Source organism: uncultured Pseudoteredinibacter sp., from assembly GCF_947502065.1.
GTDB lineage: Bacteria > Pseudomonadota > Gammaproteobacteria > Pseudomonadales > Cellvibrionaceae > Pseudoteredinibacter.
In genome coordinates, this window is the sequence record NZ_CANMYE010000010.1 from 1 (window position 1) to 56,886 (window position 56,886).

Sequence of the window (56,886 nt, forward strand, 5' to 3'; positions counted from 1 at the left end):
AAGTCTTCTCCAAGTTGGTTCGCGCCTCAAGCTTACCGCTTTGGTGGTAAGCTGGAGAAGGCTCAATAAGTATCAAGGCCAGCCAGAGGGACCAAAAAACCGCTGCTTCGCTCTGGTTTTTCGGCCCCTGCTGGCGGCGTTAACTTTTTAAGGAAGAAATGTGCTATCTAGATTAAATGATTTTTTAAACAAAAAGATCCAGCTCTCTGAAACCGTAGACACAAATGGATATGCCCTAATAATTAGAGGGTTCTTATACTTAATTACCGCATCGTGGATTGCTTTTTACCCGGCATACCTTTTACTTTTGCATATGAAAGTTGAAAAGTTTTTCTCCTATGATGTCTTCGTTGGTGGTTTGTTCGGTGTTAAGTCTTTTTTATTTCTTGTATTTATTCTTATTACAATCAGTGCCGTCTACATGTGGGGTTTCGTACTGTTCTTTAGAAGTGCCGTACTAAACAAGTCAAAATCCATGTGGGTTCTTGGCGGAATTTTTGTTTTGGTTTCTCTATTATTTCACTTAGTCATTTTCTATAGCGGCTTAACATCTGGAAAACCGGATAGAATACTTTGGCTATCTGGTCTTGGCTTTGTGTTTGCAGTGGCTGTATCTTCATATATGGCCAATCCGCTAAAAAACATTGTTTCAAACTGGTTGGCTCCAGTTGTTGCGATTGTGGCTAGTGCGACACTGCCCATATTCGGATTGAATGTTACCTCTGACATAGTAAAAACGGGCTTGGAGAATTTCAAGGTTGGAGGCGGAGTTAAGGCTTCTGTACACAAAATTGAGAATAACGAAATAATTAAATCTGGCTCACTGTTACTATTAACACCAAAGTATGCGTATTTACGAGAAGGGGATTCTGGGTATATTTCAATATCAAGATCAAACGACACTTATGTATCGGTGCAGTAAAAAGTTAACAAGCGCGTCAATTAGGACGCTCGCAAGCTCGCGCCTATTACGCGGGCGTTATGCAAATAAGTAGGGAATTTATGAAACCAGCCCTTTGGTTGCTCTTGATACTTGTGGTGATCGGATTGTCGTCCTATTGCCACTACGAGCCTGGGGTCGGGACTAAGGTATATGTTAAAGCAGAAGTCTTGTCATATTCGAGAGGATCGAGGAAGGCCAGTGTCGACCCGGCGTATTATGTGAAGTTGCCAAGTGGGCTTAAGGTCAATGTACGTGATTGGGGGGAATTGCCGTCGAACTATAAGGGCGCAGTGATACTTGAGCAACGAAAAGGCCAAGTTAGTGGTATGCCGGTATATAGAATTAACTTGCAGCGAACCAAAGAGCTGCATAACAAGAAAAGGCAGTAAAGCCCTTCGGGCAGGATGGCTTCGCCACCTCTGCTTTGGGCGTTATGCATCAAAAGGATTTCGAGATGAGTGATAAATTTCGAGCACTTACAGGGCTAGGGGCTGGAGACTTCGAGCATCTTGATGGCTCGCTCATCGAACATTTGAACGGCACAAGAGACTTGCTTCTACAGTGGGGCGCAACTTCCGAGCTACAAGATGCCGGCCTGTATCACGCAGCTTATGGCACAGCTGGATTTAGCCAAAATCTCGTCTCAACCAATCAACGAGATAAAATAGCCGCCATCATTGGAGAAGCTTCCGAAGAAATCGTCTACCAATACTGCGCATGTGACCGAAATGTTTTCTTTTCCCGCATACGCCAAGAAATCAATCCAGATTTTCCAAATAGGTTCACGGGTGTCTCATATCGACTATCTGGCGGCATGCTTCGAAATTTCTGCGAGCTAACGGCAGCCAATGAAATAGAAATTGCCATCGGTAACCCAGCATTCATTGAACAGCATGGAAAGGGGCTTGGTTCCCTCTTCATTAGTATGGCACCCTATCTAACTCAGGCGGCACAAAATAAGGCCGCTAAAGTGTTCGGGGGTAGTAATGCATAACAAGTGTCACCAGCCTGAAAAGCAACACTACGCGCCTTTTGTGTTATTCGCTAAGGCTCAAACAATAACACAAAAGTCGCTCCGTATTGCTTTCAGCTGTGGCGGGCGTTATGTTTTTCTGAGTTAGCGAGTAAATTGTGAAAGAAGAATTTAAGAAAGTAATTTATGAAGGGCTTCGAAAGGCTAAGGCTAGAGAGCTAAATATCTACACTTTCGCTTTGTATCATGACCATGAATCTCACGTTGTTACGGTATGCATTGACACTATCGAGTCATCCTCGAAGAGCGTAAGGTCAAGTAACGAGTTTGTAAGGCAGCAGTTTATGAGTGCTATAAGTGATGGTGATTTGCAATCAGCAGCATCATGGCCAGCGAATGGTGATAGGAGCTTTTCGTTAGGGAATTTTGCATTAGTAAATGCTTCCACAATTGATGCGCCTCGGAACTTAGAAATCCCTGCCTTTTATCTTGATATGGTTGGTGCTATAGAAGAAATGCGAGATTTAATCGAGCTGCACAGTCGCCATGGCAGTAACCTAATGTTTTGCTGCTCAACCGAAAATGAAGAAGTTGGGTTGATATGGCAATAAACATAACAAGTGGCTGTTGTTCGCCGCTGAAATACGCGGCAGGACGCGCAAAAAGCGCGCCTCAAAGCCAGGCGTTATAAGTCACGAGGCATCGAGTGAGTAAATATTTGTTTCTAGTCGTTTTTCTGCTGGCATCTTGTTCTAGCGAAAGTGTTGAATTAGTCGTTGAGAGGGAATCCCCAGTAGTTCAAGGTATCTCTCTAGCAGAAAATGTTGGTATTGAAACTCTAGGTGGTGTACTAACTCCAATTTTGAAAGTGGGTTGTTCTCTTCCTTGTGAACTTTCGCAGATATTTAGTACGGCAGAAGATAACCAAGGTCAAATTACAATTACTCTTATTCGTGGTTCCTCGAAAAGAGCTAGCGAAGGTATAAATCTTGGCAGGTTTGAGATTAACGGAATCGCACCGGCACCCAGAGGGAAGCCACAAATCAAAGTAGTTTTTGGCGCGTCAAATGGGAGTATTTGGCTCGCCGCGTCAGATGTTGGCGGGCAATCCAAAATTCGACTCACAAAGGTTGAGTAAATGCCTTATAACAAGTGGCACCAGCTGGAAAACTGTTACTACACAGGTTTTGTGTTACTCGCTAGTGCTCAAACAATAACATAAAACCTGCTGCGCACCATTTTCAGCTGTGCCAGGCGTTGACGGCGTAGATTAACATCAGGTTAAAACATGAAATTAAGAATAAACATTGTCGATGCGTTTACGGAAGAAAGATTCAAAGGAAACTCCGCCGCTGTGATAATTTCTGAAAAGTGGCTCTCTGATGAGTTGATGCAATCAATTGCGATGGAGAATAATCTATCGGAAACAGCATATTTGCTTAAGGAAGACAACGAAAACTACGCTATTCGATGGTTCTCGCCGATCACGGAAATCGATTTCTGTGGTCATGCAACACTTGCTTCAGCCTCAATAGTTTTTAGTGATAATCCTGAAGTTAAAGAGGTTGTATTTACAGCAGAAGCAGTTGGGAAGATGGCCATCACAAAAACTGATGAAGGTTATATTCAAATGAATTTCCCGAACAGGGAGCCAGCTGTGCTTGACGATGTTCCAGAAAACCTGTTGACCGGATTGTCGATAAAGCCTTCAAAAGTTTTGTTAAACGATCAAGCGTATTTTGTTGTTTATGATGACGAAGTTGATGTACGTAATGTTGTGCAAAATAAGCAAAATCTAGAGCAGCTTGCGCCACATGATGTTGGGGTTACTGCTAAAGGGAAAGAATACGATTTTGTTTCCAGATATTTCTGGCCAGCAAACGGTGGCGATGAAGATCCTGTTACTGGATCGATTCACACGGGTCTTGCCCCTTATTGGTCCGAACAACTTGGTAAAACAGAGCTCCTTGCATATCAAGCATCTAAGCGTGGTGGTGTTCTCTCTTGTCGAGTAACTGAAGAAAGGGTTTATATTTCAGGTAAGGCTGTGCATTACCTTGAGGGTTTCATAAATGTATAAGCCCAAGAATAAATGGGCGTGGGAAGCGGCGCGCGCCTACTTGCTTATACCCATAGTATTGATGCTTTCCATGGGGGCTATGGGTGGTGGTCAAATCTGTCGAGAAGATAACAGCTTAAAGCACGATTAGGTGTTGCTTGTAAGTAGATGGCCAAGTTAGTTGCATAAAGGGCATGCAATGCCAATATTTATAGAAGGTCTAAAAGGAGATTGACAGCCCGTTTGCCAGCTTAAATAAATGTACTTTTTGATGGTTTTCGTGTTTTGTATATGGATGCTTTATGGAGTTTATGGGTAAATTTAAAAGACATTTGATCCCAGCGGCGATCGTTTTTATACCATTTTTCTATGTGGTGGTTTTCAATCCACTAAGCTTAGTCGTAACAAGTGATGGTGAGCTTGATGGTTATGTCAATGAGGTCAGAAGCAAGGCGCAAGGAAAGCGATTTTGGCTTAAGCAAAAACAGATAGCGCAGGATAATATCAATTCTATCATTAATTATGACGTGCCTTGTGCTGCTGTTATTGTTCAGGCGAATTCTTCACGCCAAAATAAGCTTCTTGAGCAAAGGGATAGAAGGTGTGATTTACGTAAAACCCAATACCTGGAAAAAAGCCAGCCAGAGTTAGAGCGTTTGCAGGCAGTTATTCGGGTGATTGATCGTAAACTTGGAAATTAGAAAACTACTAGAGCAGTAAATGGAATAATCAATTATGTACCATTTTGATTTATATGAAGATGAGGAAGTAAGCCGCTTTGGAACTTGGGACAGACACAAGATTATTAATATCGCTGTTAAGATGGCAAGACAAGAGCACCCCGTTAACAAAACAAAAGTAATTGCCTTAGCTTTGTTGGTTTGTATTACACCTTCTATTGCCTTGTATTTCTGGGGAGGTATTCAGTGGCTTATCGCATGGTTTGGCCTTTCAACTTTTTGCTTAAACTATTGGCTTGCAAAGCAGGAGTCACCTTTGGTGAAAGCCTATCTAGCTAAGGCCGTTGGCCAATTTGATTCTTCGTTATAATCGTTGTTTTGGTGTTGGAGAATTCCTGCTTCTTTTTGGGGGCACGTGAAATAAAGTAAGCGTCAAATGAGTTTATGCCCAGATAACGAGGCTGAATGTTATGCATGGTGAATGTAACTGCGGTGCTATCCGCTACCACTTAAAACAAGCACCTAGCGGTGTATATATGTGCCATTGCTCTATTTGTCGTAAATCAACCGGTAGTGGCGGCATAGCTGTAGTTATAGTTGAGAATGAGCATTTTCAATGGTTGAGTGGCCAAGATGTTTTGTGTCATTGGCGAAAACCTGCCCACGATTGGCATAACTATTTTTGCTCTGTTTGTGGCAGCTCTATGCCGGGTGAAAACGATGCTGATCGTATGTACATTCCCGTTGGTACTCTGAGCGAAGGAGTGGATAGTTTACGTTTGTGCCATCATTTCTTTGTCGACTCTAAGGCCGCTTGGGAGCCCCTGTCAGAATCTGCTATTCAGCACAAAGAGGGTTTTGAAAGCTAGCTTTTCAAGCTTATCCAACACGGGCTTTGAATGAGTCGATCATGAATTAAAATAGCCCAACAGATAAACAAGGAGAGTCGAGGTGCCCGTTACTGATAGAACTGATAAAGAAATACTGGCCATTGCTGTGCCGATGATTGATATGGTGGTTGATGCTTGCAACCGTAAAGACTGGGAGGCATTCTCGGCCTATCAAACGGAGGCCGAGGTCAAGCACCCCGAAAATAAGGCCAATATGCTAAGGGTTTGGGACGAGATCGAGTTGTTTAGCAACTTAAGTCTTGAGCGCGAGTTTATTGGGGTGATCAGAAATGATGGGATTGCCCAAATTTTGTGGAAGCAGCGTAGCAACAAGGCGGGCAGTGAAGAATATCTGGCTCGCTATTTTATTCAAGAAATAGAAGGTGAGATTAAGGAAGTTGGCTTCTTGATTAGCTTTTTTTAAAATCTTTGATCTGGCTCTGGTGCATCTATGACCTATGATTCCATATTTATCCGTGCTGCTCGTATAGACGAGGCTTCTGAGCTTACTGCCTTAACGATGCGATCTAAAGCCCATTGGGGTTATTCTGCAGAGTTTATGGAAGCCTGCCGCGACGAGTTACGTATAGACCCGGAGAAAATCTTTTCTAATCAATACTTTTGCTTTGTTGCTGAGCAAGCTGACACGCTTTTGGGTTACTACCTTATCAAGGCTGCGAGCCTTGCTAAGTACGAATTAGAGGCCTTGTTTTTAGAGCCTTCTGCTATTGGACAGGGAATTGGGAAAGCCTTACTGAAGCACGCCGAGTTGCTCGCCAAGAAAGAGGGCGCTCGTATCTTAATGATCGAAAGTGATCCAAATGCTGAGGCCTTCTACATTTCAGCGGGCGCTATTAGAAAAGGCAGTATTCCATCGTCTAGTGTTTCTGGGCGTGTGCTACCCTTGTTAGAGATTAGCTTGTAACACCTTATTTTGAGTATTTGGCCTAATCGTTGTGAAGTACAGTTTCTTGAGTATAGCTTCTTGAAGTGTAGCGTGTTGAGGTATAGCTTCTTGAGGTGTAGATTTTTGAGGTATAGCTTCTTGAAATATAGCTTCTTGAAATATGGCTTTTTTATGTATAGCCCAAGTGTTTTCAGCATATGCATATCTTGATTTTAGTTATGCTATATGCAGTTATTCTCAGCCCTTCGGTATAAATTTCTGTTTGGTCTGTTTACCGAAAACGCGATTACTATAACTTGAATGCCGTTTTTAGAAATAAGAACGGTAAGCTAGCTTACCGTTCTTATAGTCCTGGCTAATTATTTATCGCAATTTATTTGAGCAAAAAGCTAATCTTCGCTACAGATTAGTACCCATGAGTTATCACTGCCAGGCTCGGAGCTGGTCCACCATTGTGCTTCATATACTGTGCTGCTGTGGCTTAAGCGATCACCTGCTAATGCGTGGCTTGGAACACCAGCATAGTTAAGCTGTGTCCAATTAGGGTACGCGTTATAGTTGCTCAGGTTAACGCCAATTTCTGTACAAGTTTGGGTTTCGTTGCCGGTGTCTGTCCCAGAATCTGTTCCAGTTCCAGTTCCAGTTCCAGTTCCAGTTCCAGTTCCAGTTCCTGTACCAGTTCCAGTTCCAGTTCCAGTTCCTGTACCAGTTCCTGTACCAGTTCCTGTACCAGTTCCTGTACCAGTTCCTGTACCAGTTCCTGTACCAGTGCCAGTGTCTGTGCCGCTTCCCGAGCTATCGGGGCAGTAATCGCCCACCCAGCTGGCATCACTGCCTGGAATGCTTTTGGTGTAATGCAAGGCTCGATAAACTAAGCCGTTATGCTCCATAAGGTCATCGGCTTTTGCATGATTTGGCTCGCCACCTGGCCAATCACGGTGTGGCCAATCAGGGTAATTTCTTACGGCTGCGCAACTGTCAGCTGGGGTCGCATCCCCCAATACCGAAAAGGCGACTATCCCAGAGCTTTTAGATAGGCCTTTATCGTCAGTTGCCTTAGCTGAAACCTTATGGTCGCCGCCTATTGCATCCCAATTTGCTGTATAGGGCGCGCTATTATCAACAGCAATGGATTTACCGTTAAGGAAGAATTCAACCTTAGCGATACTACCATCGTCATCACTGGCCTGTGCGCTAAAGGTAGCTAAATCACCGGCTTCCAATCCTACTGGAGCTTCAACGCTAACGCTGGGTGGCTGATTACTTCCGGTTGGGTCTAGGTTTTCTAGTTTGGCCAGCAAGCTTAGTGCATAGAGTGTGTTGGATTGCCCATAAATGACGGTTTCTGTTGTCATAAAGTTGGTGGAATTGTCGAAGAAAACAATGCCGTCATCTTTAATATCACCGCTGTCAGGATCGATGTAACTGCCTTTTGAATTGAACTCCTCGTAATAGGAATCCTGGGGTTCGGCAGAGACATAAGTACGAATCGCGTTCCAGGTTGTGTTTGAGCCTGGGCCTAGGGCTACGGTACCCGTGGGAAATGGCTTTAGGCCGCTAACGGGGTCTGGCAGACGATACAGCTGAACGTAGGAGTGCACCGTGCTATTAGGGATATTTTGCGAGGAGATCATGGATTTTCCCCAGCTATTACGGCCCAGTACATAGTCGATATTATCGTACAGAAGATCGGCTTTATCGTCGTTGCCAACAAGGCTATTGAGCCCTGCATAAGCGGCGGTAATCATATTGCCATGGGTTGGCCCCCATACTGGCAACAACGGGGTTTGCCAAATATTATCGGGTTCCTGGGCGCTATTATTCCAAGAGTCCAAATCACTTTGAAAATTATCTTTTGGAAAATTCTTTTCCGATAGTGTTGATAAGCGGTAGTTAAGGGATATTTCAACATCTCCCCAAGATGCCCACCTTTTTGAGCCGGCGGCAAGGGCATAGTCTTCGGCTTCGCTAAGGTAGTTGTTATTGCCCGTGGCGATGTAAAGTTCTACTGCGGCTAAACCCATGCTGTCATCAGAGCGGGTGTCACGATAAAAGGGATTGGTTGAATTCATCTCATAGGCGACATTTTCACCGCTTACTACATCGTCTTGTTTGGCACGCAGGTAAATTTGTTCTGCCTTGGCAAGATAGGTTTGGGCAAGCTGGTTTTTACCAATATCGGCAAATACCTTGGCTCCGAGTGCAAGGGAAGCGGCTGTTAAGCCCATTTGCGTTGCTGAAAGCTTAGATAATGCAGGGCGCTCTGGGTTTACGTCATTTTGAGGGAGGCGTACCAGTGGGTATTGGTTATGATCTCGCCCATCGGCCACTTGAATAATAAACTCGTTCTCGCTTGGCATGGTTTTTAGTAAATAATCTAAGCCGAACTTAGCTTCATCTAAGATATCGACCAGGTCTGATTGGCTTAGCGATGTTGTATATAAAGCAGGATTGGATTGATAAGCGCGTAACAGGTAGTAGCAGCTGTAAGCATTCGTAAGCGTAAATTTTATGTAATCTCCAGCATCGTACCAGCCGCCTAGCATATCAACGGTGCGCCCACTGCCCTCGGGTTTCCAGCGGCCTTCTGTGGTATTACCGTCGGGAACATAAACCGGTGCTTCGGCATCCTGTAAATGAGATGCAACGCGGTAATCTAATGTATCACTAGTACCACTTCGCATAGCCTTCATATGGGTTAGGATCTCTGTGGTAATAAAGCTGTACGGATCAGAGCTGATTTTGATGTTGGCGCTGTCTCCCCCCGCGATTTGCAAGATATAGTTGCCTTCGGTTTTTATCTCACTTAAGTCGATTCGGTAATTAAAAGGTTTGGCTGTATGAAATGTTTTACCGGCCAAGCTTGCGCCTAAAGTGCCGCTGGCCACTGTTGTATTATCAAGTGTCAATGTCCACTGGCTAGCAGCTTCATCGCTATCGGCCATTACAAAAATTTCTTTTTCGCGATCAGGTGTATAGCCAGCGTGATTGTATCGGATATAAGTATCGGCTAATGCCGACGAGCTAAAAATGACAGCCGCAACAGCGCCACTTAATGTTTTTGTGGGAAACTTCATTTTTTACAACCTTATTGTATTCACATTATTGTTTTACTTTAAAAGCCAGTGACAGCCTTTATTCCCACCTTTATTGTTGTCGTTTTTGAAAATTTTATTGCTTCGATTCACACCAAAACATGTACTTTTCTACCGACAGTCTCATTAAGTAGATTTTGATTGCGGGAGCAGGAAGAGGGTGTTGCTCGGTTTTTGATAGCTAGGGGCGTGGTTGAGTAAACTTTACATTTCAATGCTTGCAATATACTTGAGTGCTCAAGTATATTGCAAGCATTGTTGCTAAGGATACAGGAGTGAGATTATGACGATGAAGAAGTTGCAGGGTAGCTGTCTATGTGGCCAGGTGCGTTTTACGGTGGCTGAGCCATTTTTATACGCCGGTTATTGCCACTGTACAATGTGCCGCAAAGCATCGGCGGCGGTGGGCACAGCGGTGGCGGCTGTGTCACCTAAGCAGTTTCAGATTACAGCAGGAGCTGGCGGTTTAAAGAGCTACCAACGCAGCGAGAAAACACATAGTTATTTTTGCGGTAGCTGCAGCTCGATGGTGTACGGTCAAAAGCCAGAAACGGGTGTGTTGCATATTCGGATGGGGCTGTTGGATGATGAACCATCAGAGCAGCCACAGGCCCATATTTTTGTGGCCTCTAAGGCAGGTTGGTATAGCATTCAAGACAATTTGCCGCAGTTTGAGCAGGCGCCAGTTGCATAGTGTTGGCGCATTAAATATTGATTGTAGGTTTTAAAATGAGTAAGAAAGAAGCAAGTCCCCAAGGGGAAATTTTGCAGCGTTTGTTTTTAAGTAGCGCTGAAATAACCAGGCAATTGGATAATAGCTTGGGTGCTATTCACGGTGTGGGTTTAACGGAGTTTATGGTTTTACAAACATTGGCTGCTGCGCACAATGGTAGCTTGAGGCGTATTGATATTGCTGAAAGTTTGGGACGCACGGCCTCTGGGATTACTCGTATGCTAATGCCAATGGAAAAAGTTGGCTTAGTGGAGAAGGTGAGTAGCGCCCGTGATGCGAGGGTGAGTATGGTAAAAATTAGCGAGGCTGGGGAGCGTATTTTGGAAGAGGCCAGTGCTAGTTTTGAACAGAAGGCCGGGCAGGTATTGGGTGATCTTTCGGATAAGCAAATGGCCAGTTTGTTGGAGTGTTTGCGATTGTTGCCTGGGAATTAGTTGTTTTTTTGTTGGAAGTTTTAGCATCGTGCCTGAATCCTGGGGTCAGATCCCATGGGATCTGACCCCGTTTTGGGTATGGGATCTGACCCCGCTCCCTTTTATTGATTACTTGGGAAGGAAAATTGGGCGGTTTCGCGTACGCCGCCTGATGGCCAGCGTTGGGTAATGGTTTTACGTTTGGTGTAAAAACGCACGGCGTCTGGGCCGTAGGCGTGTAGATCACCGAAAAGTGAACGCTTCCAGCCGCCGAAGCTGTGGCAGGCTACAGGTACCGGCAGTGGAACATTTACACCCACCATGCCAACTTTGATGTTGTCACTAAAGTAACGTGCGGCTTCACCGTCGCGGGTGAAGATGCAGGTGCCGTTACCAAATTCATGGGCATCAATTAAATCCATGGCTTCTTGCATGTTTTCAACACGTACCACACACAATACTGGGCCAAAGATTTCGTCGGTATAAATGCTCATGTCGCTTTTAACGTGATCGAATAGGGTGCCACCCAAGAAGTAGCCTTCCTCGTGACCGGCCACCACTAAACCTCGGCCATCCACTACCAAGCTGGCACCAGCGGCTTCGCCGGCATCGACATAGCCTTTTACCTTTTCATAGTGCTGCTGGGTAATGAGTGGGCCCATATCGTTGCTATTATCAGTACCTGGGCCAACTTTTAGGCTTGCAAGTTGCTCTTTAAGTTTGGCGACTAAGGCATCGCCAGTGTCGTTACCCACGGCAACGGCTACCGAGATGGCCATGCAACGCTCACCGCAAGAGCCATAAGCGGCTCCCATTAGGGCGTTTACCGCATTATCTAAATCGGCATCTGGCATAACGATGGCGTGGTTTTTAGCACCACCTAAAGCCTGTACGCGCTTACCATTGCTGTTGCCAGTGTTGTAAATATATTCAGCGATGGGGGTTGAGCCCACAAAAGAAATTGCGTGTACTTCGGGTGCTTCTAGTAAGCTATCAACAGCTTCTTTATCACCATTAATCACATTGAATACGCCATCGGGTAAGCCAGCTTCTTTAAGCAATTCAGCCAGTAAAATGGCACAACTTGGATCACGCTCAGATGGTTTTAAAATAAAGGTATTGCCGCAAACGATGGCCATTGGGAACATCCACATAGGCACCATGGCTGGAAAATTAAATGGCGTAATACCGGCAACCACACCTAAAGGCTGGAATTCGCTCCAAGAATCTATAGCGGGGCCTACATTTTTACTGTGCTCGCCCTTTAATAGCTCGGGTGCACCACAGGCATATTCAACCACTTCCACACCGCGAATAAACTCACCGTGGGCATCGTTCAACACTTTGCCGTGCTCTTCGGTAATGGCGGCAACGATTTTATCGGCATTGGCTTCTAGTAGCTCTTTGTACTTAAACATAATGCGCGCGCGTTTCAATGGGGGGGTATCGCGCCATGCGGGGTAGGCTGCCTGTGCTGCGTCGATAGCTTTTTGCACAGTGCTTTTGCTCGCCAAGGCAACTTGTTTGCTCACCTGGCCTGTGGCTGGGTTAAATACATTTTGGTTGCGCTCGTTATCGGCAACATTTTGGCCGTTAATAAAATGTCCTACGGTGTTCATAATAAATTCCAAAATTTATAGGCGTTAAAATGGCCCTGAATCTGTTTGCTCTCTTTAAATTCCTTCGCTTTAAAAACTTGCTTTAAAACTAGTTTCAAAGAGCAAACCAAAGGGGGCCGTTTGCGAACTAAAAAGTGATTGCTTACAACATTTCTTACAATAATGCCCTAAAGGCTATTAATAGATTCACCAAGCGCATTTACCAAGCTATCGATCTCGCTAGCTTCGGTGGTAAAGGGGAGGCCTAGTTGAATTGTGTCGCCGCCATAGCGCACGTAGAAGCCTTTTTCCCACATCTTCATTGCCACTTGATAAGGGCGCAGTAAGGGCTCACCAGGAGCCGCTTCAAAGCTAAGGCCCGCAGCAAAACCATAGTTGCGAATATCGCTGATGTACTGGCTGCCTTTAAGGCCGTGAATGGCTTCTTCAAATAAAGGCGCCATGCTGTCAACGCGCTGGGGAAGCTGTTCGTTTTCCAAAACGTCTAAGGCGGCAAGGCCAGCGGCACAAGCGACGGGGTGGGCAGAGTAGGTGTAACCGTGGGGTAGCTCTAAAATATATTCGGCGCCGGCGGTTGCCATAAAGCAATCGTAAATTTCTTGCTTAACAGCTACGGCTCCCATTGGAATGGCGCCGTTAGTTAGCTGCTTGGCCATGTTTACAATATCGGGTTTTACGTCGAAAGCCTCGGCGCCGGTGTTGGCACCCATACGGCCAAAAGCGGTAATCACCTCATCAAAAATCAATAAGATATCGTGTTGATCACAGATCTCACGCAAGCGTTGTAAATAGCCTTGGGGTGGCGGAATCACACCGGCCGAGCCCGCCAGCGGTTCAACAATGACAGCGGCGATATTGCTGGCATCGTGCAGGGCAATCATTTCTAGTAGCTCATCGGCTAGATGCGCGCCATGGCTCGGCATGCCTTTACTAAAACGATTCTCAGCGGTCATGGTGTGGGAGAGGTGATCGGCATCTACCGCTGTGCCGTAAAGTGCACGGTTAGCGCCAATGCCACCCACACTGATACCGCCCCAGTTTACTCCGTGGTAACCCTTGGCTCGGCCAATCAGTTTGGTCTTGCTGGCCATACCACGCTTACGCCAATAAGCACGGGCAATCTTCAGCGCTGTCTCGGTGGATTCTGATCCAGAGCCGGTGAAAAATACGCGATTAATACCTGCCGGCATAAATTCGGTAATACGGTGAGCCAGCTCAAAGGCTTTGGGGTGGCCAAACTGAAAGGCAGGAGAGTAGTCCAGCTGCTTTACTTGCTGGGCTACGGCTTCGGTAATTTCCGGGCGGCTATGACCTAGGCCACTGGTCCAAAGCCCTGAGAGACCATCAAAGATCTTGCGGCCTTCACTGTCGTAGTAATAGTTTCCTTCAGCCGAAATGATAAGGCGCGGGTCCTGTTTAAACTGGCGGTTAGCCGTAAAAGGCATCCAGTGGGCATCTAATTGCTCTTGGCTTAAGCCGGCTTTGGGGTCGTGTTGTGTCATAACATCTGGCTCATATACAAACTTTGTGAATCTCTAGCCAAGGTTTTCACCCTGCTAAGGACAATTTGGGGCTAGTCTAGTCCTGTCATTTTGTTGTATAAATGCCTCATGTTGAATGTTAAGTGTGGTATTTATGAAACAAAAGAAAAAACCCAAAGCAGCGCTAAGTACTAGCCCGCTAGGGCAGCTGAGCGATGTGGATTTGCGCTTGCTTCGGGTCTTTAAAAGTGTGGTGGAGGCCGGTGGCCTAAGCGCTGCCGAGCTAGAGCTTAATATCGGCCGCTCTACCATCTCTCGCCACTTAAAGGATCTAGAGATTCGCTTAGGCATGAATCTAGCCAAGCGTGGCCGCAGTGGTTTTGCCCTTACCGATGAAGGCGCCAATATTTATCGAGCCACCTTAAATCTTCTGGGCTCTATTGAGAGCTTTCGCAACGAGGTTAACGACATTCATCAGAGTCTTACTGGCAAGTTGAGCATTGCGCTATTTGATAAGACTGCCGGTAACCCGGCCTGCCATATCGATAAGGCTATCGCGCGCTACGTAGAGGAAGCCCCCGAAGTAGCTTTAGAGCTGCATGTCGAGCCTATTAATGTGATTGAGAAAGGGGTAATGGAAGGGCGCTTTCAGTTAGGGGTGATCCCAGCGCATCGAGAGTCCACAAGCCTTAGCTACCTGTCTTTGTTTAATGAGCAAATGTATTTGTACTGTGGCAATAATCATCCATTGTTTGATCAAGATGACACTGTGATTGCTGCGAGCGAGGTGTTGCAATACCCCTATGCTGGTTTGGGTTACCACTCGCCTAATATGGAAGTAGGGCAAAAGCTCGCTATGCAGCGCGGAGCAACGGCCTATGATCAAGAGGCGATTGTGCACTTGGTGCTATCCAATTGTTTTTTGGGATATTTGCCAGAACACTACGCTGCAAAATGGGTAGAGCGTGGAGAAATGCGCGCCGTCGCTTGCGAGCAGTTTCAATATTTATGCGAGTTTATGGCAATTACTAAGGGCTCACCTAAACCATCAAGAATATTACAGAGTTTTTTGAACTGCCTAGAGCTTGCCCATAAACAGCCTTGAGCGGTATTTAAGAGCAATCTTGAGCGGTATTTAAGAGCAATCTTGAGCGGTATTTAAGAGCAGCCTTGAGCAGTATGTAGAAAAACAGCCTTGAGCGGTATATCAATAAAAAGAAAAGGATTAACCATAAACCATGCAAGAGTATCTTAAAGCCACAGATTACATTGAAAGTGAGCATCCCGCAGTGTTGGCATTTGTGGAAAAACACATATCGGGCGAGGATGAACTAAGTAAGGTACTTTCGCTTTATTATGCTGTGCGCGATGAGATCTTTTACGATCCATTTACAGCCGATTTACAAAGCCAGGGTTTTAAAGCCAGTCATGTGTTGGAAACGCAAAGAGCTTGGTGTGTGCCCAAGGCGATTTTATTAGCCGCCTGTTGCCGATCTATTGGAGTACCGGCAAGGCTCGGTTTTGCCGATGTGAGCAATCACCTATCCACCGAGAAAATGCGCCAGGCAATGGAAACCGATGTGTTCTATTGGCATGGCTACACCTCTATATATCTACAGGGCAAATGGGTGAAAGCAACGCCTGCCTTTAATATCGAGCTCTGCGATAAGTTTGGCTTAAAGCCTTTAGAGTTTAATGGCGTCGATGATTCTCTGTACCATGAGTTTGATCAGGCCGGCAATCGCCATATGGAGTATCTCAATGAGCGTGGTGAATATGCCGATTTGCCTTATGATGAGCTAATCACTGATTTTAAAAAGTACTATCCTAAAATGAGCGCGTTACATGGTTTGAGTTTCGATGAGGAGGTACGCAAAGAGGTAGCGAAATAATCCGTAAAGGTCTAAAAATTAACAGGCTATCACTACACCTCTAATCCTTTGCAGTCCTTATCGTCGCTCTAAAGAAAGCGTTCTATAGGGGCGGCTTTCGTACAAATTTAAGTTCTTCCTATTGCGCCTTAGCACTTCATTGCAAACAGCACCGTTTATCAACTGCTGTGATTTGTTTAAAAATACCAGTATTGGTTATTCCCCTCTATAAGTTCTTGTCTTTTCGGGATAAAAAGTAATCGCAAATCAAATGATTGGTGATGCAATTAAAATAAATGTCTTCTGAAATAACCTTGCATTGAATCTGGATAAGCATCAACTATGCTCAGTTTGAAGGGTTTGCTTTGTTGGGTTTGTCAGCATCGCGAAAATAGGAATTGCCGACAATTATCGAAATGATGACAGTCGCAAAACTGCGGGAAATTCTACATGCTATCCGCCGTGTTACTTAACGTGTCTTGGCGTTTCAAAATTATGCTGCTAGGCGCCTTGCCATTATTGCTATTGGTTTTGGTGTCGGCTGTTTCTGGCTTAACGCTGCAACAACAAAACAATAAAGTGGCTACTGTGTTGGCGGATTTTCAGCTACGCCAAGAGGTGGCCAGTAACAGTGCCCTAGCAATAGTGCGTTACCAAGAGGCCGTAATGGGGCTTATTGTGGCCAATCAATCTTCCGATATCCGCAAAGGGGCAATAGCGTCTATTCGTGCATCGTCCTCGGTTGACGAAAGCATACAGCTGCTTCAAAAATCCATGCCTAATGACCCGCAAGTCAAACAACTGGCGCAAACCTTGGCTGAGATTCGGCCTCAACAAATGAAGTTAATTTCACTGGCAAAAGCCAATAAAGATGAAGAAGCTTTTGCCAGCGTGCAGGCCCTTTCTGAGCAAACCAATAAAGTATTTAATCTGGCCAAGACCGTTTTGGAGAGAGAGCAAAAGCAATTGGGGGTGATTGGGGAACAAAATAGCGCTGAAGGCCGGCAATTGAGTATGGGGCTCTGGGTTGTCTCGGGTGTTTTTATCGTTCTTGTCGGTAGTATTTGTTGGTATTTGAGTAAAGTGTTATTGCAAGGCTTGCAAGAGATTCGAGATATTTCGAATGATTTTGCTGATGGCAATTTGCAACAAAGGGCTTGCGATTATCCAGAGGGATCGACCTGCGAGCTGGCGGCCGCTGAATTGGCTCTCTATAAGGCGATCAACCAAACCCAGCAAACCGTGGAGGGTATTCGCTCTCAGGCCCAAGCATTACAAAAGAATTCAGCAGAGATCGGCCAGTCTGCAACTCAGACAAAAGATCGTACCGAGCAATTACAGCAGCAAATAACGGTGATCGACAGTAGCATTGAATCTCTTAATAATTTATCAGATGACGTCGCCAGTGAGCTGAAAAAAGGTCAAGATGGATCGTCGCAAACCGCCAGTGCCTGTCATCAGGCCAGCACCGAGATAGGCATTGCTCTCAATAAGTTTCAAGGCTTTGAATCTGAATTGAAAGAAGCCATGGATAAAACCAATGAGCTATCGGGCTCTGCCGATATGATCCGCGATATTACCGGCACCATTCGTGATATCTCCGAGCAGACCAATCTTTTAGCCTTGAATGCGGCTATTGAAGCGGCTAGAGCGGGTGATCAGGGGCGCGGCTTTGCAGTGGTGGCCGAAGAGGTACGCAATTTAGCGAAACGTTCCTCCGAGGCGGTTGAGCAGATATCCACCTTGGCGATTTCCATGGGCAGCAATGTAAGCGAGGCAATTTCTCAGCTGAATCATTCTGGTGAAACCATGGAGGAAAATATTCAGTTGTTGAGCGATACCGTGAAGAACACCGAGCATTCCAGCCGCTCCTCTGAGCAAGCGGTAAAACAGCTTGGTGATATTCAGCAGCAAAACAGTGTGCAGAAAAAAGAAATCGATAATATCTGCGTGATTGCCGATCAACTCACGGCTTCTTCTGAAATAAATCTCAATGTGGTTCAGGGGCTTAATGGTTTGGCCAATGAATTGGATGCAACTGCCCGAGAGCTAAATGGCTTGGTGGCACACTTTAGCTAACCCCAAAATCCTAGAAAGGAAGCGAGAAAACGATGAAAAAACTGAATCACAAGCGGGCAATGCTACTGACAGCTTTATCGTTTGTGGTGTTGTTTTGTACCGGCTTAAAAACCGCCAAGCTTGATGAAGTGGTCTATATGCCAGGGCATCCAAGTTTACAACAATGGCTGCTGCCAGATGTGCCGCCGCAGCCAGAGGATAACCGATTAAACGATGATCGAATCGCGCTTGGCAAAGCCCTATTTTTTGATCCGCGTTTGTCCCAAAAGGGCAATATGTCTTGCGCTACTTGCCATAACCCTAGCTTGGGTTGGAGTGATGGCTTGCCGACATCCGTAGGTCACGATGGTAAGCCATTAGGGAGGGCCTCACCTACGGTGATCAACACCGCTTTTAACTCGATTCAAATGTGGGATGGCCGCAAAAAGACTCTCGAAGACCAAGCCATTGGCCCGATGGAATCCGGTGATGAAATGGCGACGGATATAGAAAAGATGTTTAGCTTTCTACGCTCCAGCAAAGGCTATCAGGCGATGTTTGAAAAAGCCTACCCCGGCGAAGAGATCGGCCGCTCAACACTGACCCGAGCGATTGCAAGTTTTGAACGCACGGTGATTAGCAATCAATCGCCCTTTGATCGTTGGGTTAAGGGCGATAAGCAAGCAATGAGCGCCGCCGCAATCAACGGCTTTAAGTTATTTATGGACAGAGATAAAGGTAACTGCGCCGCTTGCCACAGTGGCGCCAACTTTACCGACAATGGTTTTCATAACTTGGGCTTGGCCTCTTTCGCGGATAATGAGCCTGATCTTGGGCGCTTTTCAGAAAGGCCTTTGCGCTTGATGAAAGGGGCTTTTAAAACACCAACTTTACGTGATGTAAGCCGTACTGCGCCTTACTTCCATGACGGTAGTGCGCCGGACTTGGCCGCAGTTGTTGATCATTACGCGCTTGGTGGTGTGGTGACTTCGAATCTATCGCCCAATATGAAGGCGCTAACACTGAGTGCTCAAGAGAAGGCTGATATCGTGACATTTATGGAAGCATTAACTAGCCCTATGCCGGCGATTAGTATGCCTGAGTTACCTCAGTAATTATTGGAAGTAAAGCAAAAAACTAGGGAGCAATAAAAGGATTACTCTATGAGAACATTAATTTTACCGCTAACGTTGCTTAGCCTAGCCTGCTCATTTAGCGCAGTGACGATGGCTGCCGAGCATGAGGTAGGGCAGAAGGATAAGCAATTCACCAAAAAATCCATCTCTGTAAAGGTGGGGGATAAGGTTAACTTTGTGAACAATGATGAAATTTTTCACAATGTATTTAGCTTGTCTGATGCCAAGTTATTTGACTTAGGCTCTTATCCTAAAGGTGATTCCCGCTCGGTAACCTTCGATCAAAAAGGTGTGGTTGAAGTTGAGTGTGCCATTCACCCTGATATGAAAATGACGGTCAATGTCGAATAAGTATTTATTCACCGCACTATGTTGGGCCAGCCTCGTAAATCTGGCCCAGGCTAATGCTGTTGAGCCCAACGTTAATCGTGGCCAAGAACTGTTCGCCAATTTTTGTTTTCTTTGTCATGGTCAGCAGGGCAAAGGCGATGGTCGGATGGCGAAGCTGCTGCAAACGGCGCCTGCTAACCTTAGAAAAAGCCAGTTAGACAATAAAGCTCTAGCAGAGATCATTCGCAAAGGAGGCGCTGGGGTAAATCGCTCTGAGCAAATGCCTGCTTGGGGTGATCAGTTCACAGCTATCGATGTGCAGTCGCTGGTCTTGTTTATCAAAAGCTTGCAGGATAAGTCGGCGGATGCCGGCAAGGCAAAAAAAAGGGCCGCTATTAAATAGCAACCCTTTCACTAGGAACAAACTGGTATCTTTCTGCTTTGTCTTAAAACTTCCCGCGCTTGAGCCTTACCTCAATGCACAAGCCGCCATTTGCGTGATTATAGGCGCGTATGGAGCCATCATGCAGCTCAACGGTACGCTTACTGATAGCGAGGCCTAAGCCATAACCACCGCTGCTACGTGCGCGTGCTTCATCGGTACGGAAAAACGGCTTGAAAATATCATCAAGGTTTTCCGCCGGTACCCCGCGGCCCTGATCTCTTACCGTGATTTTGTAATATTTGTTGTGGCTGTCATCAAGCTCAACACCTACAGTGGTAGATTTAGGCGTGTAGTGCAGGGCATTGCGAACAATGTTTTCGAATACGCCAATTAGGCTGTTGCCGTGAGTGGCCACCAAAGCATCTTGAATTGGGGTTTCTAGCGCTAGGGTGACTTCTTTTTCGCTGGCGGGGTTGCGATATTCTTCGACTAGGGTTTCTAGCAGGATCTTCAAATCAATGGTGTCGCACAGCTCCCATGCGGCGGTATCCGTCATCGGCATGGAAAGAATATCCGAGATGATCTCATTCAGATAGTCGGCTGACTCTTTAATCTTTACCAGTTCTTTATCGATGTCCGAACCACAACAACGAGACTGGGCGATAGCTAAAGCAAACTGCAAGCGAGCCAGTGGCGAGCGTAGCTCATGGGACACGTCTTTGATAAGACGCTGCTGCTCTTGCATGGATTTATCTAAGCGCGCGGTCATGTGGTCGAACTCTAAACTGAGCTCGGCAATCTCATCGCGGTTTTTAACTTTGCAGTTGGTAAATTCTTGGGCAATGCGAACACTTAAATCACCAGCCGCGATTCGTCTTGTGGCATCACGCATAATGTCGATGCCGCGGCTCATGCGTTTGGCCAAAATAAAACAAGCGGTACCTGAGATAACAATAGAGATCAGCAGGGGCAGCCAAATATTGTAAAAATACAATTGCCACCACAGGCCGGTATCGTCTGGTGTATCGTAAGTAAGAATCTTTACCCAGTCGCCGTCGGGTAGCAACACTTGGCGCCCGACAAAAGAACTGCCGTCTTTGCTGTAATGGGCAAAGGGTTGTTCTGGGCTAAGTTGCTCTAGAATTCTTTGGCCGCCTTCCGGAATAGGGCGGTGTAATAAATCTTCATCATATTGGTCGATGACATAAACCAAGCGGGTGGCATTTTCTTGCATCGATTGCATGCCCGCGCGAATATCATCCAAACTATAGTTAACCGCCTCGCGCACCACTTCTCGCAGCAAGCGCGCCGCGGCTGTGGTTTGTTCCAGCTCAGGGTTTGAGGAAAGATGTTTGTCTGGTCGTAAATCTAACCAGTGGGTAGCTAAGCCGGTGCCAACAATCATTAAGATGGTTATGCACCAAAAGCCAATAAACAGTTTTACGTAAACTTTGGTCATAGCTTTAATTAAGCGTTGAGCTTGCCGCTGACGGTAAGCATATAGCCGGCGCCACGAATATTGATGATTAGCTCTTTAGAGGCGCCTTTTTCGGCCAGCTTTTTGCGCAGATTACTAACATGCACATCAATACTGCGATCGTAAGGGGTAAGCTTTCTGCCCAAGGCTTGCTCGGTGAGGGCTTCTTTACTGATGACTTGGCCAGCAGAGCGCATTAATAGCTCAAGTACGGTGAACTCAGCACCGGTAAGGGTAAGAGGTTTATTGCTGTAGCTGGCAGAGTGAGCACTGATTTGTAGTTCTAGCTGATCGACCGTAATTAAATCGCTTGGCTCTTCTGGTTGGGCTTGATCTACTCGACGCAAGATGGCGCGTATGCGGGCAACAAGTTCGCGAGGGTTACAAGGCTTTGGAAGATAGTCGTCTGCGCCCATCTCTAGGCCTACAATGCGATCTACGTCTTCGCCTTTGGCAGTTAGCATCAATACTGGGGTTTGGCAGTAGTCACGCAGTTTGCGCAATACTTCAAAGCCGGTGTAGATGGGCAGCATTACATCGAGAACAATGAGATCATAGCTACCTTCAGCAGTGGCATCGAGGGCAGCTTGGCCATCGTGTACCATAGTTGTTTCAAAGCCTTCGGTGGATAAAAATTCACCAAGTAGGGAGCAAAGCTCCTGATCATCGTCCACAAGTAACAGTTTTGCCATTGGGTTTCCCGCTATCGTTCTAATCACTGGCCGCTAGTTTGCCTGAGTAGCCCTGCTTCGTCAGTGCCTATTACTCTTCTTAACATAGCGCTAGGCCGCATGGGGCGTATATCCTAGGAATTTTAATGTTTCTTAAAAAGGGTCAATTTTTGTCAAAATTGCGCAATAGCCCCAGCCCGCAATAGCTTTGTTTGCACCCATCGCCGTTAGCTGCCAAAATCCGCAGCTCGATTTATTGGCCCAACAGTAATTTAGCGGCAAAGCTAGGAGAAAGACATCAATGACGGCAGCGATTGGCTTAATTTTCGGCAGCGATGAAGGTAATACTGAGGCTGTGGCATACCGCATTCAGCAGCGCTTGGGTGAAGATTTTGTCGATGTTATGGATGTTGCCGACATCACTCAGCTTGAGTTTGCCGATTACGATCGCATTATTCTGGGCATCCCGACGTGGGACTTTGGGCAGATCCAATCCGATTGGGAAGAGTTTTGGGATGATGTTGCTGAAGTCGATTTCAGCAATAAGCGAGTGGCTCTGTTTGGCCTAGGTGATCAGTTTGGCTATGGCGATTACTTTTTAGATGCTATGGGCATGTTGCACGATGTAATTAAGGCTAAAGGCGCTCAGCTTGTGGGTTATTGGCCAACTGAAGGCTATGACTTTGAGGCTTCTAAAGCACTGATCGAAGGCCAGAACCTTTTTATGGGCTTGGCGATTGATGAAGATCAGCAAGAAGAGATGACGGCTGCCCGTTTGAATCGCTGGTGTGAGCAGATTGTGGCGGAGTTTGAGTTGGATATTCCGGTGGAGTCTTTGGAAGACTGATATATCTTGGCTTCGAGCCGGGGTCAGATCCCATGGGATCTGACCCCTTTGTGCTTGCAGGGTGTTGAGGGGATTGAATTAGTTTGGAAGTGGCTTGAGCTGGTGTTAATTGGCTCGATCTTTACCGCTTATATCTCGGCTTCGATATCGGGGTCAGATCCCACGGGATCTGACCCCCCTGAATCTTTTAAGCTGGCTTGCAAAAGCTATTTGCCCTCGTTAGTATTCAAATAATTATTCAACTTTTGCCCTTGAGGCTTTTTTCATGTTTATCCCAGTGAAACAAGTGGCGGCCTGCCGCAATTTCTATCCGCGTAGCTTTGCTGCTATGTGGGCTGGGTATTCCCATACTCGCCGCAATCTAGAAATCGATTGCTGGCCTCCTGAATAGCTAACTTCAATCTCGGGTGGGGTTGTGCTTCACAGGGCGTTTGAGCTTACAGTCTTTTTATTAGTATCTGTTTAGCCGTGCCTTGTTAGTTATTGAATGCTGTTCGTCATTTGTAGCTACCCTAATCGTCACAGCCTCAAAGATTGATCGTTTTTTCGAGCGTTGAAGTATGTTTGCAAATAACTCTTTGTCTTTTTATGGGCGTGAAGCCCTGCACATAATGCGTTTGGGCATTCCGTTGATGATTGCCCATGTGGCAATGGTAGGTTTGGAAGTTGTCGACACCATGATGGCGGGGCAGGTCAGTAGTACCGAACTGGCCGGGCTAGCGGTGGGTGCCAATATCTGGTTGGTCATCGAGCTGTTTATGGGGGGCTGGATCAGCGCCACTACGCCACGTTTCGCTCGTTTGAAAGGCGCCAATAAGCCAGCAGAGATTCGCCATGAAGCTCAGCAAGCAATTTTGATGGCGCTTACGATTGGCACCTTGGCCATGTTACTGATTTGGTCGATTATTCCGCTGCTGGATCACTTGGGAACAAGTGCTGAAGTAACCGCGATAGCGAAATCTTATTTGGGTATTATCGCTTGGGGTATGCCGGCTAGCGGTGTTATCTGGGTGATGCTGTGTCTATGTGAAGGTTGTGGCGATATTCGCTTTTCGATGGGCTCTAGCCTGATCGTGCTAGCGCTGAATGCTGTGCTCGATTATATCTTTGTATTCGGCAAGTTCGGCATGCCAGCACTGGGGGCTGTCGGTTGCGCCTTAACTACCCTAAGTATCTACTTTCTTTGGGCCTTGATGGGGGTGGCCTACATTGAATATCGCGCTGAATTCAAAGCTTTAAAAATATTCCGCAGTTGGCCGCGTTTAGATTTCGTACGCTGGCGGGCGATATTTATTTTGGGCTTGCCGATTAGTTTATCGCTGTTGGCTGAAGAGGGGTTCTTTAGTGTAACGGCATTGTTGATTGCGCCGATTGGTACCGAACCTTTGGGCGCTCATCAAATTACCTTGCAGATTGTAGCCTTGGTATTAATGTTAAGCCTCGGCTTAGGGCAAGCAACGTCTATACGTTTATCAAACAGTATTGGCGCGGGCAAAGCGCAACTGGCCTTAAAGCAAGCTCAAATTGGACGGGTTCTGTGCATCAGCTATGCCCTGGTGTTTGGTTTGCTGATTGCTTGGCAGCCGGCTGCTGTTATTCGTTTATTTACCCAAGAAAACAGTATCGCCCAGATCTCTTTAAGTATGTTGGTGTTTGCACCCATATTTTTATTGATCGATTCTGCTCAGGTTAGCGTAGCGCAAATTTTACGTGGCTTTGAAGATACCAAGGTGCCGATGTTGTTTCAGGTATTTGGCTATTGGTGTTTGGGCTTTCCGCTGGGTTACAGCCTAGGTGCTACCGACCTATGGGGTCAGGCTTATGGTGTTTATGGCTATTGGGCGGGGTTTATGGTGGGTATTACAGTGAGCGCCATTTTGCTTAATATTCGCCTACACAAAACCTTATCGACTTTAGTGAAATAAGACTTTAAATTCTGCAAAGGTGACTCAATATTGTATGAGTCGCCTTTGTAGGAATGAAGTACCGTGCAACATTACCCCCTCAATAAAATCAGTCAAAGCAATTTGGATCGCCTAGCGGCCTCTGTTTTAGAAAGTTACAGCTACCAAGATCTCTATCAGTTTTCTTACCAGAAGGCGCTGAAAAATGAAGCCCGTGACCTATGGGCTTTAACCGAAGATGAAGACCCAGAGAGTTTGCAAGTTGTACGTGAACGCCGTGGATTGGGCCCAGAGATTCAAGATGAACAGCTTTTGGCTAGGGTATTTGAGATAGAAAACAATGGCCTGCTATTGGCGAATGTCTGCCGTAATGATGCAGATGATACCTTGATTGAAATCTTCACTACGGAGGATTGCGACCGAGTTTTTGTAGAGCGCTGGGCTAAGTTTCTCAGTAACTTTTTTTCATGGGCTAAGGCAAAGTACATTGTATGCTGGCCCCTGGTGGGCAGTGAGGCCGCAAAGTCGCTCTTGTCCATTTCTGGAAGCTATTTAGCAGACAGTTTTTTGGCCGCTCATATTCTTGATGTACCGTTGGCCATGAATCACGACTTGAGTTTTCGAGCTTTTGGCGTGGAGCAAGATTGGGAATGGTATGAGCGTGAGTACCAGCAGTTCCTACAAGAAAACCCCCGTTTTAGCGATATTGTTCCAATGACTGAAAAAGATGATATCGCAGAGGCTTGTGAGGAAAGGCTATGTGATGTCGCCATGTTCAAGGGTGAGCGCTTAGGTATGGTGATGGCCGAAGTATCTACTGAGCTTGGCTATCAGGGCATCTTAATAAGCGATATTTTTATTGTTGAAAAATATCGGGGTAAGGGTTTTGCCTCATCACTGCAGCGTGGATTTTTGGCAAGTCGCGCCGAGGGCTGTCAGCTAATTTGTGGTTATATTGATGCTTCCAATAAGGCCTCTTTGCATAATGCGATGAATCAAAATCGCCAAATTCTTCGCCAGGAATGTTATATTCCGATTGCGAGTTGCTTTAGCTGAATGGAAGCTTGATTTTCGATGCGTTGATTGGCTTTCAAAAAACTGTGTTTATCCCAGAAAACTGTGCTTTTCTTGCTTAAAGTTAATCGAATAATTCGAACATAAAATGATCGTATAGCCTGCCTTAAAATTAACCGCAGAATTTCTTCAGTTGATCGATATTTTAGCCTCTAAGTAATGCATCTTTCGGCGGGCTGGTTTAGCGTCTTTACTAACTTTAGGAGACGCATCATGATTCACAGATTTTTGTTAGCCGCAGCTTTGCTTGCGGCTAATTTTAGTATTTCTAGCTATGCCAGCATCGATTCCGAAACACTTTCTGAGTTGGTCACTAAACGATACGGCGGCGACAAGCTTGTGCAACTTAATCAGCTTTGGTTGCGCGATCGCTATATCCGAATCGATAAAGAGCAAAGTTTTTACCCCGGTATTGAAGAGGCGAAGAATAATGACGCCGAGCTGCTGATAGATTTTCAGCATCAGAAGATGGTTTTGCGCTATCAAGGCGAGCACGATCAGCAGGCTTTTTATCAGCATCAGTTGTTGAATGAAAAGGGTGCTTATTCCCTGGATGATAATGCCAAGGAGTTTAGTACTATCAAAAGAGGCTTTAGCAATATCGCTGGTGGCCTTCCTTATCGTATGGATATCTTTTGGGCCAAGCTTATTAGCTTGTATCCCGATAAGTTGAGTAATATCCAAGAGCAAAGTTTCTATGCCAAAGATGGTTACCAAGCGCGTTTTTCTGCTACTGGCTTCTCAGGCCTGAGTTTTAATATCAGCTTAACGGGGGACATTGTGAGCCTGACGGTTGATGGGCGTAAGCAGCAGTTTCAGTTTGGCCACCACCAAATTACCCGGGGCTTAAGGTTTGCAGAGCAATTGCAGGTTGCCGCAGGCGGCAATATTCGTAATATCTCGGTGAAACGAGAGCTGTTAGCAGCCAAAGTACCGGATGAGGTATTTGAGTTGCCAGTTTCCTATAAGGCTGCAAAAACCGTTGCGCAAGTTATGCCACAAGAGATGCAAATACAGAAGCTTGCTGAAGGGGTTTACCATGTGGGTAAATCTGTTGGTTTTTCTCTATTTGTAGAGGTAGGAGATAGTTTTTATGGAGTAGGGGGATACCAAGGGTTGGGTGAACGTTTTGAAGCCCTGCAGGCGACACTGAAAAGCGACAAGCCGCTCGCTTATCAAATCGTAAGTCACCATCATTATGATCACCTTGGTGGCATGCAAGAGGCCGCTGATCTTGGCGCGACATTTATTGGCTCAGCAAAAGCTCTAGAGGTAGTTGATTCTCTACTCAGTAGCAAGCTCCCCCAATCGCGTTATCAATCATTTGTTGAGCAAAAATCAATTGCTGAAGGTAGGCTGCTATTAGCTGAGTTTGAAAACCCCCATGTGGCAAATCATATGGTGACGTTATTGCCCAAAGACAATATTCTATTTGCTGAAGACCTGTATTTTTCTTTGGAGGCTACAGGGGCTCCAGAAGCTGAAGTGAGGCATATTGATTTGGGGGAGTGGCTGTCAAAATTGAGGGTAAATGTGGAAAAATTCTCGGCTGGTCATAGTGTAAGAATTCTAAACGACAGAGAGTTTGTGGAGTCTTTGTCGAATCCAAAACGTCCCGAAGCTTGCCCAACTTCTTGGCATATATGTAACAGATAAAATGGCTTTTCTAGGGGTAAAAAGGCGGCCTAAATCCCTTTTAGACCGCTGCGAAGAGTGCTAGAAATCTTAGATTTTTGAGGGTTGTGCAAATAAAACGTTAATCTTCAACCACGGCGGTAGCTTCGATTTCTACCATGGCTTCATCTTCCATAAGCGCGGCGACTTGCACCACGGCCATGGCTGGGAAATGACGGCCGAAGCAATCGCGATAGGCGGCGCCAATCTCTTTTAATGAAGAAAGATAAGCCTGCTTATCGGTGATATACCAAGTTAAGCGGGTAATATCGCTTGGCTTGGCATCGGCTTCGGCCAAAACCGCTACGATATTTTTAAAGGTTTGGTGAACCTGCTCGGCAAAGTTGTCGCTGGGGAAGTTTTCATTTTCATCCCAACCGATTAAACCACCGGTAAACACCATGCGGCCCTGGGCGGCGACGCCATTGGCATAACCTTTAGGTTTAACCCAATTTTCTGGCTGTAAAAATTCCATATGGATACCTATTTGTAATTATTTTGAGCCTTAGTGGCCTTCGTTCATTAATGTCTGTTTGGCGATGATGAGCTTTTGCACTTCTGATGCGCCCTCGTAGATACGTAGTGCGCGCACTTCGCGATAAAGCTCTTCGACTGGCATGCCGACGGTGACACCTAGACCACCAAATAATTGAACCGCAGTGTCGATCGCTTTTTGGGAAGCTTCTGTGGCATATAGTTTGGCCATGGCGGCTTCGCGTGTTACCCGTTCGGCAACGCAGTCTTTGGTCCAAGCGGCGCGGTAAATGAGCAGCGCGGAGGCATCAATATCCAAAGCCATTTCGGCCAGCTGAGTTTGTACCAGCTGCAAGTCGGCCATTGGGGCACCAAACAATTCACGGCTGGTGGTGCGCGCAATTGCTTCATCTAGAGCGCGGCGAGCGAAACCTAAGGATGCGGCGCCCACAGTAGAGCGGAATACATCAAGGGTTGCCATCGAGATCTTAAAGCCTTCACCTTCATTACCCAGTAACTTGCTCTTAGGAATTTTACAATTCGTCATTTTGAGGCGGGCGAGAGGATGCGGTGCACAGACTTGAATGCGCTCGGCAATTTCAAGGCCTTCGGTATCCGCATCGAGAATCATCGCGCTGATGCCTTTGGCACCGGCATCTCCAGTGCGTGCAAATAGCACATAGTAATCGGCAATGCCGCCATTGGAGATAAAGGTTTTTTCACCATTAACGATGTAATGATCGCCAGCGTCTTCGGCAGTGGTGCTCATAGCGGCAACATCGGAGCCAGCGTCTGGTTCGGTAAGTGCAAAAGCCGCGATCTTCTTACCTTCACGTACAGCGCTTAAATATTCCTGCTGTAGGGCATCACTGCCGAATAAGCTGATGGAGCCGCTGCCAAGGCCTTGCATGGCAAAAGCAAAATCCGCTAAGCCAGAATAGCGGCCCAGAGTTTCACGAATTAAACACAGTGAGCGCACATCAAGTTTTTGACCTTCACTGCGCAGGGCAACGGCGTAATTTAACCAACCACCTTCAGCCAGTTTTTGTACCAGCTCTTTACATTCGTCATCAACATCTGGTCCTGGGTGCGGGTTGCTATCGATATTTTCCGCCGCCCAAGCATCTAGGGTTTCTGCCAGCTCGCGATGCTTTGGCTCTAAAAAGGGCCAGTTTAAATAGGATTTATCACTCATGGTTTACTCCTAAAGGCAGCTCTATTTACTTCAAACACTTACTAGTTTCAGCGTTGCTATTGTCTAATAGCTGCAAAGTTTCAGAGCTGCATTTTTATTTTAGTTGCCTTCAAATACCGGCTTTTCTTTTGCAACAAAAGCGTTGTAAGCGCGGGTGAAATCTTCGGTTTGCATACAGATCGCTTGCGCTTGAGCTTCAGCTTCGATGGCTTGATCAATGCTCATATTCCATTCCTGATGCAGCATGGTTTTGGTAATACCATGGGCAAAGGTTGGGCCTTGTAAGAGGCTATGTGCCATATCTTGGGCGGTTTGCAAAACCTCTTCTGGCGCAACTAAGCGATTAAAGAAACCCCAACGCTCACCTTCGTCGGCGCTCATCATGCGACCGGTATACAGAAGATCGGCTGCGCGACCTTGACCAATGATGCGCGGCAAAATCGCACAGGCGCCCATGTCGCAGCCGGCAAGGCCAACGCGGGTAAATAGGAAGCCGGTTTTAGTGCGCTCGGTGCCGTAACGGAAATCAGAAGACATGGCGATAATGGCGCCAGCACCTACGCAAATACCATCGATAGCAGCAATAATCGGCTGAGGGCAGGCGCGCATGGCTTTAACGAGATCACCAGTCATACGGGTGAAATCCAGTAGGCCACGCATATCCATTTTGGTCAGTGGGCCAATGATGTCGTGCACATCACCACCGGAGCAGAAGTTTTCCCCAGCGCCGGTCATCACCACAGCTTTAACATCATCAACATAGACCAGATCGCGAAACAGATCGCGCAGCTCGGCATAGGATTGGAAGGTCAGCGGGTTTTTACGGTCTGGGATATTTAGGGTGATGGTGGCTACGCCTTCGCTATAACTCCAAAGGAAGTGCTCTGGCTGGTATTGGCTTGGATCAAAGCGGTTGGCGTCTCGAATCATGGTGCCCTCTCTAATACGTCTCGTTATTGCAGCTCGCTGACTTATTGCTGTTTTGGTTTTCTAAATAAGGCAGCCGAGCGGAATAAATTAATATGGAAGATATTTACAAGTAAAGTAATAGTTTGTATGGTTTTAATCAAGAGCCTGGGGCAAGATTGGTTGAAATTGTCAGTAAATAGGGTGATTTGAGCCCAATTGCCGCAAAGTAAGGGTTTAAATATCGAGAGCGAGCGAAAAAGCCGCGATTAAAGAGCAATCTTGTTTGCTAAAAGACGCAAATATCGACGCAATTGGAAATACTGTAGAAGGCATTATGAGTTTAAAAGATAAGCATGTAGTAGTGACTGGGGCATCGAAAGGTATTGGTGCCGCTATCGTCGACGCTTTGGCCGCTGAGGGCGCCAAAATTACCCTAATGGGGCGCAGCCTTGCTGGGCTGGAGCAAAAGGCTGAAGGTCTGGCGCAGGCGCAGTGTGTGGCGGTTGATGTTATGGACCCTGAGGCCGTGAGTACGGGTTTTGCGAAGGCGCGTGAAGGCTTTGGAACCATCGATGTGCTTATCAATAATGCGGGGCAGGCGGCCACGGCGCCCTTCCATAAGATGGATCATGGAACTTGGCGTCAGATGATGGGGGTGAACCTTGATAGTGTGTTCTTTTGCTGTCAGGAAGCTATTGCTGATATGCGTCCAGCCAAAGCTGGGCGTATCATCAATATCGCCAGTACGGCAGCTTTGAAGGGTTATGGTTATGTTTCTGCCTATGTGGCGGCTAAGCATGGAGTATTAGGGCTGACTCGAGCTTTGGCACTAGAGACGGCTCAGCATGGTATTACGGTGAATGCTGTTTGCCCTGGTTATACGGAAACCGAGCTGGTTCGTGATTCCATTAAGACCATTATGGATAAGACTGGGCGCAGTGAAGATGAGGCTCGTGCTGAATTAGCTAAGAGCAATCCGCAAGGCCGTTTGATTCAGCCAGAGGAAGTGGCGGATACGGTGCTGTGGTTGTGCCGGGCGAATAGTGCCTCTATCACTGGGCAGGCCATTGCTGTGGCCGGCGGCGAGGTGATGTAAGGCTGGTGGCTTCGAATGGGGTCAGAACCCATGGGTTCTGACCCCGGGCTTCTGCACAGTGTTGGTGATTGCCGCTGGGGCTTTGCTTTGGTGGAGTTTAAGGCCTGTGGGGGGAGGATAGTAATTCGGCTTCGAATGGGGTCAGAACCCATGGGTTCTGACCCCGGGTTTCTGCACGGTGTTGAGATTTGCCGCTGAGGGTTTGCTTTGGTGGAGTTTAAAGCGTGTGGGGAACGATAGCATTTGGGCTTCGAATGGGGTCAGAACCCATGGGTTCTGACCCCGGTGTTTTGCCCGTTTGCTTAGCTTCTGTTTTCGGGGTTGAGCTCGGCTAGGATGTCGATTTCGAAGGTGAAGACGAGTTCGCCGTATTGATTGTAGGCCTCGTTGCGGCTGCGGATAATTCCCCATTGTCCCCGCACCACCTTGTCGAGCTTTTCGATAATCTCATAGGTGTAGGTTAAGGTATGGCCTGGCCGCACGGGCTTTATCCATTTCATATTCTGAAATCCTACCCCAGCACCATTACGGCGGCCGTCTCGAACGCCTGTGGCGAAGCGTTCCATATAGCTCACCATCAGCTTCATCCAGATCGCACTGATGTGCCAGCCCGACGCAACTAAACCTCTGTAGCGTGTATCTAAAGCGGCTTCAGGGTCGGTGTGGTAGGGCTGTGGCGCATAGCGTTTGCCAAAGTCGATAATTTCTTTTTCACCAAAAGTATGGCTGCCAAAGACATGGAATTCGCCAACGGGAATATCTTCAAACCAACGGCTGCGAAAGACTAATTGCTCGCTCATTGCTGGCCTCCTGCCGGATTAAAAGCCACCATGATCGGGCTGCTTAAACTCATTACGCATTTTTTATCTTGATTAAAGACACTGATCTCGCAGAGCAAATCTCCGTACTCAGCATGCTCTGTTTTTCCGCTCACTTTAATATCGGCGGATAACTCATCATCAGCGTATACGGGTTTTAACCAGCGCAACTGTTCAACCCCAGGTGAGCCTAAGGCTTGAATATCATTGTCGTTAAGCGTATCGGCCAGCAAGCGCATCATCAATGCGCAAACCTGCCAGCCACTGGCACAAAGGCCACCGAAAATAGACTCGTCGGCCGCTTCGCTGCTCAGATGAAAAGGCTGGGGATCGAATTGTGCTGCAAATTCTAAAATGTCCTTTTTATGAAGAACAATAGGGCCGGCGCGATAGCTCTGGCCTTGGGGAATGTCTTGCCAATATTGCATGGGGTGCTCTCACAGTGCTGGCGCTTCGTTCTTATTCTTGAGGGTCGACTTTGCTAAATAGCGATTCTTGAACTAGCCTAAACGGCACGAAACCAGCGGTTATAGTATTTTGGGCCTTACTATATCGGTGCTGTAACGGCTTGGTCAATCCAGTGTTTGAATGGGTTTATAGCGTGACTGCCCTTAAAAAGTAGGGTGGGTTCATTAGTAGGAAAGGACGCAGTATGGGGCTTTGGGCAAAAATATTAACCATGTTCAGCGAGCCAAAGGCGGAAGCTGAATCGCTTGCTTTGCCAAAGTTGCAGCAGCCTGCTGTTAACAATGCTTCTTTTCATCGCTTAGCATTACTGGATGGCTTAACTCAACTAGAGATCGAACAGCGTTTTCTTAAAGTTTGGCTGCAGCTTGATGCAGAGCTGAAGCTATCGGCAAATGTGCCAAAGCCGCTAAAAGATAAGCTGTTAAATGAGCAATATCGTCAAGCTGCGGTGCCCCGGCTGCCCACCGTTTTACCTAAGCTGATGCGTGCGCTGCGCGACCCCGATACAGCGGCTCGCGATTGTGTCGCTTTAATCAAACAAGATGCGGCTTTGTTGGCCTCGGTGCTGCAAATTGCCAATAGCGCCGTTTATCGCCCAAGTGGGATGTCGGATCAAAGTATTGAGCAGGCCGTGGTGAGTTTGGGCCTGGATGGATTACGACGTGTGGTCTGTGAGGCGCTATTGAAACCCATCGCAAAACGTAGCCAAGCTGTTGGGGAAAACCAAAGTAATGCGGCATGGCAATACAGTGTACGCACAGCGATGATTGCCGAGGAGTTGGCACGCATTAATGGCCAAGATGGTTTTTTAGCTTATTTGTTAGGTTTGTGTCAGGGCTTAGGCTATATCACTTTGTCGAATGAGTTTATTAAATACAGCCAAGTTAAAAATAGCGCTGTAAATAAACCTCAAATCGCTGAGGCCTGCTTAGATTTTGCGGCCACATTAAGTGCAGAGATTGTTTCTGATTGGCCAATGCCGCGGGAGTTGTTAGAACAGCTGTGTATTTTTGCAGAGTTTCAGCAAGCGTCCGGTACTTCAAACCTCAAAACCCCCAATGATGACAGCTTAGCTAGCACCTTAATGTTAGCGGTTTATGCCAGTCAGGTTTATAGTCTTTCCCAGCATGATCTCAAAAAACAAGAGCCAGGGGCTGACTCGGGGCAAGAGGGTGAGCCGCCCTTGGATTTATGGTCCGCGCTTGCCGAGCAATGGGGCTTCAACAAGCTATTTCTCAGTCAATTGGCGCAAAGTCAAATCTAAATTCATCATCCTGCCCCAGAATATTCTTTTTGAATTCCTCGCGTCTTAGCGCCATAGGTATGATTCAGTTACAGTTAATACTAATGGCTCTAGCATCGTAGTCGGCCCAATATATGATGAGTCTTGCTCACACCGTAAACCGCGCACAGCAAAAAGGAACGTAACTATGAAAACATTAATGACAACTTTGGTGGCCGTTTTGGCACTCTCTCTTAGCTCTTGGGGTTATGCCAAAGACTGTAAAGGCCAGAGCCAATCCGCTTGTGGTAAAAGCAGTAGCTGCAAATGGGTAGATGGCTACAAGCGTAAAGATGGCAAACAAGTGAAAGGCTACTGCCGTGCCAGTGCTGGCAAAGCAAAGAGCAAACTTTCAGCCACTGCCAAAGATACAAAAAAGTCGGCCAGCAAGAAGTCAGAAGCCGCCGTAAGTAAAGCCAAGAGCAAAGCGAAAAGTAAATCAAAATCTAAAGCTGAGCTAGCCAAAGCTAAGGCTGAGACTAAGAAAAAGTCTAAGTCAAAAGCGAAGAAGAAAGCAAAAGATCTAGCAAAGGCGGCGAAGTCCTCTAGCAATTAATATTTGCTACGCTAGTTGAATAGTCTGCCTTAATAGGCTCTTTGATCGCATGAAAAAATAGCGCTTAATGTAACATTAAGCGCTATTTTTTATTGGCTTATTGAGAGTTGGGAATCGAGAGTCACTTTGTTGCGAGCTATCAATTACTCGTAATCGATGGCAACAATATAGAATAACTCTTCGCCTTCGGGCTTTCTCAGTACAACTTCATCATCAAGTTTTTTCCCCAGCATGGCTTTTGCGAGTGGGGAATCCATGCTGAGTTTTCCTTCGGCGACATTAAACTCATCGGGGCCAACAATCCGAAAGCGTTGCTCCTCGCCGTCTTCGTCTTCCAGTGTTACCCAAGCACCAAAGAATACCTTGTCTCGCTCAGCAGGGGCTCTATCGACAATGGTAAGCTCATCCAAGCGTTTACTTAAAAAACGTACTCGGCGATCAATCTCCCTAAGGCGGCGCTTGCCGTATATATAATCACCATTCTCGGATCGGTCGCCGTTTTTTGCCGCTTCATGCACCACATTGGTCACTTCTGGGCGCTCCACTTTCCAAAGCTGGCTAAGTTCTGCTTGTAAGGCATCGGCGCCTTCGCGAGTGATATAGGGTGAGCCTTTTCGGCTTGGTGGTCGCCAGCGCCCCATTACTCAAGCCTCTCGGGTGCAGATGCTAAGTTAAGAATGTCGACCGCTGTGATGGAATCGTCTTGCAAGCCTTCGCTTGTGAAATCAAACAATTGGCTATAAAAATACAATTCACCCTCTAAAGCCGTCACAATAGCCTTGGCACTGCGAAAGCCATGGCCCTCGCCGGCAAAGGGAACATAGGCTACTGGCATGCCTTTATTGTTGAGTGCTTCTAACATAGCTTCGGCTTGATTAGGTGGTACCACTTTATCTTCTAGGCCTTGGAAAAATATTGCTGGGCAATTGAGCCGATCTACATGATTAATTGGCGAGCGTGCTTGATAAATGGCTTTATCTTCAGGATAAGGACCAATCATAGAATCTAAATAGCGAGCCTCAAATTTGTGGGTGTCCCGCGCCAAGGTTTCTAAGTCGCCAATTCCGTAATGGCTGGCGCCGGCGGCAAAGCTATCGGCAAAGGTTAATGCTGCTAGTACAGTATAGCCACCAGCGCTGCCGCCTTTTATGCATAGACGTTTGGGGTCGGCGAGCCCTTGCTTAACAAGGTGATCAGCTGCGGCACAAACATCCTCCACATCTTTGATGCCCCATTGGCCTTTTAAGCTGTCGCGATAGTTACGACCATAGCCGGTGCTGCCGCGATAATTTACATCAAATACCGCAAAGCCACGGCTAGTCCAGAATTGAATTTTTACGTTTAGCGCTGTTTCAGTAGCTCCTGTTGGCCCGCCGTGGCAAAGGACTATTAATGGGGGCTTTTCTCCAGCTAAGGGCTGAAATTGTGGATTGCAGGGAGCATAGTAAAAGCCATGCGCAATTTCAGAGCCGGCGGCAAAGCTTAAAGCCTTGGGGGTTGAGATAAAGCTAGGATCAATGTCGCTATTACTGCTGCGGCAAACCTCAGTCATTTCGCCATTTTGCCATTGCATCAATTGACTTGCGCATTGGCTATTGGCGGCAAAAAACAAGCTGCGGCCAGCGGCGCTATTGACCATGGATATATCGTCATAGGGGTTTTCTGAATCGGGGCTTTCGATCTTGTCGAGGTTTCCACTTGCGATGTTGATAGTCGCTAATTGCCAGCGACCTTGCTGGGTATAACAGCAAATAATATTTTCAGCATCTATGAAGCTATAGCAGCTCATGCCAAACACCCACTGCGGTGTAGCAAATTCGGCATCGAGCCTGTGAAGGTTTCTTAGTGTTTTTGTGTTTATGTCGTAGCGGTATAGATTCCACCAATCACTCGTATCCGAGACAAAATATAAATTTCCATCTGGGCCAAAACTGGGCTGAAAAATGGATTCGCCTCTGGTGTAATCGCTCGATAAATCTCTTGCTGAGATTTGCTGTTGCTTAAGAATATTTCCGTCCTTATCAAGATCGGCAATGTAGCACTCGGTGGCATCCCAGGGCATATCTGGGTGGCGCCAGCATAAATAGCTGAGCTGCTCGCCATTAGGGCTTAAGCTGGGGTTAGAATAAAAATCAGCGCCGCTAAATAATGTACTGCATTGCCCAAGTTCGTTGCTGCTAATGGTTACTTTTACGATGCGGTTTTCGGGCTCGGCGTGTTCTTCGGTCGCCGAGTGCTCCTCGGCTACGGCGATAAGGCAATTGCGTCTTTGGTCCCATAGCAAATCGGCAAAGCGAGTATGCTCTTGGCGGGTAATACGTTTGCTCGTCATGCTTTGCAAACAAAGCCGGTAGATATCTTGATCTCTAGCGTTTACAAAGTATAACTGTTCGCCGGCAAGGCAGTAGCTGGCGCCGCCATATTCATGGCAGTTGCTGCGTACACTGAAGGTTGCTGGTGTTAAATCTTCGCGCTTTGTAGGTGTATCCTTGTGTGCGCGAACCAAAACAGAGCGACCTTTTTCTTGGGGTCTTCCTTCTAGCCAGTAATTATAATTTTTGTCCAGCCGTGGCTCGCTAAGGCGCACGCTATCGGCAACGAGTAGAGATGCATTGATCGGTGATTGCCAGCTGCCACAAGGTGCGGCGGTTTTTTCGATGTTTCTAGTCATAGTCTTCTACTAAAGTCCTTGTGGCTTATCGCCAGTTGCTCGAATTGTACATCCTCCTTAAACCTTTATCACATTGGCTGTTGCCAGTTGGCCTCTGTAGTACTTTGAGGTTTAATGCGCTTGGAAGATATTTAATTAGAATAGACCTATGTTGACAAAAGGCTCGATCGAAGAACTATCACAACATTGCATTGATACGCTGCAAGCTTTGCTCAGTGAATCGCAATGGCGAGAGTGTTCAAATCTCTGTATCGCTTATTCTGGAGGGCTAGATTCCAGTGTGTTGTTGCACGCTGCCGTTGGGCTTCGCAATGAAGGCTTGTTGGGTGATCGTGTTCTGAAAGCTATTCACGTTAATCATGGCCTGTCTGAATTGGCGGATAGTTGGGCGTCGCATTGCCAAGCTCAGTGCCAGGAATTGGGGGTGGAACTTTGTCAGCAGAAGGTTGCGCTGAGTGAATCTACGATCAAGACCGCCGGTGGTTTAGAGGCGGCAGCCAGAGCTGCGCGTTACCAAGTGTTTGAACAGTTTATGATCGATGGCGATGTCTTATTGCAGGCCCATCATCAAGATGATCAATCAGAAACACTGTTATTACGTTTAATGAGAGGGGCCGGACCGAAAGGCTTGGCGAGTATCCCAGCAGTTCGGAGTTTATCCGTTGGCTTGTTGGCTCGCCCGCTTTTAGACCTACCAAGGCAGCAGCTAGAGGGCTGTGCTGAGGCACTAAACCTTGCTTGGGTAGAAGATCCAAGCAACCAAGATAACCGCATTGATCGTAATTTTTTGCGCAATCAGGTCTTGCCGCTGCTGCATGAGCGTTGGCCGAACTTTCAAGAACGTTGGGCGGCGAGCAGTCGTCTGTGCGCTGAGTCAGAGGCTCAGCTACAGCTTTACCAAGAACAGCAGTTGGCAGCTTGTGATTGGCGTGCGGAGCGCCTAGGTTTTAGCTTATGTTTGCAACGTATCTCAGTCTTGGGGCGGGCTGAGCAATTTCAGCTAATTCGTGCCTCCATGCAGCATGTAGGGTTTGCTATGCCCAGCCGCGCTTTTTTGGCGGAGCTTGATGAGCAGCTGCTGCGCCCTAAGCGAGGTGATAGCGAGGCCTTGTTGCACTCGGGGGCTTGCAGCTTTGCCCACCATCAGGGCCGCCTACATTATTGGCCGCGGAGCGAGTTACCAAGCTTGTTGCCGGATTCTTGGAATACGAATACTGCGCTAGATTTAGGAAAGGGCTGGCAACTGCTTGCTGAGGAAGTCCCACTGGAAGAGCCCGGCGTATGGCTTCCAGAAACAGTGGATCTGCACTATCGGAACCGCTTTAAAAGAGCAAAGCCGAAAGGGCGCAGGCACTCACAAACCATAAAGAAGCTGTTGCAAGAGGCGAAGCTCGAAGCTTGGCTTCGAGCACATGTGCCGTTTATCACTTGGCAAGATAAGCTCTTAGCGGTGGGCGATCTTTGGGTAGAGCAGGAGGGGCGAGTTTATTGTCAATCCATGGCAGAAAGCCGTTATTGCCGTGTAATTTGGCGCCACCTTGGCTGATTCGCCGGGAACTGGCTGCTTTTATTGGTAAAATTAGCCCCCAAATCCCTCCCTTGCTGAGCTGCCGCGCATGTAATTAGTCTTAACTTCTCAATTGAGTCCCGAGGGACTTTCTGGTAATCTGGCGTCCCATCTTGAGAGCGTTCTTGAAACCCGTATAAAGCATGTTTAGACCTTGGCCAATTCGCCGAGGGCACATGTCTATTGTCGGTTCAAAAGCGATTCTCCACCTAATTTTTCTGTACTGACTGCAAATTTCAGGGCTTTTGCATGACGCGTTTTATATTTGTCACCGGTGGTGTTGTTTCTTCTTTGGGTAAGGGCATTGCTTCGGCATCGCTAGCTGCCATCCTAGAGGCTCGCGGCCTAAAAGTGACCATCCTCAAGTTGGATCCATACATTAACGTTGATCCGGGCACGATGAGCCCGTTTCAGCATGGTGAGGTTTACGTTACCGAAGATGGCGCCGAAACCGATCTTGACCTTGGCCACTACGAGCGTTTTATTCGTGGTCGCATGAGTAAGCGTAATAACTTCACCACTGGTCGTGTATACGAAACAGTGCTGAAGAAAGAGCGTCGTGGTGATTATCAAGGCGGTACCGTTCAGGTGATCCCCCATATCACCAATGAAATTAAACGCCGCGTAATGGAAGGCGGCAAAGACGTCGATGTGGCCTTAGTGGAAATCGGCGGTACGGTAGGTGATATTGAATCACAGCCGTTCTTGGAATCCGTTCGACAGTTAAAGGTTGAGCTAGGCAGCAGCCGGGCCCAATTGGTTCACCTTACATTGGTACCCTATATCGCCACCGCCGGTGAGACCAAGACCAAGCCTACCCAACATTCCGTAAAAGAGTTGCGTTCTATCGGCTTGCAGCCTGATGTTTTACTGTGTCGCTCAGAGCGCATGATCGATGAAGATTCCTGCCGCAAGATCGCACTGTTCACTAACGTAGAGCAGCGCGCTGTTGTGCCGCTACCGGATGCTGACACTATCTACAGTATTCCTGGTTTGTTGAAGTCACAGGGCTTGGATAACATTATCTTAGAAAAATTCGGCTTGGCCGATCAGCCAGAAGCCGATCTTTCCGAGTGGGACAGTGTTATTGATGGCAAGCTAAACCCAGAGCGCGAAGTAACTGTCGCCATGGTTGGCAAATATATGGACTTGCTGGATGCTTATAAGTCATTGAATGAATCTCTTGAGCACGCCGGTATTCACACCCGTACAAAAGTGAAGGTGAACTACATTAATGCTGAGGATGTAGAGCAGCAGGGCTTAGGTTTATTGGATGGCGCTGATGCCATTTTAGTACCTGGTGGTTTCGGTGAGCGCGGTTTGGAAGGTAAGTTAATGGCCGTTCGCCACGCCCGCGAAAATAAAATTCCTTATTTAGGTATCTGCTTGGGTATGCAATCGGTAGTGATTGAGTTTGCCCGCAATGTGCTTGGCTTAAAAAATGCCAACAGTACCGAGTTTGACCCGAACACTCCCGATCCAGTTGTCGGTCTAATCACTGAGTGGATCAATGAAGAAGGCTCAGTGGAGCGTCGTGACGAAAACGCTGATCTAGGCGGTACCATGCGCTTAGGTGGTCAAGAGTGTCGTCTAGAAAAATCTTCTAAAGTTGCTGAAATTTATGGCAGCGAGCTGGTAGTAGAGCGCCATCGTCATCGCTTTGAGGTGAACAACAACTACGTCGAGCGTTTGCAGAGTGCGGGTTTAAAAATTGGCGGCTGGTCTGCTGATGATGAGTTGGTGGAAGTGGTTGAGATCGAAGATCATCCTTGGTTTGTGGCCTGTCAATTCCACCCGGAATTCACTTCTACCCCACGTGATGGTCACCCATTGTTCACCAGCTATATTCAGGCCGCCAATAAGGCTGCCGGCAATAAATAAGGTTTGCTATGCAGCAGCAAGTGATTGAACTGCCAGGTCACGGCATTAAAGTGGCCAACGATTTGCCGTTTGTTTTGTTTGGCGGCATGAATGTTTTGGAATCGCGTGACATGGCGATGAGCATCGCTGAGCACTATGTCAGTGTTTGTCAGAAGTTGTCGATTCCTTATGTTTTTAAAGCATCTTTTGATAAGGCTAATCGCTCATCGATTCACTCTTTCCGTGGCCCGGGCATGGAAGAAGGTCTGAAAATCTTCGAAGAAGTTAAAAAGACTTTCAACGTACCGGTAATTACCGATGTGCACGAAGTTCATCAGGCCGCGCCTGTGGCTGAAGTTTGTGATGTCATTCAGCTGCCCGCATTTTTGGCTCGTCAGACAGATTTGGTGGAAGCCATGGCCAAAACAGGTGCGGTAATTAATGTTAAAAAACCGCAGTTTCTTAGCCCGCCGCAGATGAAAAATATTGTCGAAAAGTTTCGTGAATGCGGTAATGAGCAGGTCATGCTGTGTGAGCGTGGCGCCTGTCATGGTTACGACAACTTAGTGGTAGACATGCTGGGCTTTGAGACTATGAAAGAAGTCAGTAATGGCGCCCCGATTATTTTTGATGTTACCCACGCCCTTCAGTGTCGTGACCCTATGGGGGCTGCTTCTGGCGGTCGCCGTGCCCAGGTTGCGCAGTTAGGCCGTGCGGGTATGTCCCTTGAGTTGGGTGGCTTATTCTTAGAAGCTCACCCCAACCCTGATCAAGCAAAATGCGATGGTCCTTCGGCTCTGCCTTTGGATAAATTGGAGCCCTTTTTGGCTCAAATGAAAGCCGTCGATGACTTGGTAAAATCTCTACCCAAGCTGGACATTGAATAAGCATTACTGTTCAGATATTTGAGATAAATAATTCGTTTAAAACTGATACACACCTATAGCAGGAGCATCTTTAGCTATGACTAAGATTGTTGATATTAAAGCCTTTGAGGTACTGGATAGCCGAGGCAACCCAACGGTTAACGCCGATGTCGTACTGGAAAGCGGCATTGTAGGCACTGCCTGTGCACCTTCTGGTGCCTCTACCGGAACTCGTGAAGCACTTGAGCTTCGTGATGGCGACAAAGGCCGCTATTTGGGCAAGGGTGTGTTAAAAGCCGTGGCCAATGTTAATGGTCCGATTAAAGAATTGCTCGTCGGTATGGATGTTGCTGATCAACGCGCTTTAGATGACGCGATGATCAAAGCTGATGGTACAGAAAACAAAGCGAACTTCGGTGCGAACGCGATTTTGGCGGTTTCTCTTGCTGCTGCGAAGGCGGCCGCTGCCGATAAAAATATTCCACTGTACCAGCACATTGCCGACGTTAACGGCACGTCTGGTCAGTACAGCATGCCAGTGCCAATGATGAACATCATTAACGGTGGTGAGCACGCTGACAACAATGTTGATATTCAAGAATTTATGGTGCAGCCAGTAGCCGCCAAGAGTTTCACCGAAGCTTTGCAGGTAGGTGCTGAGATTTTCCATCAACTAAAGAAAGTTTTGAGTGCAAAGGGCTTGAACACAGCCGTTGGTGATGAAGGTGGTTTTGCACCTAACTTGGCCTCTAACGCCGATGCTTTGGCTGTTATTAAAGAAGCGACTGAAGCGGCCGGTTACAAACTGGGTGAAGATGTAACCCTAGCTTTGGATTGCGCGGCCTCTGAATTTTACAAAGACGGTAAATACGATCTTGCTGGCGAAGGCAAAGTGTATGACGCCGCCGGTTTCAGTGATTACCTAGCGGGCCTATGTGATGACTACCCCATTATTTCTATTGAAGATGGTCAGGATGAATCTGACTGGGATGGTTGGAAGTACCAGACTGAGAAGTTGGGCGAGCGCGTACAGCTAGTTGGTGACGATCTATTTGTAACCAATACTAAGATCTTGAAAGAAGGCATCGATAAGTCGATTGCTAACTCTATCTTGATCAAGTTTAATCAGATTGGCTCTTTGAGTGAAACCCTAGATGCCATTAAGATGGCCAAGGACGCTGGTTATACGGCGGTTATTTCTCACCGCTCTGGTGAAACTGAAGATACTACGATTGCTGACTTGGCGGTTGCTACTGCGGCCGGTCAAATCAAGACGGGTTCTTTGTGTCGTTCCGATCGCGTATCTAAGTATAACCGTTTGCTACGCATTGAAGCCGAGCTAAACGAAAATGCCCCTTATCGTGGCCGCGCTGAATTTAAGGCTTAATCGCTCTACGATTTGTCTTAAGCAGGCCTAATCGATCGGTCAGTTCGCCTAGCGGGCTGGCCGATTGTGCTTTATGGCTATTCACAGTGTGCTGAAAACTGTTTAATCTCTATTCTTTCAATTGTTGAACCTAAAGGCCTTAACCCGTGAAAGCCATCAAATGGATAAGCATATTGCTGCTGTTGCTCTTATTGGGGCTGCAGTACCGTTTGTGGGTAGGCGAAGGCAGCTATGCGCATATTGCCCGCTTAGAGCGGGAGCTTGAGCAGCAAGAGCAGACTAATGAGCGTCTACAGCAGCGTAATAAACTGTTAGAGGTTGAGGTTGAAGCGTTGCGCAAAGGCAATGAAGCCATTGAAGAAAAGGCGCGCAATGATATGGGCATGATTAAGGAAGGGGAAACCTTCTATATGGTGGTGGAGCCCAAGGATTCATGAGTAACCCCCAATTTTGGGCTGTTATACCCGCAGCAGGCATTGGCTCTCGCATGGCCAGTGATCGACCCAAGCAATACCTCTCCTTAAATAATAAGACCGTTATTGAACATAGCCTAGAAAAGCTACTCGTTAATCCGCAGATTGCCGGGGTTTATGTTGCTATCGCAGAGCATGATCGTTTTTGGGCCGAGCTAGACATTAGCAAACACCCTAAGGTGCAAAGGGTTGATGGCGGTAGCGAGCGAGCTGACTCGGTGCTCAACGCTCTACAGGCAATGGCGGTGGATCAAAGTAGCAATATTCAGCCCAATGATTGGGTGTTGGTGCATGATGCGGCCCGGCCATGTTTACGGCCAGAAAGCCTGCAAGCTCTCATTGAAAGCTTGGCTGACGATGCGGTAGGGGGAATTTTAGCGAACCCTGTGAGCGATACGATTAAGCGTGTGGCCAGTGATAATCACATCCAGCAAACCATTGATCGCCGTGCGCTTTGGCAAGCGCAAACCCCACAGATGTTTCGCTTTGAGCTATTGCGAGAAAGTTTGCAAAACGCCTTAGCCCAGAATGTCGCAATTACCGATGAAGCCAGCGCCATTGAATGGGCAGGCCAGGTGGCCAAAGTTGTGCCCGGCCCCAGCGATAATATTAAAATTACCCGGCCAGAAGATTTAGCTCTGGCGCAATTTATATTGAGTCGTCAAACTGCAAGTTAGCAGAGTTTTGATGGCATCTTCAGGAGCCACTGTGTCAAATAAAGTGCCCACAGCGAATAGAACAACAACAGCGAATAGAACAACAACAGCGATTAGAATAGGGCAGGGCTATGATGTTCATGCCTTTGAAGATAGTGAACCCTACAAAGATCATATCGTTATAGGTGGTGTTTGCATCGATTATGATAAAGGCTTAAAAGCACACTCCGACGGCGATGTATTACTGCATGCCCTTTGTGATGCTCTTTTAGGTGCGGCGGCATTGGGCGATATAGGTAAGCATTTTCCAGATACAGACCCGCAGTTTAAAGGTATTGATAGTCGTGAATTGTTGCGTCATGTTGTCGCCAAGTTGACGGCGATGTCTTATCAATTGGTCAATGCCGATATGACCATCGTCGCCCAAGCGCCCAAAATGGCCCCTCATATAGACTCAATGCGCGCCAATATCAGTGCAGATTGCGGCTGCGGCCTGGCTGATATCAACGTAAAGGCCACCACTACTGAAAAGCTGGGTTTTACTGGTCGCAAAGAAGGTATTGCTGCCTACGCTACGGTATTAATTGAAAAACAGCCTGCTAACGATCAGCAAGTTGCCGCGGAAGTGTAATGTGACAGAGATAAACTTAAATTTTGCCTACGCCTATGGCGAGCCGCTCGGCAGTGCAGGCTTTCGTACGGAATTTGAAGATTTTCAGGTGTATGAGCAATTGCCCTCAGCCCCAGAGGGTGAGGGCGAACATGTGTATTTGTACGTTCGTAAAACCAATAATAATACCGCTTGGATTGCCAAGCAGTTAGCAAGGGCAGCGGGTATCCAAAATATGGATGTCGGTTATGCCGGCCTGAAAGATCGACGAGCCGTTACCGAACAGTGGTTTAGCTTGTATATGCCCAAAGGGGCAGAACCGAATTGGAAAGCGCTGGATATAGAAGGCGCTGAAGTACTGGAGATCAGCAGGGGGCGCAGCAAACTACGTCGCGGCGATCATCTTGATAATCGCTTTGTTATTCGTTTGCGCGATTTCAGTGTTGATGCTGCCGATCTAGAGGAGCGCTTAAAGCAGATAAGCTTAGCCGTACCTAATTATTTCGGTGAGCAACGTTTTGGTATTGATGGCGCAAACTTAGAGCGCGCCGTGCAGTGGTTCGAAGAGGGTGTAACTATCCGCAACCGTCAGCAGAAAAAATTTATTGTTTCTGCGGCGAGATCGTATTTGTTCAACCTGGTTCTGAGCGAGCGGGTGGCGAGCGGTAGCTGGTTAGATTCGCTTGAGGGTGAATGCCTGCTGGATGGTAAGGCTTCAGGCCCTATGTGGGGGCGCGGACGCTTAGAAAGTAGCGCTGCAGCTCTGGAGCTCGAAGAAGCCTTGCTAGCGCCGATGCAAAATTGGCAGGAACGATTGGAGCACCTAGGGCTAAGGCAGGATCGCCGCTTGTTGGCGATGCGCCCCGTTGATTTTAACTGGCAGTTTGAAGACCGTGACCTGCGCTTGGAATTTAAGTTGCCACCAGGCGCTTATGCAACATCGATTTTGCGAGAATTATGTCAGCTACAGCAGCCGGAACTAGTCGAACAGTAGGGTAACTATGGTATATTGCTGGGTTTAGCCGGTAGCAGCGAAAGAGTTTTTAGAAAGGACAGTTTGTGAACCAGAATTTATTGCAAGGCTTGGGGATGACCTCCCAGCGTACCCGGGAGCGGTTGGTGCAGCGTTTGATGGATCAGGGTATCTCCAATTGGGAGGTATTAGATGTAATGCGTAATACCCCTCGCCATATTTTCTTAGATGAAGCGCTTTCGCACCGTGCCTATGAAGATACCGCCTTACCTATTGGTTTTGGTCAAACCTTATCCCAACCTTATATTGTCGCACGAATGACCGAGGTACTTTTAGGAGCAGCAGGCAGCCTAGATAAGGTGCTTGAAGTGGGCACAGGCTCCGGGTTCCAAACCAGTGTCTTGGCCCAATTGGTTAAGCAGGTTTACAGTGTTGAGCGTATCGAGCCGTTGCAAGCCAAGGCGAAGCAAAGGCTATGGGATCTTGGTATTCGCAATGTGCGTTTTAAACATACCGATGGTGGCTTTGGGTGGCCGGAAGTGGGCCCTTTTAACGCCATATTAAGTGCTGCAGCTCCACAGGTAATGCCAAAGGATCTATTGGCTCAACTTGCGCCAAACGGGGTGTTAGTGATCCCTATTGGGGGGGAAGAGCAGGAATTGCACCTTGTGATGCGAGATGGCGATAGCGATAACTTTATTACCCAGATTCTTGAGCCAGTTAAGTTTGTGCCTTTGAAATCGGGTACGGTTAATGCCTAAGGTTGCGACGGCCCGTAGCAAGAGGCAATACCTCAGCCTTATTGCTAAAGGAATGGCAATGGGGGCGGCCGATGTGGTTCCTGGGGTATCAGGGGGAACCGTAGCCTTTATCAGTGGTATTTATACTGAGCTTATCGATTCATTACGCTCTATTAAACCCAGTTTATTACTTACTCTATTTAGAGAGGGCCCTTTAGGCGTATGGCGTGAGGTGAACGGCGCCTTCCTTGCGGCCGTTTTTGGCGGTATTTTTCTGAGTGTCTTTTCGCTGGCCAAAGTGATCAGTTCGGCTTTAAGTCATTACCCTATTTTTATTTGGTCTTTCTTTTTTGGATTGATTTTAGCGTCTGCGGTTATGTTATGGCGACAAATCTCAGAACATAGCTTGGCTACAACTGCAGCTTTAGTATTAGGGGCGGCGGCGGCCTACTGGGTTTCTAAGATGGGTGTTAATGAGCTGGAAGTAACAACTTTGGTACTATTTGCTGGGGGGGCGCTGGCAATTTGTGCAATGATATTACCAGGCATCTCCGGCGGCTTTATTTTGTTAATGCTGGGGCTTTACCAGCCAGTCATTGACGCTATAAAAAACTTTGAGCTAATGAATCTGGCGACAATTGCGCTAGGGGCTGGCTTGGGGCTTGTCGCATTCTCCCACGTGTTGTCGTTTCTTTTGCACCGTTTTAAAGCGCTGACAATGGCCAGTTTGACGGGCTTTCTGTTCGGATCTTTAAACTTAATCTGGCCGTGGAAGCAAATTATTAGTTCCCGCATCAATAGTAAAGGTGTTGAAGTACCTGTCGCTCAGGAAAACATATTGCCGGGGCAATTTGAATTGCTGACAGGTATGCCGTCACATTACCTAGCGGCGGGTTGTTTTTGCGCTGTAGGCTTGCTCCTAGTGATGGTTTTAGAAAAATGGGGGCAAAACGAGCAAAAAATCTGATCGTGAAAACGATCACTAAAAACAAAGAATCTCGGAAAACTCGTGTTTGGCACTCAATTTGGGGATTTTTACTAGCCTGTTTTTAGATTGTTTTGTTATTGATCCAACTGTTTAATCACAGAAAATCATAATAATTGGAAAGAGTTGTGCTGCTCTTAGTGAAGTAAATCACAACTTTTGCGTTAGGAGGGGAAGAGCCGTGAAGTTGGGGCTGTTCAATATATTGATCACTCTGCTTTTGCTTGCCTGCTCAACAGGTGGGCATATTGCCCCTATTCAGGAAAGAAAACAACCGCCTAGTCAACGAATTGAAAATCACGTTGTGAGCAAGGGCGAAACATTGTATACAATCGCCTGGCGCTATGGTCTAACGGTGAAAGCCATAGCGCAACGCAACGGTTTATCAAGCCCTTACACGATTTACCCAGGTCAAAAATTATCACTTTGGACAGACAATCTAAGCGCTAAAGCGCCAAAAGCTGTTGCCAAATCAAGTAGTTCATCCTCAAAAGCCCCTTCAAAGCCTAGGGTTAAACAAGCTGTCATAACTCCCAAGACGAAGAAAACGACCCCTAAGGTTAATTCAGGTGCCGCTGTTAAGCCGCGTTCAAAAACAAAAACACAGCCTAAGTCCACTAAGAAAAGCAAATCGGCCACGGTTGGCAGAGTTTCTTGGCAGTGGCCAGCTAAAGGGCGCTTGCTGACTCGCTTCAGTGGGCCAAACGGCTTAAACAAGGGTATTGATATTGCCGGTAATTTGGGAGAGCCTGTGGTCTCTGCCGCTGCGGGCCGTGTGGTTTACGCAGGCAATGGATTGCGTGGCTATGGCTTGCTATTGATCATCAAACACAATGAACAATACCTTAGTGCCTATGCCCACAATAATAAATTGCGAGTAAAAGAAGGCGATATTGTTAAAGCCGGGCAGAGAATTGCCGACATAGGATCAAGTGGTGCTAATCGAATGAAGTTGCACTTCGAGATTCGAAAAGACGGCAAATCAGTTAACCCTTTAAGTTATTTACCCAAGCGTTAAGGGTTACTTGGAGAGGTAAAGACCAGCATTGCCGAGCGACACAGGGCAATGCTAGCTACCCAGGAAGGGAGCACTGCAGAGTCTTAGGAGTGGAAGAAGAATTCCACAAATACTAAATCAGATAATAAGGTACAGGTATCGACATGGCAGTCCAGAATCAAGAATCACATGTTGGTAAAGCAGAGTTGGAATCAGTCGTAAGTTCGAGTGAAGGGGAGGTCCTAACCAGCCTGCCAGCAGATGAGCGTGACAATAAGACCTTTGATGCTACCCAGTTGTATCTCAACGAGATTGGTTTTTCTCCACTTTTGAGCGCAGAAGAAGAGGTGTACTTCTCGCGACTCGCTCTTAAAGGCGATGAGGCCGCGCGCAAGCGCATGATAGAAAGTAACCTTCGCTTAGTGGTAAAGATCGCTCGTCGCTATGTAAGCCGCGGTCTAGCGTTATTAGATTTAATTGAAGAGGGTAACCTTGGCCTGATTCGAGCTGTTGAGAAGTTCGACCCAGAGCGCGGTTTCCGCTTTTCTACCTACGCGACTTGGTGGATTCGACAGACCATTGAGCGCGCCATTATGAACCAAACGAGAACTATTCGTTTACCCATTCATGTGGTGAAAGAACTGAATGTTTATCTGCGTGCTGCACGTGAACTGACCCAGAAGTTAGACCACGAGCCCAGCCCAGAAGAGATCGCCAAGCTACTTGATAAGCCAGTAGCGGATGTTGAAAAGATGCTGGGCTTAAATGAGCGGGTAACCTCGATCGATAATCCGGTTGGACCAAGCTCGGAGAAAACACTGTCTGAGACGATCCCTGATCAGCATGTATCGGATCCTTCGATGTTGCTACAAAACAGTGATTTGCACCAGAACCTTGATTCTTGGTTAGATGAACTGACAGAAAAGCAACGTGAAGTGGTAGCACGCCGTTTTGGTTTGCGTGGCCATGAAACCAGTACGCTGGAAGAGGTGGGTCGTGAAATTGGCCTAACTCGCGAGCGTGTTCGCCAAATTCAAGTAGAAGCACTTAAGCGACTACGCGGTATTTTAGAGCAACAAGGCTTAAATTCAGAAGCCCTGTTTGGCTCCCTAGGATAGCGTTCAAACTCCTAGGTAACCGTCTTGAAAGCCGCTCTTGAGCGGCTTTTTTTATGCCAACAACGGTACGGGGTCAGATCCCTAGGGATCTGACCCCATTTTGAAGCCGAGAGCTCAAATGCTCCACTGTCCTAATAAATCATTCCAAAATTGAGCTTTCGCTTTACGAAAGGTAGGCCATAAAGCTTAGTGCCATCACCTGGGGTCAGATCCCTAGGGATCTTTCGGGATCTGACCCTGTATCCTGTATCGAAGCTACGATACTTAAAGCACCAAACTGTGATCCTCGAGCCCTTCAGAAAGCAAGGCAATACCGCTTTCAGAACAATCAAACTCCCAAATCGAGCAATAATCCGGTCGACATTGCATCACTCGCTCATTATCACGAGCAGCAGCAACTACCGCATTAATCACCACAAAATGACAAAACACGATGGAGTCTTGTGGTTGCTGGCTAAGAGCCCGCAAAATATCCGCCCGCCACTGTGTTACTTGAGCTTCCTGTTCAGTCCAACTTTGCCTAAAAATCTGCTTTAACCAAGGCCCACGTTCGGCCAGGCTGCGATCACCAGACGGGATTTCAGTGAATCGTGGATCAATCTCTAGCTGTGCTTCAGGCAAGGCTGTCTGTGCTGTTTCGATGGCTCTCGCCTTGGGGCTACTGAGCACTTTATAACTTTGGTATGGAGCGAGTGATTGGCGAATATTGTCGGCTTGCTCAAAACCTAATTCACTTAATCCCGGGTCGGTTTCTTCTCCCCAGCTAGCCGCTGCTTGACCGTGGCGAACCAAAATAATCTTACTCATTTATACAGTCCTTAATATTTATACTGGGGGTGAAAATTGGTAGCGGGTAGTTTGCCATAAAAATTCGGGCACAAAAAAACCGGAAGCCAGAACCTATGCAAAACGCTTGGCTCCGGCTCCCGGTTTTTTTGAAAACAATTAGCGTTCTAGATATTGCAGCTTGTTTTCAACACCGTCCCACTCTTCGGCATCAGCCGGAGCGTCTTTCTTCTCGGTGATGTTTGGCCATACTTCAGCCAATTCTGCATTAAGCTCTACGTATACCTCTTGACCTTCTGGCACTTCATCTTCAGAGAAGATGGCGTCTACTGGACACTCAGGCTCACACAGGGCGCAATCAATGCACTCGTCTGGGTGAATTACCAAAAAGTTTGGGCCTTCATAAAAGCAGTCTACCGGGCAGACTTCAACGCAATCTGTGTGTTTACATTTCACACAGTTGTCGGCAACGATAAATGTCATGCTAGCTCCTTAATTTTGCTTAGGCTAATCCGGCTCTTATTGGCCTTTTTACAAATCGGCGCGCATTTTAGCAGTATTTTGTCGCGCTTTGTTGGTTCAATTCGGTCTAATTATAGACACATTTGATCTAGTTGATTCAGAACAAGGCATTTTTTTGCGTACTAAGAATCACTTAGATTTAATAGCTTACTTTGAACACTTTATAACATGTTTTTTAATCGATACAAGGCGTCCAAGGCTTCGCGAGGCGTCAAGTTATCAGGGTCTATATCTCCCAAGGCATCTACTGCGGCGTGATTGCTAGCAAACATATCTGATTGCATGGGATCGTCACTTGCTGTGGCTGGTTTAGCCGCTGAGCTAGGTTCCACTTCATTTGTAGCAGACGTGCTCGAATCAATAACGGAAGCTGTGCCCTGGCTTTGCAATTGATGGTTAGCGTCAGCCTCCAATGCGGCGAGCTGAGATTTCGCCTCAGACAATACGGCGGCGGGAATACCGGCCAGTTTGGCAACTTGAATACCATAACTCTGACTGGCGGGGCCTTCTTCAATATTGTGAAGGAAAATAATATTGTCGTTATGCTCGGTTGCCGATAAATGCACATTGGCAACACTGCTTGCGGTTTCGGGCAGCTGAGTGACCTCGAAATAGTGGGTCGCAAATAAAGTAAATGCGCGCACAGAATTTGCTAAATGTTGAGCGCAAGCCCAAGCTAGCGACAATCCATCAAAAGTGGATGTGCCCCGGCCGATTTCATCCATTAACACTAAGCTGTGTTCGGTAGCATTGTGTAGGATGTTGGCGGTTTCTGTCATTTCTACCATAAAGGTAGAGCGGCCACCGGCCAAATCATCGGAGGAGCCAATACGGGTAAAAATCTTATCGACTAAACATATGGTAGCTGCCTGGGCGGGCACAAAACTACCTATCTGAGCGAGCAAAACAATCAATGCAGTTTGTCGCATATAAGTCGATTTACCGCCCATATTTGGGCCGGTAACGATTAGCATGCGGCGGTCTTGATGAAAATTCACATCGTTTGGCACGAAGGGGCCATCGAGCACTTGTTCTACAACCGGGTGGCGACCTTGTTCAATGTTGATACCGTTTTCAGTGCGCAACTGTGGGCGCACCAAGCTCAGTTGATCGGCGCGTTCGGCTAGATTATTCAGCACATCCAGCTCAGCAACAGCAGCGGCTGAATCCTGCAGTGGCAGAAGATCTTTATTAACAATTTCTACAAGCTCTTCATAAAGCGCTTTTTCACGCGTTAGTGCGCGCGATTTCGCTGACAGTGCTTTATCTTCAAACTCTTTTAATTCCGGAGTAATAAAGCGCTCAGCATTTTTTAGTGTTTGGCGACGAATGTATTCAGCCGGTGCCGCTTCGGCTTGTGCTTTTGAAATTTCAATAAAATAACCATGCACGCGATTGTAGCCAACTTTTAACGTGGCGATGCCGGTGCGTTCGCGTTCTTGAGTTTCAAGATCGATTAGGAATTGCCCGGCGTTATTGCTGATATTGCGTAACTCATCGAGCTCAGCGTCGTAGCCTTCGGCAATCACGCCACCATCGCGAATAACAACCGGTGGGTTTTCAACCACAGCTTTATCTAATAGCGTAACTAACTCAGGAAACTCGGCAATTTGATTGCCCAGCACTTTAATTCTAGGAGCATTTAATTCATTGAGTTGCTGTTGAACTTGCGGGTAGCAAGCCAGAGAGCTGAGTAGACGAGACAGGTCTCTTGGGCGAGCAGAGCGTAACGCTACACGGCCGAGGATTCGCTCTAAATCACCAATATTTTTTAATTGCTGCTGTAAGAGTTCGTAGCGATAGCCCTCTTGCAACTGGGCAATCACTTCTTGGCGTTGCTCGAGAGTTTCTAGATCGCGCAGCGGACGGTGCAGCCAGCGACGCAGTAATCGGCCACCCATGGCGGTGCCAGTTTGATTCAGCACCTCATAAAGGGTGTTGTCTTGTTCACCATTAAGATTGCAATCGAGTTCGAGGTTTTTCCGGGTAGAGGCGTCCATGGCTACGGCCTGGTCGCGATCTTCCGCTCGAATAGATCGTATATGAGGTAGGGCGATACGCTGGGTTTCCTGGGCGTAAGCGAAGAGACAACCCGCTGCGGCAATGGCCAAGGGTAGGTGGCTACAACCGAAACCGCTTAAATCTTTAGTCTCAAACTGCTGATTTAATAGACGCTCGGCGGTTTCCAGCTCGAACTCCCAGGGCGCGCGACGGCGTAAACCCGGGCGCTGGGCCCAAAGCGGGCTATCGGCTAGTTCTTCAGCAACTAGGAGCTCTGCGGGGTTTAGGCGCTGTATCTCACCTTGTAAGGCGTCATCGCCTTCAACTTGTAGCACCCAAAAGCGACCAGCGCCTATATCCAGTGCGGCGATGCCATAGTTAAATGCGCTGCGCTCTTCATTAGCTTCAGCGTGAATTGCAACGAGTAGGTTGTCCTGGCTGCCATCCAAAAGCGCTTCATCGCTAATGGTACCAGGGGTGACAATACGCATGACTTTGCGTTCAACCGGCCCTTTGCTGGTCGCCGGATCGCCAACCTGCTCACAGATAGCGACCGATTCGCCGGCTCGCACAATCTTGGCTAAGTAGTTATCTGCTGCGTGAAAAGGAATCCCAGCCATAGGGATGGGCTCGCCACCGGATTTTCCTCTAGCCGTCAAAGTCACATCTAATAAGCGAGCTGCTTTTTTGGCGTCGTCATAAAACAACTCATAGAAATCACCCATGCGATAAAACACTAGCTCATTGGGATGCTCAGCCTTAATTTTTAAGTACTGTTGCATCATCGGGGTGTGGGCGGTTTTTGAAGCAGAAGCTTTAGCGGTACTTTTGGTCATTAAAACAGCTTTTAGTCTATTTAAATCAATCGTTTATGTTTTTCAGAGCGGGTTCTATTTGCGCGCAGTACGTAGTGCGAAGGGCTAAGAAAGACAGTAAATTATTAGCCGCGCAGCATAACAAATGTGCACCTAAACCACTATCAATAAAGCAGGGACGAGCTTGCAGACAGTGCTCTGAGTCGCGTCAAGTAGCTGATTAGTGTCAGTTCTGGTGCTTGCTTAAAAAACACACTGAAATCTGTTTGAAAGCTCAGGATTGTTTACAGTTTTAACCTAAAAACACTAAATGGCTTGATTTGGTAGGTTTTGAAGTTAAGATTGTCGACAATTTATGGTGGTGTTGTGATATCACATGAATTCACGATAGCCGCACCCGAATTGAAGAGGCCTCCCAGATAGACGTATTGGCGGCTGATAAGCCCCAAGCTTGATTAGAGTCTTAGCTTATTAATGCCTCTTGCAAAAAGATTGTTGATATACCCATGTCCTCTGTGCGAAAGATATAAATTATGATTAGCCCCATAGATTTCGATCCATCCAATTCCATAAGAACTATTCCAGGCACCGAACACCGCTACCATAGCTTGCCAGCTACTGCGGAGTTATTCGGGATCAATCTTGATGAATTACCATTCTCGCTGCGCCCTATCTTGGAAGGCATTGCCCGGAACGTGGGTCAAAATGGCGTAACTGCAGAGCAGCTGCAAGCTCTTGGAGCTTGGCCGGAGCATCAGGGCAAAAAGCCCGTCGAAATCCCTTTCGCTGCTGGCCGTGTCATTATGCATGACTTAAGTGGTACGCCCGCTATTGTCGATTTTGCGGCGATGCGTTCGGCTGTACAGCGCATGGGGCTGGATCCAGCGATTATCGAGCCTTTAGTGCGTGCTGATCTTGTTATCGATCACACGGTAACGATGGATAATACCGGCAGCCCTGCTTCATTGAGAATTAATGGCGAGCTGGAAGCCGAGCGCAATAAAGAGCGTTATGGATTTTTAAAGTGGGGTGCACAAGCTTTTCAGACCATTCGAATTATTCCTCCTCAAACTGGTATCGTGCATCAAGTAAATTTGGAATATTTGGCACAAGGGTATTTAAACATTAACGGCTTAACTGTGCCTGATACCTTAATCGGCATGGACAGCCATACACCTATGGCAAACGCTTTGGGGATTGTAGGTTGGGGAGTAGGTGGCATTGAAGCGGGCGCTTCAATGCTTGGACAGCCGATGCAAATGTTGGCCCCAGAGGTGGTCGGTGTTGAGCTGACTGGCGCGCTAAGAGAAGGTGTAACCGCCACTGATTTGGTGTTGACCATTACTGAAATGCTCAGGAATTATCCTGGCGGTGTGGTTGGTAAATTTGTTGAATATATCGGAGAAGGGAGCGCCAACCTTTCATTGCCTGATCGTGCGACAATTGCCAATATGTCCCCAGAATACGGTGCGACAATGGGCTTTTTCCCTTTCGATGAAATCTCCGCACAATACCTAGAAGCAACCGGTCGTGATAGCGAATTTCCGCTGGCCTTTTATCGAGAACAGAATATGGTCTGGAAGCCAGGCCAGGCGCTACCCAAATACACCTATCTTTTACAACTGGATTTGTCGACGGTTGAGCCCTCTGTCGCTGGGCCGAAAAAACCCCAAGATAGATTGTCGCTTGCTGACATTGGAAAAGTATTTACAAAAACAGCCGCACAAACTGAGCGCACGCCTGAAGTGGCAACGGTTACGCCAATGAAGGCAGATGATGCGGGTATTTTAACGGCGCTTCCTGAGCGCAAATTGCAAGATGGCGATATCGTAATTGCGGCAATTACCGCTTGCACCAACACGTCAAACCCTAGCCTTCTTATTGCTGCCGGCTTACTCGCTAAAAAAGCCAATGAGCTCGGTATGAAAGTGCCCGACGGGGTAAAAACATCCTTGGCTCCAGGGTCGCCAGTGGCGACGGATTTTTTAAGTAAGGCTGGATTGCAAGAGCATTTAGATGCCCTTGGCTTTAATACCGCAGGCTACGGTTGTACGACTTGTGTGGGTAACTCTGGGCCCTTGGCACCAAGTATTGAAGAGGCTTTGCAAAAGCACGATATTATTGCCGCATCTGTACTATCGGGTAACCGTAACTTTGAGGGGCGTGTTCACCCAGATGTTGATGCGAACTTTTTAATGTCACCTCCCTTGGTGGTGGCAATGGCGTTGGTTGGCAATGTAAACATTGATGTGAGTAGCCAGCCACTTGGCAAAAATGCCAAGGGCGATGATGTATTCCTCAAGGATATCTGGCCGTCCAATGCAGAAATTGCGCAGACCATGCTGGAGTGTATGGACCCGAAAGCCTTTAGAGAAACTTACGAGAATTCCCTAGATGGCCCGGCAACTTGGCAGAACTTAGAATCACCTACGGGCCCGGTGTATGACTGGGCTGCTGATTCGACTTACATCCAAGAAATCTCTTTCTTTGATGGCTTTTCTTTAGAGGCGCCGAAAGATGCGCTTAGCAATATTTCTGCGGCGCGTATGTTGGTTATGTGTGATGACAACACCACGACAGATCATATTTCTCCAGTAAGTCGTATACGTGCCGATTCACCTCCTGGTGAATACTTAATGTCGCAAGGTGTCGCTGAAGAGGATTTGACCTCACTGGGTGCGCGTCGAGGTAATCACCACGTAATGTTGCGCAGTATTTTCGGCAATGTGAAAGCTAGAAATCTAATGCTGCCAGGTACAACGGGTGCGGTAACAAAGCACTTTTCTGTTGGTCAAGAAGCCACAGAGATGTCTATTTACGATTCCGCTGCGCGCTATCGTGAACAAGGCACGGCAACCGTGGTTTTTGGCGGTAAGTTATATGGTACTGGCTCTTCTCGTGATTGGGCCGCAAAAGGTCCTGCCTTACTTGGAGTGAAAGCGATAATTGCCGAGAGTTTTGAACGAATTCATAAATCTAACCTCGTTGGAATGGGCGTTTTACCACTGCAGCTTCCAGAGGGCGTGACTAGAGCTTCCTTGAATCTCGATGGCTCAGAAACCTTCGATTTAAACGGTATTGATTCCTTAGAGCCTAGAGGAACAGTCTCGCTCACCATTCGCAGAGCGGATGGTTCAACCCAAGAGCTGGAATTAAGCTCCCGTGTTGATACCTCATCGGAGCTGGATCAAATTCGCCACAAAGGTATTTTGCCGATGGTCTTACGGGATATTATCGCCGCAAATTCCTAATGGAGTGAGGCTTTCGATTAGCTCTGAAATCGTAGCTATTTTAGCCTCAATTTAGCGGGCCGCTTCAGTTCTTATTGAAGCGGCATAGCTATTGGTTTTTAGACTCTCGCTGATTCATTGCCTGAGTTAGCCCCTAACACCCTCCTACTAGTATTGCTTCGATTTTTCTTTGTACCACTCTTTATACCTCTTAGGCCTCAGCTTCCTATAGTATCTCCACTTAAGCCTTTACTATCACGTGATTCTGCTGACTGGCTGAAAGAAGCTCCTCGTGATACTGTTGCACTAGGTGCAATTACGTATAAATTACTGTCCTTAAATCAACCATTTTTGAACAGGCAATAAACAAAATGCGCGTGGATTAATGTATGAATACTAGCCACTCAGCTAATGTGGTACTGAGCGAGTTGGAGCAGTACCAGCTTGCCGCTAAATACTCTCGAGACATGATATCTACCCACACCTGGGACGATTGGATACATACCAGCGTTAACCCGGCTGTGACCGAAGTGTTGGGCTATAGCAAAGAGGAAATGCTTGGGCTGAGTACTTTTGATTTCTGGCACCCAGATGATGTTGAGCTGTGTTTA

General features: G+C 47.2%; 56 protein-coding genes (1 of these 56 only partly in view). 41 read left to right on the forward strand and 15 right to left on the reverse strand.

Annotated features, from left to right (window positions below; genetic code table 11):
- Positions 1-160: 160 nt before the first annotated feature.
- The 12 genes from Q1A41_RS17710 to Q1A41_RS17765 all read left to right on the forward strand — a co-directional run bounded on the left by Q1A41_RS17710 (position 161) and on the right by Q1A41_RS17765 (position 6,470).
- A complete protein-coding gene (locus Q1A41_RS17710) occupies positions 161-922 on the forward strand; it encodes a hypothetical protein (RefSeq protein WP_299981680.1) in 762 nt (253 codons plus the stop codon).
- A gap of 80 nt (positions 923-1,002) precedes the next feature.
- Positions 1,003-1,332, forward strand: coding sequence for a hypothetical protein (locus Q1A41_RS17715; protein WP_299981682.1), 330 nt, complete (start codon positions 1,003-1,005; stop codon positions 1,330-1,332).
- Positions 1,333-1,397: 65 nt separating this feature from the next.
- The gene (locus Q1A41_RS17720) at positions 1,398-1,937 is read left to right on the forward strand and encodes a DUF6817 domain-containing protein (protein WP_299981684.1); all 540 of its coding nucleotides are present in this window, start codon (positions 1,398-1,400) and stop codon (positions 1,935-1,937) included.
- A 323-nt stretch (positions 1,938-2,260) separates the two neighbouring features.
- Positions 2,261-2,527: a hypothetical protein gene (locus tag Q1A41_RS17725; RefSeq protein WP_299981686.1), complete on the forward strand. Its 267-nt coding sequence runs from the start codon at positions 2,261-2,263 to the stop codon at positions 2,525-2,527.
- A 95-nt stretch (positions 2,528-2,622) separates the two neighbouring features.
- Complete coding sequence (locus Q1A41_RS17730) at positions 2,623-3,054, forward strand: Hsp70 family protein (RefSeq protein WP_299981688.1); 432 nt, start codon at positions 2,623-2,625, stop codon at positions 3,052-3,054.
- A 150-nt stretch (positions 3,055-3,204) separates the two neighbouring features.
- Positions 3,205-3,996, forward strand: a complete 792-nt coding sequence (locus tag Q1A41_RS17735) for a PhzF family phenazine biosynthesis protein (protein WP_299981689.1) — start codon at positions 3,205-3,207, stop codon at positions 3,994-3,996.
- The gene (locus Q1A41_RS17740; protein ID WP_299981690.1) at positions 3,989-4,126 is read left to right on the forward strand and encodes a hypothetical protein; all 138 of its coding nucleotides are present in this window, start codon (positions 3,989-3,991) and stop codon (positions 4,124-4,126) included. Before Q1A41_RS17735 ends, Q1A41_RS17740 begins: the two co-directional genes overlap by 8 nt.
- A gap of 151 nt (positions 4,127-4,277) precedes the next feature.
- A complete protein-coding gene (locus Q1A41_RS17745; protein ID WP_299981692.1) occupies positions 4,278-4,676 on the forward strand; it encodes a hypothetical protein in 399 nt (132 codons plus the stop codon).
- A 34-nt stretch (positions 4,677-4,710) separates the two neighbouring features.
- Positions 4,711-5,025 (forward strand): hypothetical protein, encoded by a 315-nt coding sequence (locus tag Q1A41_RS17750; protein ID WP_299981694.1) that lies wholly within the window; start codon positions 4,711-4,713, stop codon positions 5,023-5,025.
- 100 nt (positions 5,026-5,125) lie between these two features.
- Positions 5,126-5,524 carry a GFA family protein gene (locus tag Q1A41_RS17755; RefSeq protein ID WP_299981696.1) on the forward strand — a complete coding sequence of 133 codons (399 nt, stop codon included), beginning with the start codon at positions 5,126-5,128 and terminating at the stop codon, positions 5,522-5,524.
- Between the two features lie 82 nt (positions 5,525-5,606).
- Positions 5,607-5,969: a hypothetical protein gene (locus Q1A41_RS17760; RefSeq protein ID WP_299981698.1), complete on the forward strand. Its 363-nt coding sequence runs from the start codon at positions 5,607-5,609 to the stop codon at positions 5,967-5,969.
- Positions 5,970-5,996: 27 nt separating this feature from the next.
- Complete coding sequence (locus Q1A41_RS17765) at positions 5,997-6,470, forward strand: GNAT family N-acetyltransferase (protein ID WP_299981700.1); 474 nt, start codon at positions 5,997-5,999, stop codon at positions 6,468-6,470.
- A 371-nt stretch (positions 6,471-6,841) separates the two neighbouring features.
- On the opposite strand, the gene Q1A41_RS17770 is transcribed toward Q1A41_RS17765, so the two are convergent.
- Positions 6,842-9,529 (reverse strand): glycoside hydrolase family 9 protein, encoded by a 2,688-nt coding sequence (locus Q1A41_RS17770; protein WP_299981703.1) that lies wholly within the window; start codon positions 9,527-9,529, stop codon positions 6,842-6,844.
- 301 nt (positions 9,530-9,830) lie between these two features.
- Between Q1A41_RS17770 and Q1A41_RS17775 the strand changes: the two genes are divergently transcribed.
- Together Q1A41_RS17775 and Q1A41_RS17780 are read left to right on the forward strand one after the other, a co-directional pair.
- Positions 9,831-10,241 (forward strand): GFA family protein, encoded by a 411-nt coding sequence (locus Q1A41_RS17775; protein ID WP_299981706.1) that lies wholly within the window; start codon positions 9,831-9,833, stop codon positions 10,239-10,241.
- A gap of 35 nt (positions 10,242-10,276) precedes the next feature.
- Positions 10,277-10,714: a MarR family transcriptional regulator gene (locus Q1A41_RS17780; protein WP_299981709.1), complete on the forward strand. Its 438-nt coding sequence runs from the start codon at positions 10,277-10,279 to the stop codon at positions 10,712-10,714.
- A gap of 101 nt (positions 10,715-10,815) precedes the next feature.
- Here Q1A41_RS17780 and Q1A41_RS17785 read toward each other — a convergent pair whose 3' ends face one another.
- Both Q1A41_RS17785 and Q1A41_RS17790 read right to left on the reverse strand, forming a co-directional pair.
- Positions 10,816-12,312 (reverse strand): CoA-acylating methylmalonate-semialdehyde dehydrogenase, encoded by a 1,497-nt coding sequence (locus tag Q1A41_RS17785; RefSeq protein ID WP_299981712.1) that lies wholly within the window; start codon positions 12,310-12,312, stop codon positions 10,816-10,818.
- 167 nt (positions 12,313-12,479) lie between these two features.
- Entirely contained in the window at positions 12,480-13,814 is a 1,335-nt protein-coding gene (locus Q1A41_RS17790) for an aspartate aminotransferase family protein (RefSeq protein WP_299981715.1), read from the reverse strand.
- A gap of 133 nt (positions 13,815-13,947) precedes the next feature.
- Here Q1A41_RS17790 and Q1A41_RS17795 point away from each other — a divergent pair, with 133 nt between their 5' ends.
- From Q1A41_RS17795 to Q1A41_RS17820, 6 genes are all read left to right on the forward strand, one after another.
- A complete protein-coding gene (locus tag Q1A41_RS17795) occupies positions 13,948-14,898 on the forward strand; it encodes a LysR family transcriptional regulator (RefSeq protein ID WP_299981718.1) in 951 nt (316 codons plus the stop codon).
- Positions 14,899-15,031: 133 nt separating this feature from the next.
- Positions 15,032-15,685, forward strand: a complete 654-nt coding sequence (locus Q1A41_RS17800; RefSeq protein ID WP_299981721.1) for a transglutaminase family protein — start codon at positions 15,032-15,034, stop codon at positions 15,683-15,685.
- Positions 15,686-16,114: 429 nt separating this feature from the next.
- Positions 16,115-17,743: a methyl-accepting chemotaxis protein gene (locus Q1A41_RS17805; protein ID WP_299981724.1), complete on the forward strand. Its 1,629-nt coding sequence runs from the start codon at positions 16,115-16,117 to the stop codon at positions 17,741-17,743.
- 32 nt (positions 17,744-17,775) lie between these two features.
- A complete protein-coding gene (locus Q1A41_RS17810) occupies positions 17,776-18,837 on the forward strand; it encodes a cytochrome c peroxidase (protein ID WP_299981726.1) in 1,062 nt (353 codons plus the stop codon).
- Positions 18,838-18,885: 48 nt separating this feature from the next.
- Positions 18,886-19,209 (forward strand): plastocyanin/azurin family copper-binding protein, encoded by a 324-nt coding sequence (locus Q1A41_RS17815; RefSeq protein ID WP_299981729.1) that lies wholly within the window; start codon positions 18,886-18,888, stop codon positions 19,207-19,209.
- Positions 19,199-19,591 (forward strand): c-type cytochrome, encoded by a 393-nt coding sequence (locus Q1A41_RS17820; RefSeq protein WP_299981732.1) that lies wholly within the window; start codon positions 19,199-19,201, stop codon positions 19,589-19,591. The genes Q1A41_RS17815 and Q1A41_RS17820 overlap by 11 nt, the downstream gene beginning before the upstream one ends.
- A gap of 43 nt (positions 19,592-19,634) precedes the next feature.
- On the opposite strand, the gene Q1A41_RS17825 is transcribed toward Q1A41_RS17820, so the two are convergent.
- A complete protein-coding gene (locus Q1A41_RS17825; RefSeq protein WP_299981736.1) occupies positions 19,635-21,032 on the reverse strand; it encodes an ATP-binding protein in 1,398 nt (465 codons plus the stop codon).
- An 8-nt stretch (positions 21,033-21,040) separates the two neighbouring features.
- Positions 21,041-21,742, reverse strand: coding sequence for a response regulator transcription factor (locus Q1A41_RS17830; protein ID WP_299981739.1), 702 nt, complete (start codon positions 21,740-21,742; stop codon positions 21,041-21,043).
- A gap of 280 nt (positions 21,743-22,022) precedes the next feature.
- Here Q1A41_RS17830 and fldB point away from each other — a divergent pair, with 280 nt between their 5' ends.
- The 4 genes from fldB (at position 22,023) to Q1A41_RS17850 (ending at position 27,202) form a co-directional block, all read left to right on the forward strand.
- On the forward strand, positions 22,023-22,568 hold the full coding sequence (gene fldB, locus Q1A41_RS17835; RefSeq protein WP_299981742.1) for a flavodoxin FldB: 546 nt from the start codon (positions 22,023-22,025) through the stop codon (positions 22,566-22,568).
- Between the two features lie 560 nt (positions 22,569-23,128).
- Positions 23,129-24,493, forward strand: a complete 1,365-nt coding sequence (locus tag Q1A41_RS17840) for an MATE family efflux transporter (protein ID WP_299981745.1) — start codon at positions 23,129-23,131, stop codon at positions 24,491-24,493.
- 63 nt (positions 24,494-24,556) lie between these two features.
- Complete coding sequence (locus Q1A41_RS17845) at positions 24,557-25,528, forward strand: GNAT family N-acetyltransferase (RefSeq protein WP_299981748.1); 972 nt, start codon at positions 24,557-24,559, stop codon at positions 25,526-25,528.
- 231 nt (positions 25,529-25,759) lie between these two features.
- Complete coding sequence (locus tag Q1A41_RS17850; protein WP_299981751.1) at positions 25,760-27,202, forward strand: hypothetical protein; 1,443 nt, start codon at positions 25,760-25,762, stop codon at positions 27,200-27,202.
- A 100-nt stretch (positions 27,203-27,302) separates the two neighbouring features.
- On the opposite strand, the gene Q1A41_RS17855 is transcribed toward Q1A41_RS17850, so the two are convergent.
- From Q1A41_RS17855 to Q1A41_RS17865, 3 genes are all read right to left on the reverse strand, one after another.
- Positions 27,303-27,695, reverse strand: a complete 393-nt coding sequence (locus Q1A41_RS17855) for a RidA family protein (protein ID WP_299773265.1) — start codon at positions 27,693-27,695, stop codon at positions 27,303-27,305.
- A gap of 30 nt (positions 27,696-27,725) precedes the next feature.
- Positions 27,726-28,889 (reverse strand): acyl-CoA dehydrogenase family protein, encoded by a 1,164-nt coding sequence (locus Q1A41_RS17860; protein ID WP_299773263.1) that lies wholly within the window; start codon positions 28,887-28,889, stop codon positions 27,726-27,728.
- A 99-nt stretch (positions 28,890-28,988) separates the two neighbouring features.
- Positions 28,989-29,819 (reverse strand): enoyl-CoA hydratase family protein, encoded by an 831-nt coding sequence (locus tag Q1A41_RS17865; protein WP_299981754.1) that lies wholly within the window; start codon positions 29,817-29,819, stop codon positions 28,989-28,991.
- A gap of 262 nt (positions 29,820-30,081) precedes the next feature.
- Between Q1A41_RS17865 and Q1A41_RS17870 the strand changes: the two genes are divergently transcribed.
- Complete coding sequence (locus Q1A41_RS17870) at positions 30,082-30,894, forward strand: SDR family NAD(P)-dependent oxidoreductase (RefSeq protein ID WP_299981757.1); 813 nt, start codon at positions 30,082-30,084, stop codon at positions 30,892-30,894.
- Positions 30,895-31,196: 302 nt separating this feature from the next.
- Here the strand turns inward: Q1A41_RS17870 and Q1A41_RS17875 are convergent, their stop codons facing one another.
- The gene (locus Q1A41_RS17875) at positions 31,197-31,694 is read right to left on the reverse strand and encodes a MaoC/PaaZ C-terminal domain-containing protein (RefSeq protein WP_299981761.1); all 498 of its coding nucleotides are present in this window, start codon (positions 31,692-31,694) and stop codon (positions 31,197-31,199) included.
- Entirely contained in the window at positions 31,691-32,140 is a 450-nt protein-coding gene (locus tag Q1A41_RS17880) for a MaoC/PaaZ C-terminal domain-containing protein (RefSeq protein ID WP_299981764.1), read from the reverse strand. The genes Q1A41_RS17875 and Q1A41_RS17880 overlap by 4 nt, the downstream gene beginning before the upstream one ends.
- A gap of 224 nt (positions 32,141-32,364) precedes the next feature.
- Between Q1A41_RS17880 and Q1A41_RS17885 the strand changes: the two genes are divergently transcribed.
- The gene (locus Q1A41_RS17885; protein ID WP_299981767.1) at positions 32,365-33,444 is read left to right on the forward strand and encodes an HDOD domain-containing protein; all 1,080 of its coding nucleotides are present in this window, start codon (positions 32,365-32,367) and stop codon (positions 33,442-33,444) included.
- Between the two features lie 166 nt (positions 33,445-33,610).
- Complete coding sequence (locus Q1A41_RS17890; RefSeq protein WP_299981770.1) at positions 33,611-34,018, forward strand: hypothetical protein; 408 nt, start codon at positions 33,611-33,613, stop codon at positions 34,016-34,018.
- Positions 34,019-34,161: 143 nt separating this feature from the next.
- On the opposite strand, the gene greB is transcribed toward Q1A41_RS17890, so the two are convergent.
- Entirely contained in the window at positions 34,162-34,659 is a 498-nt protein-coding gene (gene greB / locus Q1A41_RS17895; protein ID WP_299981773.1) for a transcription elongation factor GreB, read from the reverse strand.
- Positions 34,659-36,689: a S9 family peptidase gene (locus Q1A41_RS17900; RefSeq protein ID WP_299981776.1), complete on the reverse strand. Its 2,031-nt coding sequence runs from the start codon at positions 36,687-36,689 to the stop codon at positions 34,659-34,661. The genes greB and Q1A41_RS17900 overlap by 1 nt, the downstream gene beginning before the upstream one ends.
- A gap of 148 nt (positions 36,690-36,837) precedes the next feature.
- Here Q1A41_RS17900 and tilS point away from each other — a divergent pair, with 148 nt between their 5' ends.
- From tilS to rpoS, 12 genes are all read left to right on the forward strand, one after another.
- Positions 36,838-38,235 carry a tRNA lysidine(34) synthetase TilS gene (gene tilS / locus Q1A41_RS17905; protein WP_299981779.1) on the forward strand — a complete coding sequence of 466 codons (1,398 nt, stop codon included), beginning with the start codon at positions 36,838-36,840 and terminating at the stop codon, positions 38,233-38,235.
- Between the two features lie 270 nt (positions 38,236-38,505).
- Positions 38,506-40,137: a CTP synthase gene (locus tag Q1A41_RS17910; RefSeq protein ID WP_299981781.1), complete on the forward strand. Its 1,632-nt coding sequence runs from the start codon at positions 38,506-38,508 to the stop codon at positions 40,135-40,137.
- 8 nt (positions 40,138-40,145) lie between these two features.
- Positions 40,146-41,003 (forward strand): 3-deoxy-8-phosphooctulonate synthase, encoded by an 858-nt coding sequence (gene kdsA, locus Q1A41_RS17915; RefSeq protein WP_299981784.1) that lies wholly within the window; start codon positions 40,146-40,148, stop codon positions 41,001-41,003.
- Positions 41,004-41,079: 76 nt separating this feature from the next.
- The gene (gene eno / locus Q1A41_RS17920; RefSeq protein WP_299981787.1) at positions 41,080-42,369 is read left to right on the forward strand and encodes a phosphopyruvate hydratase; all 1,290 of its coding nucleotides are present in this window, start codon (positions 41,080-41,082) and stop codon (positions 42,367-42,369) included.
- A 155-nt stretch (positions 42,370-42,524) separates the two neighbouring features.
- Positions 42,525-42,806, forward strand: coding sequence for a cell division protein FtsB (ftsB, locus tag Q1A41_RS17925; protein WP_299773639.1), 282 nt, complete (start codon positions 42,525-42,527; stop codon positions 42,804-42,806).
- Complete coding sequence (gene ispD / locus Q1A41_RS17930) at positions 42,803-43,519, forward strand: 2-C-methyl-D-erythritol 4-phosphate cytidylyltransferase (RefSeq protein ID WP_299981790.1); 717 nt, start codon at positions 42,803-42,805, stop codon at positions 43,517-43,519. The genes ftsB and ispD overlap by 4 nt, the downstream gene beginning before the upstream one ends.
- Before the next feature lie 91 nt (positions 43,520-43,610).
- The gene (ispF, locus tag Q1A41_RS17935; protein WP_299981861.1) at positions 43,611-44,129 is read left to right on the forward strand and encodes a 2-C-methyl-D-erythritol 2,4-cyclodiphosphate synthase; all 519 of its coding nucleotides are present in this window, start codon (positions 43,611-43,613) and stop codon (positions 44,127-44,129) included.
- 1 nt (position 44,130) lies between these two features.
- Positions 44,131-45,102, forward strand: a complete 972-nt coding sequence (locus Q1A41_RS17940) for a tRNA pseudouridine(13) synthase TruD (protein ID WP_299981793.1) — start codon at positions 44,131-44,133, stop codon at positions 45,100-45,102.
- A 95-nt stretch (positions 45,103-45,197) separates the two neighbouring features.
- Complete coding sequence (locus tag Q1A41_RS17945) at positions 45,198-45,842, forward strand: protein-L-isoaspartate(D-aspartate) O-methyltransferase (RefSeq protein WP_299773635.1); 645 nt, start codon at positions 45,198-45,200, stop codon at positions 45,840-45,842.
- Positions 45,835-46,788 (forward strand): DUF368 domain-containing protein, encoded by a 954-nt coding sequence (locus tag Q1A41_RS17950; protein ID WP_299981796.1) that lies wholly within the window; start codon positions 45,835-45,837, stop codon positions 46,786-46,788. The genes Q1A41_RS17945 and Q1A41_RS17950 overlap by 8 nt, the downstream gene beginning before the upstream one ends.
- 199 nt (positions 46,789-46,987) lie before the next feature.
- Positions 46,988-47,824, forward strand: a complete 837-nt coding sequence (locus Q1A41_RS17955; protein ID WP_299981799.1) for a peptidoglycan DD-metalloendopeptidase family protein — start codon at positions 46,988-46,990, stop codon at positions 47,822-47,824.
- A 143-nt stretch (positions 47,825-47,967) separates the two neighbouring features.
- The gene (gene rpoS, locus Q1A41_RS17960) at positions 47,968-48,921 is read left to right on the forward strand and encodes an RNA polymerase sigma factor RpoS (RefSeq protein ID WP_299981802.1); all 954 of its coding nucleotides are present in this window, start codon (positions 47,968-47,970) and stop codon (positions 48,919-48,921) included.
- A 264-nt stretch (positions 48,922-49,185) separates the two neighbouring features.
- On the opposite strand, the gene Q1A41_RS17965 is transcribed toward rpoS, so the two are convergent.
- The 3 genes from Q1A41_RS17965 to mutS form a co-directional block, all read right to left on the reverse strand.
- Complete coding sequence (locus Q1A41_RS17965; protein WP_299981805.1) at positions 49,186-49,728, reverse strand: phosphoglycerate mutase family protein; 543 nt, start codon at positions 49,726-49,728, stop codon at positions 49,186-49,188.
- Positions 49,729-49,866: 138 nt separating this feature from the next.
- Positions 49,867-50,190, reverse strand: coding sequence for a ferredoxin FdxA (gene fdxA, locus Q1A41_RS17970; RefSeq protein WP_166848450.1), 324 nt, complete (start codon positions 50,188-50,190; stop codon positions 49,867-49,869).
- Positions 50,191-50,390: 200 nt separating this feature from the next.
- Complete coding sequence (gene mutS, locus Q1A41_RS17975; RefSeq protein ID WP_299981814.1) at positions 50,391-53,066, reverse strand: DNA mismatch repair protein MutS; 2,676 nt, start codon at positions 53,064-53,066, stop codon at positions 50,391-50,393.
- A 512-nt stretch (positions 53,067-53,578) separates the two neighbouring features.
- Between mutS and acnA the strand changes: the two genes are divergently transcribed.
- Together acnA and Q1A41_RS17985 are read left to right on the forward strand one after the other, a co-directional pair.
- Entirely contained in the window at positions 53,579-56,296 is a 2,718-nt protein-coding gene (gene acnA, locus Q1A41_RS17980) for an aconitate hydratase AcnA (RefSeq protein ID WP_299981817.1), read from the forward strand.
- A gap of 368 nt (positions 56,297-56,664) precedes the next feature.
- Positions 56,665-56,886, forward strand: the start of a protein-coding gene (locus tag Q1A41_RS17985) for a PAS domain S-box protein (protein ID WP_299981820.1). 1,305 nt of this gene lie beyond the right edge of the window; 222 of the gene's 1,527 nt are visible here — the first part of the coding sequence; it begins with the start codon at positions 56,665-56,667; its stop codon lies off the right edge, out of view.

Excerpts from the sequence above, each read along its gene's own strand:
- Q1A41_RS17800 (WP_299981721.1), top strand. The coding sequence starts at position 15,032 with ATGCAAGAGTATCTTAAAGCCACAGATTACATTGAAAGTGAGCATCCC.
- mutS (WP_299981814.1), bottom strand. The coding sequence starts at position 53,066 with ATGACCAAAAGTACCGCTAAAGCTTCTGCTTCAAAAACCGCCCACACC.
- Q1A41_RS17910 (WP_299981781.1), top strand. The coding sequence starts at position 38,506 with ATGACGCGTTTTATATTTGTCACCGGTGGTGTTGTTTCTTCTTTGGGT.
- tilS (WP_299981779.1), top strand. The coding sequence starts at position 36,838 with ATGTTGACAAAAGGCTCGATCGAAGAACTATCACAACATTGCATTGAT.
- Q1A41_RS17815 (WP_299981729.1), top strand. The coding sequence starts at position 18,886 with ATGAGAACATTAATTTTACCGCTAACGTTGCTTAGCCTAGCCTGCTCA.
- kdsA (WP_299981784.1), top strand. The coding sequence starts at position 40,146 with ATGCAGCAGCAAGTGATTGAACTGCCAGGTCACGGCATTAAAGTGGCC.
- Q1A41_RS17795 (WP_299981718.1), top strand. The coding sequence starts at position 13,948 with ATGAAACAAAAGAAAAAACCCAAAGCAGCGCTAAGTACTAGCCCGCTA.
- Q1A41_RS17785 (WP_299981712.1), bottom strand. The coding sequence starts at position 12,312 with ATGAACACCGTAGGACATTTTATTAACGGCCAAAATGTTGCCGATAAC.
- Q1A41_RS17805 (WP_299981724.1), top strand. The coding sequence starts at position 16,115 with ATGCTATCCGCCGTGTTACTTAACGTGTCTTGGCGTTTCAAAATTATG.
- Q1A41_RS17840 (WP_299981745.1), top strand. The coding sequence starts at position 23,129 with ATGTTTGCAAATAACTCTTTGTCTTTTTATGGGCGTGAAGCCCTGCAC.
- Q1A41_RS17850 (WP_299981751.1), top strand. The coding sequence starts at position 25,760 with ATGATTCACAGATTTTTGTTAGCCGCAGCTTTGCTTGCGGCTAATTTT.
- Q1A41_RS17950 (WP_299981796.1), top strand. The coding sequence starts at position 45,835 with ATGCCTAAGGTTGCGACGGCCCGTAGCAAGAGGCAATACCTCAGCCTT.
- Q1A41_RS17855 (WP_299773265.1), bottom strand. The coding sequence starts at position 27,695 with ATGGAATTTTTACAGCCAGAAAATTGGGTTAAACCTAAAGGTTATGCC.
- Q1A41_RS17820 (WP_299981732.1), top strand. The coding sequence starts at position 19,199 with ATGTCGAATAAGTATTTATTCACCGCACTATGTTGGGCCAGCCTCGTA.
- Q1A41_RS17765 (WP_299981700.1), top strand. The coding sequence starts at position 5,997 with ATGACCTATGATTCCATATTTATCCGTGCTGCTCGTATAGACGAGGCT.
- Q1A41_RS17745 (WP_299981692.1), top strand. The coding sequence starts at position 4,278 with ATGGAGTTTATGGGTAAATTTAAAAGACATTTGATCCCAGCGGCGATC.
- Q1A41_RS17790 (WP_299981715.1), bottom strand. The coding sequence starts at position 13,814 with ATGACACAACACGACCCCAAAGCCGGCTTAAGCCAAGAGCAATTAGAT.
- Q1A41_RS17825 (WP_299981736.1), bottom strand. The coding sequence starts at position 21,032 with ATGACCAAAGTTTACGTAAAACTGTTTATTGGCTTTTGGTGCATAACC.
- ispD (WP_299981790.1), top strand. The coding sequence starts at position 42,803 with ATGAGTAACCCCCAATTTTGGGCTGTTATACCCGCAGCAGGCATTGGC.
- Q1A41_RS17830 (WP_299981739.1), bottom strand. The coding sequence starts at position 21,742 with ATGGCAAAACTGTTACTTGTGGACGATGATCAGGAGCTTTGCTCCCTA.
- Q1A41_RS17880 (WP_299981764.1), bottom strand. The coding sequence starts at position 32,140 with ATGCAATATTGGCAAGACATTCCCCAAGGCCAGAGCTATCGCGCCGGC.
- Q1A41_RS17750 (WP_299981694.1), top strand. The coding sequence starts at position 4,711 with ATGTACCATTTTGATTTATATGAAGATGAGGAAGTAAGCCGCTTTGGA.
- Q1A41_RS17860 (WP_299773263.1), bottom strand. The coding sequence starts at position 28,889 with ATGAGTGATAAATCCTATTTAAACTGGCCCTTTTTAGAGCCAAAGCAT.
- Q1A41_RS17735 (WP_299981689.1), top strand. The coding sequence starts at position 3,205 with ATGAAATTAAGAATAAACATTGTCGATGCGTTTACGGAAGAAAGATTC.
- Q1A41_RS17740 (WP_299981690.1), top strand. The coding sequence starts at position 3,989 with ATGTATAAGCCCAAGAATAAATGGGCGTGGGAAGCGGCGCGCGCCTAC.
- greB (WP_299981773.1), bottom strand. The coding sequence starts at position 34,659 with ATGGGGCGCTGGCGACCACCAAGCCGAAAAGGCTCACCCTATATCACT.
- Q1A41_RS17810 (WP_299981726.1), top strand. The coding sequence starts at position 17,776 with ATGAAAAAACTGAATCACAAGCGGGCAATGCTACTGACAGCTTTATCG.
- Q1A41_RS17725 (WP_299981686.1), top strand. The coding sequence starts at position 2,261 with ATGAGTGCTATAAGTGATGGTGATTTGCAATCAGCAGCATCATGGCCA.
- Q1A41_RS17965 (WP_299981805.1), bottom strand. The coding sequence starts at position 49,728 with ATGAGTAAGATTATTTTGGTTCGCCACGGTCAAGCAGCGGCTAGCTGG.
- Q1A41_RS17715 (WP_299981682.1), top strand. The coding sequence starts at position 1,003 with ATGAAACCAGCCCTTTGGTTGCTCTTGATACTTGTGGTGATCGGATTG.
- Q1A41_RS17780 (WP_299981709.1), top strand. The coding sequence starts at position 10,277 with ATGAGTAAGAAAGAAGCAAGTCCCCAAGGGGAAATTTTGCAGCGTTTG.
- Q1A41_RS17875 (WP_299981761.1), bottom strand. The coding sequence starts at position 31,694 with ATGAGCGAGCAATTAGTCTTTCGCAGCCGTTGGTTTGAAGATATTCCC.
- Q1A41_RS17770 (WP_299981703.1), bottom strand. The coding sequence starts at position 9,529 with ATGAAGTTTCCCACAAAAACATTAAGTGGCGCTGTTGCGGCTGTCATT.
- Q1A41_RS17945 (WP_299773635.1), top strand. The coding sequence starts at position 45,198 with ATGACCTCCCAGCGTACCCGGGAGCGGTTGGTGCAGCGTTTGATGGAT.
- eno (WP_299981787.1), top strand. The coding sequence starts at position 41,080 with ATGACTAAGATTGTTGATATTAAAGCCTTTGAGGTACTGGATAGCCGA.
- Q1A41_RS17885 (WP_299981767.1), top strand. The coding sequence starts at position 32,365 with ATGGGGCTTTGGGCAAAAATATTAACCATGTTCAGCGAGCCAAAGGCG.
- rpoS (WP_299981802.1), top strand. The coding sequence starts at position 47,968 with ATGGCAGTCCAGAATCAAGAATCACATGTTGGTAAAGCAGAGTTGGAA.
- fldB (WP_299981742.1), top strand. The coding sequence starts at position 22,023 with ATGACGGCAGCGATTGGCTTAATTTTCGGCAGCGATGAAGGTAATACT.
- fdxA (WP_166848450.1), bottom strand. The coding sequence starts at position 50,190 with ATGACATTTATCGTTGCCGACAACTGTGTGAAATGTAAACACACAGAT.
- acnA (WP_299981817.1), top strand. The coding sequence starts at position 53,579 with ATGATTAGCCCCATAGATTTCGATCCATCCAATTCCATAAGAACTATT.
- Q1A41_RS17865 (WP_299981754.1), bottom strand. The coding sequence starts at position 29,819 with ATGATTCGAGACGCCAACCGCTTTGATCCAAGCCAATACCAGCCAGAG.
- Q1A41_RS17775 (WP_299981706.1), top strand. The coding sequence starts at position 9,831 with ATGACGATGAAGAAGTTGCAGGGTAGCTGTCTATGTGGCCAGGTGCGT.
- Q1A41_RS17720 (WP_299981684.1), top strand. The coding sequence starts at position 1,398 with ATGAGTGATAAATTTCGAGCACTTACAGGGCTAGGGGCTGGAGACTTC.
- Q1A41_RS17755 (WP_299981696.1), top strand. The coding sequence starts at position 5,126 with ATGCATGGTGAATGTAACTGCGGTGCTATCCGCTACCACTTAAAACAA.
- Q1A41_RS17900 (WP_299981776.1), bottom strand. The coding sequence starts at position 36,689 with ATGACTAGAAACATCGAAAAAACCGCCGCACCTTGTGGCAGCTGGCAA.
- Q1A41_RS17890 (WP_299981770.1), top strand. The coding sequence starts at position 33,611 with ATGAAAACATTAATGACAACTTTGGTGGCCGTTTTGGCACTCTCTCTT.